The 57,671-nt window shown below is 52.2% G+C and carries 55 protein-coding genes, 3 tRNA genes and 1 pseudogene (2 of these 59 cut by a window edge); 25 read left to right on the top strand and 34 right to left on the bottom strand.

The genetic code is table 11. From position 1 onward, the window contains the following. The 13 genes from rnr to nnr form a co-directional block, all read right to left on the bottom strand. A protein-coding gene (gene rnr / locus ACLJR2_RS12700; RefSeq protein ID WP_000076357.1) for a ribonuclease R crosses the window boundary here: on the bottom strand, positions 1-811 show its 5' end (the start). It extends 1,628 nt beyond the left edge of the window; 811 of the gene's 2,439 nt are visible here — the first part of the coding sequence; its start codon is at positions 809-811; its stop codon lies off the left edge, out of view. Between the two features lie 37 nt (positions 812-848). Further along, entirely contained in the window at positions 849-1,274 is a 426-nt protein-coding gene (gene nsrR, locus ACLJR2_RS12695) for a nitric oxide-sensing transcriptional repressor NsrR (protein ID WP_001177632.1), read from the bottom strand. A gap of 206 nt (positions 1,275-1,480) precedes the next feature. Next, a complete protein-coding gene (purA, locus tag ACLJR2_RS12690; RefSeq protein WP_000527972.1) occupies positions 1,481-2,779 on the bottom strand; it encodes an adenylosuccinate synthase in 1,299 nt (432 codons plus the stop codon). A 102-nt stretch (positions 2,780-2,881) separates the two neighbouring features. Then, a complete protein-coding gene (locus ACLJR2_RS12685; protein WP_001089290.1) occupies positions 2,882-3,079 on the bottom strand; it encodes a DUF2065 domain-containing protein in 198 nt (65 codons plus the stop codon). Between the two features lie 78 nt (positions 3,080-3,157). Then, positions 3,158-4,162, bottom strand: a complete 1,005-nt coding sequence (hflC, locus tag ACLJR2_RS12680; protein WP_001232417.1) for a protease modulator HflC — start codon at positions 4,160-4,162, stop codon at positions 3,158-3,160. Positions 4,163-4,164: 2 nt separating this feature from the next. Continuing rightward, entirely contained in the window at positions 4,165-5,424 is a 1,260-nt protein-coding gene (hflK, locus tag ACLJR2_RS12675) for an FtsH protease activity modulator HflK (protein ID WP_000312506.1), read from the bottom strand. A gap of 214 nt (positions 5,425-5,638) precedes the next feature. Then, positions 5,639-6,919, bottom strand: coding sequence for a ribosome rescue GTPase HflX (gene hflX / locus ACLJR2_RS12670; protein WP_000460338.1), 1,281 nt, complete (start codon positions 6,917-6,919; stop codon positions 5,639-5,641). Positions 6,920-6,990: 71 nt separating this feature from the next. Then, positions 6,991-7,299: an RNA chaperone Hfq gene (gene hfq / locus ACLJR2_RS12665; protein WP_001051875.1), complete on the bottom strand. Its 309-nt coding sequence runs from the start codon at positions 7,297-7,299 to the stop codon at positions 6,991-6,993. Between the two features lie 82 nt (positions 7,300-7,381). Continuing rightward, positions 7,382-8,332 carry a tRNA (adenosine(37)-N6)-dimethylallyltransferase MiaA gene (gene miaA / locus ACLJR2_RS12660; RefSeq protein ID WP_001000732.1) on the bottom strand — a complete coding sequence of 317 codons (951 nt, stop codon included), beginning with the start codon at positions 8,330-8,332 and terminating at the stop codon, positions 7,382-7,384. Then, a complete protein-coding gene (gene mutL / locus ACLJR2_RS12655) occupies positions 8,325-10,181 on the bottom strand; it encodes a DNA mismatch repair endonuclease MutL (RefSeq protein WP_001122558.1) in 1,857 nt (618 codons plus the stop codon). The genes miaA and mutL overlap by 8 nt, the downstream gene beginning before the upstream one ends. Before the next feature lie 9 nt (positions 10,182-10,190). Then, entirely contained in the window at positions 10,191-11,513 is a 1,323-nt protein-coding gene (amiB, locus tag ACLJR2_RS12650; protein ID WP_000640354.1) for an N-acetylmuramoyl-L-alanine amidase AmiB, read from the bottom strand. Between the two features lie 16 nt (positions 11,514-11,529). Further along, the gene (tsaE, locus tag ACLJR2_RS12645; protein WP_000981990.1) at positions 11,530-11,991 is read right to left on the bottom strand and encodes a tRNA (adenosine(37)-N6)-threonylcarbamoyltransferase complex ATPase subunit type 1 TsaE; all 462 of its coding nucleotides are present in this window, start codon (positions 11,989-11,991) and stop codon (positions 11,530-11,532) included. Then, positions 11,963-13,510: a bifunctional ADP-dependent NAD(P)H-hydrate dehydratase/NAD(P)H-hydrate epimerase gene (nnr, locus tag ACLJR2_RS12640; protein ID WP_000968679.1), complete on the bottom strand. Its 1,548-nt coding sequence runs from the start codon at positions 13,508-13,510 to the stop codon at positions 11,963-11,965. Before nnr ends, tsaE begins: the two co-directional genes overlap by 29 nt. On the opposite strand from nnr, the gene queG reads away from it, so the two are divergent. Further along, positions 13,509-14,648, top strand: coding sequence for a tRNA epoxyqueuosine(34) reductase QueG (gene queG / locus ACLJR2_RS12635; protein ID WP_001670426.1), 1,140 nt, complete (start codon positions 13,509-13,511; stop codon positions 14,646-14,648). The two genes, nnr and queG, sit on opposite strands and share 2 nt — an antisense overlap. 269 nt (positions 14,649-14,917) lie before the next feature. On the opposite strand, the gene ACLJR2_RS12630 is transcribed toward queG, so the two are convergent. Next, a tRNA-Gly gene (locus ACLJR2_RS12630) sits at positions 14,918-14,993 on the bottom strand. A gap of 156 nt (positions 14,994-15,149) precedes the next feature. After that, positions 15,150-15,225 (bottom strand) — tRNA-Gly (locus ACLJR2_RS12625). A 275-nt stretch (positions 15,226-15,500) separates the two neighbouring features. On the opposite strand from ACLJR2_RS12625, the gene ACLJR2_RS12620 reads away from it, so the two are divergent. Then, complete coding sequence (locus ACLJR2_RS12620) at positions 15,501-16,241, top strand: arginine ABC transporter substrate-binding protein (protein ID WP_000727897.1); 741 nt, start codon at positions 15,501-15,503, stop codon at positions 16,239-16,241. Between the two features lie 61 nt (positions 16,242-16,302). Here the strand turns inward: ACLJR2_RS12620 and orn are convergent, their stop codons facing one another. Then, on the bottom strand, positions 16,303-16,848 hold the full coding sequence (orn, locus tag ACLJR2_RS12615; RefSeq protein WP_001271546.1) for an oligoribonuclease: 546 nt from the start codon (positions 16,846-16,848) through the stop codon (positions 16,303-16,305). Positions 16,849-16,954: 106 nt separating this feature from the next. Here orn and rsgA point away from each other — a divergent pair, with 106 nt between their 5' ends. The 3 genes from rsgA (at position 16,955) to mscM (ending at position 22,412) form a co-directional block, all read left to right on the top strand. Beyond that, positions 16,955-18,007, top strand: coding sequence for a small ribosomal subunit biogenesis GTPase RsgA (gene rsgA, locus ACLJR2_RS12610; RefSeq protein ID WP_000041945.1), 1,053 nt, complete (start codon positions 16,955-16,957; stop codon positions 18,005-18,007). 91 nt (positions 18,008-18,098) lie between these two features. Further along, positions 18,099-19,067 carry an archaetidylserine decarboxylase gene (gene asd, locus ACLJR2_RS12605; RefSeq protein ID WP_001534906.1) on the top strand — a complete coding sequence of 323 codons (969 nt, stop codon included), beginning with the start codon at positions 18,099-18,101 and terminating at the stop codon, positions 19,065-19,067. An 18-nt stretch (positions 19,068-19,085) separates the two neighbouring features. Continuing rightward, positions 19,086-22,412, top strand: coding sequence for a miniconductance mechanosensitive channel MscM (mscM, locus tag ACLJR2_RS12600; protein WP_001236755.1), 3,327 nt, complete (start codon positions 19,086-19,088; stop codon positions 22,410-22,412). A 136-nt stretch (positions 22,413-22,548) separates the two neighbouring features. Here the strand turns inward: mscM and ACLJR2_RS12595 are convergent, their stop codons facing one another. The 3 genes from ACLJR2_RS12595 to epmA form a co-directional block, all read right to left on the bottom strand. Continuing rightward, positions 22,549-22,869 (bottom strand): hypothetical protein, encoded by a 321-nt coding sequence (locus tag ACLJR2_RS12595; protein WP_001736544.1) that lies wholly within the window; start codon positions 22,867-22,869, stop codon positions 22,549-22,551. A gap of 64 nt (positions 22,870-22,933) precedes the next feature. Further along, on the bottom strand, positions 22,934-24,436 hold the full coding sequence (gene yjeM, locus ACLJR2_RS12590; RefSeq protein WP_000149873.1) for a glutamate/gamma-aminobutyrate family transporter YjeM: 1,503 nt from the start codon (positions 24,434-24,436) through the stop codon (positions 22,934-22,936). 225 nt (positions 24,437-24,661) lie between these two features. Next, complete coding sequence (epmA, locus tag ACLJR2_RS12585; protein WP_000004794.1) at positions 24,662-25,639, bottom strand: elongation factor P--(R)-beta-lysine ligase; 978 nt, start codon at positions 25,637-25,639, stop codon at positions 24,662-24,664. 322 nt (positions 25,640-25,961) lie between these two features. Between epmA and frdA the strand changes: the two genes are divergently transcribed. From frdA to ACLJR2_RS12560, 5 genes are all read left to right on the top strand, one after another. After that, positions 25,962-27,752, top strand: coding sequence for a fumarate reductase (quinol) flavoprotein subunit (gene frdA, locus ACLJR2_RS12580; protein ID WP_001192954.1), 1,791 nt, complete (start codon positions 25,962-25,964; stop codon positions 27,750-27,752). Beyond that, a complete protein-coding gene (gene frdB / locus ACLJR2_RS12575) occupies positions 27,745-28,479 on the top strand; it encodes a fumarate reductase iron-sulfur protein (protein WP_000829509.1) in 735 nt (244 codons plus the stop codon). The genes frdA and frdB overlap by 8 nt, the downstream gene beginning before the upstream one ends. Before the next feature lie 10 nt (positions 28,480-28,489). Next, positions 28,490-28,885, top strand: a complete 396-nt coding sequence (gene frdC / locus ACLJR2_RS12570; RefSeq protein ID WP_000208749.1) for a fumarate reductase subunit FrdC — start codon at positions 28,490-28,492, stop codon at positions 28,883-28,885. Between the two features lie 10 nt (positions 28,886-28,895). Next, positions 28,896-29,255 carry a fumarate reductase subunit FrdD gene (gene frdD / locus ACLJR2_RS12565; protein ID WP_000609650.1) on the top strand — a complete coding sequence of 120 codons (360 nt, stop codon included), beginning with the start codon at positions 28,896-28,898 and terminating at the stop codon, positions 29,253-29,255. A gap of 110 nt (positions 29,256-29,365) precedes the next feature. Beyond that, positions 29,366-29,899: a lipocalin family protein gene (locus ACLJR2_RS12560; protein ID WP_001221673.1), complete on the top strand. Its 534-nt coding sequence runs from the start codon at positions 29,366-29,368 to the stop codon at positions 29,897-29,899. A gap of 16 nt (positions 29,900-29,915) precedes the next feature. On the opposite strand, the gene sugE is transcribed toward ACLJR2_RS12560, so the two are convergent. Continuing rightward, positions 29,916-30,233 carry a quaternary ammonium compound efflux SMR transporter SugE gene (gene sugE / locus ACLJR2_RS12555; RefSeq protein WP_000118469.1) on the bottom strand — a complete coding sequence of 106 codons (318 nt, stop codon included), beginning with the start codon at positions 30,231-30,233 and terminating at the stop codon, positions 29,916-29,918. A gap of 256 nt (positions 30,234-30,489) precedes the next feature. Here sugE and ACLJR2_RS12550 point away from each other — a divergent pair, with 256 nt between their 5' ends. Continuing rightward, positions 30,490-31,077 (top strand): helix-turn-helix transcriptional regulator, encoded by a 588-nt coding sequence (locus ACLJR2_RS12550; RefSeq protein WP_000912959.1) that lies wholly within the window; start codon positions 30,490-30,492, stop codon positions 31,075-31,077. 30 nt (positions 31,078-31,107) lie between these two features. Here ACLJR2_RS12550 and ecnB read toward each other — a convergent pair whose 3' ends face one another. The 3 genes from ecnB to efp all read right to left on the bottom strand — a co-directional run bounded on the left by ecnB (position 31,108) and on the right by efp (position 32,123). Beyond that, positions 31,108-31,254, bottom strand: coding sequence for a lipoprotein toxin entericidin B (ecnB, locus tag ACLJR2_RS12545; protein WP_000239598.1), 147 nt, complete (start codon positions 31,252-31,254; stop codon positions 31,108-31,110). A 107-nt stretch (positions 31,255-31,361) separates the two neighbouring features. Continuing rightward, positions 31,362-31,496, bottom strand: a complete 135-nt coding sequence (locus tag ACLJR2_RS12540; RefSeq protein WP_001670700.1) for an entericidin A/B family lipoprotein — start codon at positions 31,494-31,496, stop codon at positions 31,362-31,364. Between the two features lie 60 nt (positions 31,497-31,556). Further along, complete coding sequence (gene efp / locus ACLJR2_RS12535; RefSeq protein ID WP_000257282.1) at positions 31,557-32,123, bottom strand: elongation factor P; 567 nt, start codon at positions 32,121-32,123, stop codon at positions 31,557-31,559. Between the two features lie 40 nt (positions 32,124-32,163). On the opposite strand from efp, the gene epmB reads away from it, so the two are divergent. Both epmB and ACLJR2_RS12525 read left to right on the top strand, forming a co-directional pair. Next, complete coding sequence (gene epmB / locus ACLJR2_RS12530) at positions 32,164-33,192, top strand: EF-P beta-lysylation protein EpmB (RefSeq protein ID WP_000940482.1); 1,029 nt, start codon at positions 32,164-32,166, stop codon at positions 33,190-33,192. A gap of 281 nt (positions 33,193-33,473) precedes the next feature. Then, entirely contained in the window at positions 33,474-34,331 is an 858-nt protein-coding gene (locus tag ACLJR2_RS12525) for a YjeJ family protein (RefSeq protein ID WP_001229232.1), read from the top strand. Positions 34,332-34,378: 47 nt separating this feature from the next. Here ACLJR2_RS12525 and ACLJR2_RS12520 read toward each other — a convergent pair whose 3' ends face one another. The 3 genes from ACLJR2_RS12520 to ACLJR2_RS12510 form a co-directional block, all read right to left on the bottom strand. Beyond that, positions 34,379-34,732 carry a DUF4156 domain-containing protein gene (locus ACLJR2_RS12520; RefSeq protein ID WP_000558210.1) on the bottom strand — a complete coding sequence of 118 codons (354 nt, stop codon included), beginning with the start codon at positions 34,730-34,732 and terminating at the stop codon, positions 34,379-34,381. A gap of 243 nt (positions 34,733-34,975) precedes the next feature. Then, positions 34,976-36,622 (bottom strand): chaperonin GroEL, encoded by a 1,647-nt coding sequence (groL, locus tag ACLJR2_RS12515; RefSeq protein ID WP_000729126.1) that lies wholly within the window; start codon positions 36,620-36,622, stop codon positions 34,976-34,978. A 43-nt stretch (positions 36,623-36,665) separates the two neighbouring features. Next, on the bottom strand, positions 36,666-36,959 hold the full coding sequence (locus ACLJR2_RS12510) for a co-chaperone GroES (protein ID WP_000027827.1): 294 nt from the start codon (positions 36,957-36,959) through the stop codon (positions 36,666-36,668). 275 nt (positions 36,960-37,234) lie between these two features. On the opposite strand from ACLJR2_RS12510, the gene yjeH reads away from it, so the two are divergent. Further along, entirely contained in the window at positions 37,235-38,476 is a 1,242-nt protein-coding gene (gene yjeH / locus ACLJR2_RS12505; RefSeq protein ID WP_001004178.1) for an L-methionine/branched-chain amino acid transporter, read from the top strand. A 58-nt stretch (positions 38,477-38,534) separates the two neighbouring features. Here yjeH and ACLJR2_RS12500 read toward each other — a convergent pair whose 3' ends face one another. Beyond that, the gene (locus ACLJR2_RS12500) at positions 38,535-39,011 is read right to left on the bottom strand and encodes an FxsA family protein (protein ID WP_001267291.1); all 477 of its coding nucleotides are present in this window, start codon (positions 39,009-39,011) and stop codon (positions 38,535-38,537) included. 340 nt (positions 39,012-39,351) lie between these two features. Here ACLJR2_RS12500 and aspA point away from each other — a divergent pair, with 340 nt between their 5' ends. The 7 genes from aspA (at position 39,352) to ACLJR2_RS12465 (ending at position 46,578) form a co-directional block, all read left to right on the top strand. Further along, positions 39,352-40,788: an aspartate ammonia-lyase gene (gene aspA, locus ACLJR2_RS12495; protein ID WP_000069440.1), complete on the top strand. Its 1,437-nt coding sequence runs from the start codon at positions 39,352-39,354 to the stop codon at positions 40,786-40,788. Between the two features lie 114 nt (positions 40,789-40,902). Beyond that, the gene (gene dcuA, locus ACLJR2_RS12490; RefSeq protein ID WP_000637595.1) at positions 40,903-42,204 is read left to right on the top strand and encodes an anaerobic C4-dicarboxylate transporter DcuA; all 1,302 of its coding nucleotides are present in this window, start codon (positions 40,903-40,905) and stop codon (positions 42,202-42,204) included. 120 nt (positions 42,205-42,324) lie between these two features. Continuing rightward, positions 42,325-42,672 (top strand): divalent cation tolerance protein CutA, encoded by a 348-nt coding sequence (gene cutA / locus ACLJR2_RS12485; RefSeq protein WP_000887832.1) that lies wholly within the window; start codon positions 42,325-42,327, stop codon positions 42,670-42,672. Then, entirely contained in the window at positions 42,648-44,351 is a 1,704-nt protein-coding gene (locus ACLJR2_RS12480; RefSeq protein ID WP_000068884.1) for a protein-disulfide reductase DsbD, read from the top strand. Before cutA ends, ACLJR2_RS12480 begins: the two co-directional genes overlap by 25 nt. A gap of 36 nt (positions 44,352-44,387) precedes the next feature. Then, entirely contained in the window at positions 44,388-44,963 is a 576-nt protein-coding gene (locus ACLJR2_RS12475; protein WP_001188509.1) for a transcriptional regulator, read from the top strand. 115 nt (positions 44,964-45,078) lie between these two features. Next, a tRNA-Phe gene (locus ACLJR2_RS12470) sits at positions 45,079-45,154 on the top strand. 161 nt (positions 45,155-45,315) lie between these two features. Beyond that, on the top strand, positions 45,316-46,578 hold the full coding sequence (locus tag ACLJR2_RS12465) for a tyrosine-type recombinase/integrase (protein WP_000954543.1): 1,263 nt from the start codon (positions 45,316-45,318) through the stop codon (positions 46,576-46,578). Positions 46,579-47,173: 595 nt separating this feature from the next. Here ACLJR2_RS12465 and ACLJR2_RS12460 read toward each other — a convergent pair. After that, positions 47,174-47,464 (bottom strand): annotated as a pseudogene (locus tag ACLJR2_RS12460) (integrase domain-containing protein); the annotation flags it as partial. 318 nt (positions 47,465-47,782) lie between these two features. Between ACLJR2_RS12460 and ACLJR2_RS12455 the strand changes: the two are divergent. Next, positions 47,783-48,220 (top strand): PTS sugar transporter subunit IIA, encoded by a 438-nt coding sequence (locus ACLJR2_RS12455; protein ID WP_001534527.1) that lies wholly within the window; start codon positions 47,783-47,785, stop codon positions 48,218-48,220. Positions 48,221-48,469: 249 nt separating this feature from the next. Beyond that, positions 48,470-49,117: an HAD-IA family hydrolase gene (locus tag ACLJR2_RS12450; protein ID WP_000717815.1), complete on the top strand. Its 648-nt coding sequence runs from the start codon at positions 48,470-48,472 to the stop codon at positions 49,115-49,117. Between the two features lie 38 nt (positions 49,118-49,155). Here the strand turns inward: ACLJR2_RS12450 and ACLJR2_RS12445 are convergent, their stop codons facing one another. Further along, positions 49,156-49,914: a DeoR/GlpR family DNA-binding transcription regulator gene (locus ACLJR2_RS12445; RefSeq protein ID WP_000113733.1), complete on the bottom strand. Its 759-nt coding sequence runs from the start codon at positions 49,912-49,914 to the stop codon at positions 49,156-49,158. Between the two features lie 319 nt (positions 49,915-50,233). Continuing rightward, positions 50,234-51,106, bottom strand: a complete 873-nt coding sequence (locus tag ACLJR2_RS12440; protein WP_000610756.1) for a helix-turn-helix transcriptional regulator — start codon at positions 51,104-51,106, stop codon at positions 50,234-50,236. 105 nt (positions 51,107-51,211) lie between these two features. Between ACLJR2_RS12440 and ACLJR2_RS12435 the strand changes: the two genes are divergently transcribed. Further along, positions 51,212-52,627 carry an MFS transporter gene (locus tag ACLJR2_RS12435; protein WP_001534558.1) on the top strand — a complete coding sequence of 472 codons (1,416 nt, stop codon included), beginning with the start codon at positions 51,212-51,214 and terminating at the stop codon, positions 52,625-52,627. Between the two features lie 469 nt (positions 52,628-53,096). Here ACLJR2_RS12435 and ACLJR2_RS12430 read toward each other — a convergent pair whose 3' ends face one another. After that, the gene (locus tag ACLJR2_RS12430; RefSeq protein ID WP_024134193.1) at positions 53,097-53,981 is read right to left on the bottom strand and encodes an integrase domain-containing protein; all 885 of its coding nucleotides are present in this window, start codon (positions 53,979-53,981) and stop codon (positions 53,097-53,099) included. Positions 53,982-54,802: 821 nt separating this feature from the next. Between ACLJR2_RS12430 and ACLJR2_RS12425 the strand changes: the two genes are divergently transcribed. Further along, positions 54,803-55,045: a hypothetical protein gene (locus tag ACLJR2_RS12425; protein WP_000971973.1), complete on the top strand. Its 243-nt coding sequence runs from the start codon at positions 54,803-54,805 to the stop codon at positions 55,043-55,045. Positions 55,046-55,131: 86 nt separating this feature from the next. Here ACLJR2_RS12425 and ACLJR2_RS12420 read toward each other — a convergent pair whose 3' ends face one another. The 3 genes in view from ACLJR2_RS12420 to ACLJR2_RS12410 are tightly spaced (at most 15 nt apart) and all read right to left on the bottom strand, a layout consistent with a single transcriptional unit that may run on beyond the window. Further along, positions 55,132-56,118, bottom strand: a complete 987-nt coding sequence (locus ACLJR2_RS12420) for a PD-(D/E)XK nuclease family protein (RefSeq protein ID WP_001089578.1) — start codon at positions 56,116-56,118, stop codon at positions 55,132-55,134. A 15-nt stretch (positions 56,119-56,133) separates the two neighbouring features. Then, positions 56,134-56,280, bottom strand: a complete 147-nt coding sequence (locus ACLJR2_RS12415) for a hypothetical protein (protein WP_001004640.1) — start codon at positions 56,278-56,280, stop codon at positions 56,134-56,136. A 7-nt stretch (positions 56,281-56,287) separates the two neighbouring features. Beyond that, positions 56,288-57,671 carry the 3' end of a DEAD/DEAH box helicase gene (locus ACLJR2_RS12410; RefSeq protein WP_001064275.1) on the bottom strand. 4,565 nt of this gene lie beyond the right edge of the window, so the window shows 1,384 of its 5,949 coding nt (coding positions 4,566-5,949); its start codon lies beyond the right edge, outside the window; its stop codon occupies positions 56,288-56,290.

The raw sequence follows: 57,671 nt of genomic DNA, 5'->3' as shown, positions 1-57,671 counted from the left end.
TCGTGACCAGCGGCAAATCGCGCAGATCGACACGACCGACTTTCGCCTCTTCCGGCACCTCTTCTTTCAGCCCGGCGACCTGCTGCTCTACCGCCTGCGGCCAGATGTAGGGTATTTCATGGGTACGCAGCGCCATATCAACCGCCATACCGGTGCCCATATTGTCGCCCAGCACTTCGACGATTTTCCCTACCGCTTTAGTACGGCGAGTTGGACGTTGGGTCAGTTCAACCACGACCACGAACCCCATCCGCGCGCCCATGACGTCTTCTGGCGGGATAAGAATGTCGAAGCTGAGACGGCTGTCGTCCGGCACCACAAAGCCGACGCCCGCATCGGTGAAATAACGCCCGACTATCTGACTGGTTTTCGGTACCAGTACACGGACGATACGCGCTTCGCGGCGACCTTTACGATCGGCGCCCAGCGGCTGCGCCAGCACCTGATCGCCATGAATACAGGTTTTCATCTGCTCGCTGGAAAGATACAGATCGTCTTTGCGGCCTTCGACACGTAAGAAACCGTAACCATCACGATGACCGATCACGGTGCCTTTCAGCAGGTCGAGGCGTTCCGGCAGCGCATAGCACTGGCGGCGGGTAAAGACCAGTTGTCCGTCGCGCTCCATCGCGCGCAGGCGGCGACGCAAGGCTTCAAGCTGCTCTTCGCCTTCAATATTCAGTTCTACGGCCAGTTCTTCGCGACTGGCCGGTTTTTCACGTTTCGTTAAATGTTCGAGGATAAATTCCCGGCTCGGGATAGGATTCGCGTATTTTTCTGCTTCGCGTTCCTGGAAAGGATCTTGTGACATTGAGGTTCCTCCATTGTCATCTCTAATGAAGTTTACTTCACTCCACCAGTAATAATTTATAAAGCGGTTGATTCTCTTCAACCAAATCGGCAAGCGTGTAGTTATCCAGCTCCTTGAGAAAACTCTGCACGGCCTTAGAAAGCGCCTGTTTCAGACGACAGGCAGGGGTGATGTGGCAAAATTCGCTGCTACAGTTGACCAGTGATAAGGGTTCCAGCTCACGCACCACATCGCCAATACAAATAGTATTAGCCGGTTTACCCAGGCGGATACCGCCATTTTTTCCCCGAACGGCAGTGACAAAGCCCGCCCGGCTAAGCTGATTGATAATTTTGACCATATGATTACGGGACACGCCGTAGACTTCTGTCACCTCAGAAATGCTGGTCATTCGTCCATCTGGTAACGACGCCATATAGATTAGCGCACGTAAGCCGTAATCGGTGAAACTCGTTAACTGCACATCAACCTCAGGAAAAGGGAAAACGGGAAAAATACATTTATATTGATGATAAACCAGCCACAAGCTGTGTCGCTAATTTATTTCAGTTCGGGGAAGGAAAAAAGCGAGGATTTAACACTGTGTCGGATAGCGTAATGGCTTACCCGACACAGCAATGTATCACACTGTTAGCCCGGCAAGCAAAATATCTGCCAGGCGTACCAGATTTACGCGTCGAACGGATCGCGCAGAATCATCGTCTCAGTACGATCGGGGCCGGTAGAAATAATATCAATCGGCACGCCGGTCAGTTCTTCAATACGCTTGATGTAGTTCAGTGCCGCCTGCGGCAGACCGCTACGATCTTTCACGCCGAAGGTGGATTCAGACCAGCCCGGCATAGTTTCGTAAATCGGCTCTACACCTTTCCAGTCGTCAGCTGCCAGCGGAGTGGTAGTCACTTCGCGGCCATCCGGCATACGATAAGCCACGCAGAGTTTCACCTCTTTCAGGCCATCCAGCACGTCCAGTTTGGTCAGGCAGAAGCCAGACAGGGAGTTCAGCTGTACCGCACGACGAACGGCAACGGTGTCCAGCCAGCCGGTACGACGACGACGGCCGGTAGTGGCGCCGTATTCGTTACCCTGCTTGCAGAGGAACTCGCCGGTTTCATCGAACAGTTCGGTCGGGAACGGACCTGCACCTACACGAGTGGAGTAAGCTTTGAGGATACCCAGAACGTAATCAACATAACGCGGGCCCAGGCCGGAACCGGTCGCCACGCCACCTGCAGTGGTGTTAGAAGAAGTTACGTACGGATAAGTACCGTGGTCGATATCCAGCAGGGTACCCTGCGCACCTTCAAACATGACGAAATCGCCACGCTGACGCGCCTGGTCGAGCAGGTCCGAAACGTCAACAACCATAGAAGTCAGGATGTCGGCAACAGCCATCGTATCATCCAGAACTTTCTGGTAATCAACCGCTTCAGCTTTGTAGTAGTTAACCAACTGGAAGTTGTGATATTCCATCACTTCTTTCAGTTTTTCAGCGAAGGTTTCTTTGTCGAAAAGGTCACCAACACGCAGACCGCGACGTGCCACTTTATCTTCATAAGCAGGCCCGATTCCACGACCGGTGGTGCCGATCGCTTTCGCGCCACGCGCTTTCTCACGCGCGTTATCCAGCGCAACGTGATAATCAAGGATCAGCGGACAGGCTTCAGACAGCAGCAGACGCTCACGAACGGGGATGCCACGGTCTTCCAGTTCTTTCATCTCTTTCATCAGCGCGCTCGGAGACAGCACAACACCGTTACCGATGATGCTGGTTACATTCTCGCGAAGAATACCTGATGGAATAAGATGGAGAACGGTTTTTTCACCGTTGATTACGAGAGTATGGCCTGCGTTGTGACCGCCCTGGTAGCGTACAACATATTTAGCCCGTTCAGTCAGAAGATCGACGATCTTTCCTTTACCTTCGTCACCCCATTGGGTGCCCAGTACGACGACGTTGTTACCCATTTTTCAAAATCACCGTTTGCTTAAAAATGGATTCTACCATCGCTTTTTCAGATATACAGCACTTTTTGCACTCAATCTGCGGCAAATCCGACCACTTTTTGCTCAGCCAATCGTTTTCCTCAACATGTAGTAGACCACAACTCCCGCGACCACAAGTCCGCCGCCAAAACGACGTAAAACATTTTCCGGCAGTTGCGCCAGTGCCGAAACCATTTTTTTCCATGCGCCGGGATACAGCATCGGTCCCAGCCCTTCGAGGACTAATACCAGAGCAAGCGCCAACCAGATTGTTGAATTCATTTATCGCCCTTATAAAAGAAAACCACCGGCATCCTTTGGATGCGGTGGTTTTGCTGGTCTAAAACCGCTGACGCTATTTTAGCGTGTCGTCGAACTCGGTGTCTTCATGTAGCGGAAGAAATCGCTGTCCGGGCTCAGTACCATCACGTCCTGATTACCTTCGAAGCTCTTCTCGTAAGCGCGCAGACTACGAATGAACGCGTAGAAATCAGGGTCCTGGCTGAACGCGTCGGCAAACAGCTTCGCGGCTTCAGCATCACCTTCACCACGCATGATACGCCCCTGACGCTCGGCTTCCGCCAGAGTTTTCGTCACCTCATAGTCAGCAGCCGCACGCAGTTTTTCCGCTTCTTCCTGACCTTGTGAACGATGACGACGCGCGACCGCTTCACGCTCGGCGCGCATACGGTTGTAAATCGCCTCAGAAACCTCGGTCGGCAGGTTGATCTGCTTAATACGCACATCGACCACTTCGATACCCAACGCCGCCATACTGTTCGGGTTGATGACCGGTACTTTACCTTTGGTTTCCGCCGTGACGCGTTCCGCCGCTTCGGCAATCGCGTCATCCGCCGCCGGGGTCGCCACTTCATCATCGGTACCGGCTGAACCGGAGTTCAGCGCGTCGCGCACTTCCAGAGTCAGACGACCACGAGAATCGGTCACGATGTCTTTTACGTCCAGGCGACCAATCTCAGAACGCAAACGGTCCGAGAATTTACGTTTTAACAGCACTTCGGCTTGCGAAATATCGCCGCCGCCGGTCGCCAGATAGTAACGGCTAAAGTCGCTGATACGCCATTTGATGTAGGAGTCGACAATCAGGTCTTTCTTCTCTTTAGTCACAAAGCGATCGGCCTGGTTATCCATCGTCTGGATACGCGCATCAAGCATTTTCACTGATTCAATAAACGGGATCTTAAAGTGCAGACCCGGCGCGTAAACCAGCGGTTTGTTCTCATCGTCACGCAGAACTTTACCAAAACGCAGCGTAATGCCGCGCTCGCCCTCTTTGACCACAAAGACGGACATGTAGAGCACTACCAGCACGATGATGATAATCGCAATAACTGACTTACGCATCGTTATTCCCCCTGACGCTGGTAGTCGTTACGCTGCGCATTCGCGCGGCGTTGGTCCATAATATCGCCCTGATTTGAGGACGACGTGTTGCTTGCTCCGCTGGCGTTAGAATTTGTGGACGGCGGCAGGCGCAGCAGGTTGCTGGCGCTATTGTCGCTCTTTGCCGCCGGCGCATTCCCGCCTTTCAGCATCTGATCTAACGGCAGCACCATTAAATTACCGCTCTTGTCGTTAACCAGTACTTTACGGGTATGGCTCAGCACTTTTTCCATCGTTTCAATATACAGACGCTCGCGTGTAATCTGCGGCGCGGCTTTATATTCCGGCAAAATCTTCGCAAACCGGGCGACTTCACCCTGCGCTTCCAGGATAGTCTGGGTTTTATAGGCGCGTGCCTCTTCCAGAATACGCTGCGCCTGACCGTTGGCGCGCGGCTGAACTTCGTTGGTATACGCTTCCGCTTCACGAATGTACTGCTGCTCGTTTTCACGTGCGGCAATCGCGTCGTCAAAGGCGGCTTTCACCTCTTCCGGCGGGCGCGCAGCCTGGAAGTTCACGTCCAGCAGGGTAATCCCCATGTTGTACGGTTTGATAGTCTCTTCCAGCTCGCGTTGGGTATCGCTACGAATAACGGTACGGCCTTCGGTCAGGATGCGATCCATCGTGTATTTACCAATGACGCCACGCAGCGCGCTGTCGGTGGCCTGACGCAGGCTATCGTCCGGGCTGGTCACGCTAAACAGATATTTCTGCGGATCGGTGACGCGGTATTGCACGTTCATTTCAACGCGCACGACGTTTTCATCAGACGTCAGCATCACGCCTGACGCCGCCAGTTCGCGCACCGCTTCGACGTTCACCGGCGTGACGTCGTCAATAAATGTCGGCTTCCAGTTCAGACCTGGCTCTACCAGATGGCTGAATTTACCAAAACGCGTCACAACGCCACGCTCGGCTTCTTTAATGGTATAAAAACCGCTGGCCGCCCAGATAATGACTACTGCCGCCGCGGCGATGGCGACAATACGGCCTCCCAGTTGCGGACGCGGGCCTTGCGATGAGCTACCGCCGCCGGAACCGGTGCCTTTACCGCCCCCAAAACCACCGAGTTTTTTACTCAGCTTACGGAAGATATCATCCAGATCGGGAGGTCCCTGATCGCGGCCACCTTTGTTTCCATTTCCCCCAGAGTTGCTGCCAGGTTTGCTGCTTCCCCACGGGTCGCGGTCCTGTCCGTTATTACCGGGCTGATTCCACGCCATGTTTGTGCTCCATATTTGTTATGCGGTGATCCCCGTTGTCTTTCGACCTCAGAGGATAAGGCGAAATTACTCCATGCTTCAGACGAACCGCCGTTACAGACATCATCTTTCAGACTGCGTCCTGAGTGGCGGCTTTTTTACCCCAGGTCACTTCGTTGTGAGCTCCTGAAATTCTCTCAGCTACCGCTTCAATACGACCTGAATGACTTCGCGTCTAGATCACGTATTCGATCAACGCCGGTTCTTGTTTACAGAGGCGACGCCAGTCGACAATCGGCATTCGTACCTGCAGACTGACGCTACCGTCTTCCTCCATCCACTCTTTTTCTATTGCCTGAAGCTGATAAAACCGGCTTCTCAGACGCCCTTCCTGCGGCGGCAAACGCAGCGTATGCTGCGCCACCTCGCCGGAAAGACGCTCCGTCAAAGCCTGAAAAAGCTGTGGTATCCCCACGCCGCTTTGCGCTGAAAGCCAAACGCGGATGGGTTTATTCTCTTCATCTCTGTCGATACGCGGTTCAAAGTCGTCCAGCATATCGATTTTGTTCATCACCATTAAGGTGGGGATTTCGTGAGCGTCAATCTCTTCAAGAACGGTGTTTACCGCCTCGATGTTTTCCTGCACACGAACATCCGCCGCATCGACCACATGCAGCAGCAGCGTCGCCTGACGCGTCTCCTGCAGGGTAGCTTTAAAGGCAGCCACCAGATCGTGCGGTAAATGGCGGATAAAGCCTACCGTATCCGCCAGAACGGTTTCACCGACATCCGCTACATCAATACGACGTAACGTCGGGTCCAGCGTCGCAAATAGCTGATCTGCCGCATAGACCCGCGCTTCAGTGATCTGATTAAAAAGGGTGGATTTTCCGGCGTTGGTATAGCCCACCAGCGATACCGTCGGAACATCGGCCTTGATGCGCGACTGCCGCCCCTGCTCACGTTGCTTCTCAACTTTCTCCAGGCGCGACTGAATCTGCACAATGCGATTACGCAGTAAACGACGGTCGGTTTCGAGCTGGGTTTCACCCGGACCGCGCAAACCAATCCCGCCTTTCTGACGTTCAAGGTGGGTCCAGCCACGCACCAGACGCGTAGCCAGATGGCGTAGCTGCGCCAGCTCAACCTGCAACTTACCTTCGTGGGTTCGCGCACGTTGGGCAAAAATATCTAAGATAAGACCGGTGCGATCGATAACCCGGCACTCGCACAAACGCTCCAGGTTTCGCTCCTGGGCTGGACTCAATGCATGATCAAACAATACGACCGCTGCGCCAGTCGCTTTCACGGCTTCCGCAATTTCAACTGCCTTACCTTCACCTACAAAGTACTTCGGGTGCGGTGCTTTACGGCTACCGGTAATCACCTGCATTGCTTCGACACCGGCGGAAGAGACCAGAGATTCAAACTCCTGGAGGTCTTCCATATCTTTGTCTTGCGAAAAATAGATGTGTACCAGTACCGCCTGCTCACCGGCATCATAACGGTCAAACAAGCGTAAACCCTCTTAATAACCAGCGGGGGCGATTATCCGACGCCCCCGACATGGATAAACAGCGCGTGAACTTATTCAGTCTCTTCGCTGTCCTGTTGCGCAGTAGAACCCTGCGCGTTGCTACCGTGATGGTAGTTATTGCTGGCGCCGCCACCGGCATTGTTGCTGTGATGGGAAACCGGGCGAGACGGGACAACAGTAGAAATCGCGTGCTTATAAACCATCTGGCTGACCGTGTTCTTCAACAGGATCACGAACTGATCAAAGGACTCGATTTGACCTTGCAGCTTAATACCATTCACCAAATAAATAGAAACTGGAACACGTTCCCGACGCAATGCGTTCAGGAACGGATCTTGTAAAGATTGCCCCTTAGCCATTCTCTTTTCCTTATATGCTTATTTGTACTTTGAACCTTTCGATTCTGAAAAATTGCGCACGATACGTCTCAATTGTACACATTCAGTCTGCGATAGCACCAACAACCTGTAATACTTCTTTTCGCGCCCGATCGGGATTCTCACTGTCAAGCCAGCGCACCCCTTCCCAACCGCGCAACCAGGTCATCTGGCGCTTCGCCAACTGTCTCGTGGCGCAAACACCTCTATAAACCATTTCATCATATGGGATTTCGCCCTCAATGTATGACCACATCTGGCGGTATCCCACACAACGGATGGAAGGCAAGTCCGTATGCAAATCTCCTCGGGCAAAAAGCGCCCGGACTTCTGCTTCAAAACCTGAAGCCAACATCTGATGAAAACGCAGTTCAATGCGCTGATGGAGCAGTTCACGGCTCGCCGGGGCGATAGCGAACTGATGCACCTGGTACGGTAGCGCGTCTCCTGACGTTTGCGTTAGCTCCGTTAAAGTTTTACCCGAAATGAAAAAAACTTCCAGTGCCCGGGAAAGTCTTTGCGGATCATTTGGATGAATTCGCGCGGCGGCAACCGGATCTATCTCCTGAAGTTGCTGATGCAACGCCTCCCATCCAAGCTCCGCTGCTTGCTGCTCTATCCGGGATCTGACTTCCGGATCTGCTGAAGGCAGCGGCGATAACCCTTCCAGCAATGCCTTAAAATACAGCATGGTACCGCCCACTAACAGCGGGATACGCCCCGCAGCGGTGATCTCCGCCATTTGCGCTAACGCGTCGCGGCGAAAATCCGCCGCCGAATACGCCTGCGACGGGTCGCGTATATCCAGCAGTCGATGCGGCGCCGCTTTCAGCTCATCGGCATTCGGCTTAGCCGTGCCAATATCCATTCCCCGATAAATGAGGGCGGAATCAACGCTTATCAACTCTACTGGCAAAACTTTACGCAGTTCTATCGCCAGCGCCGTTTTGCCGGAGGCCGTCGGCCCCATCAAAAATATCGCCTTAGGCAGGCTCGCCTTGCTTACATCATTCATGCTTCAGGGCGTTCATCGCCGAATGTAAATCAACAGGTTGTAACAGGCCACCCGGCGGCGCTTTTACCAGCTGCGGACATAGCCGCTCAACATCCGCCAGCAGCGATATGGCCTGCGCCATCGACCACTGCGGATGTTCGCTCTGCACATTACGCGCTATCCATTGTGCAATATTGACCGTTGCAAATGTGGTCTGTTGCGCCAGGTAGCCTATCAGTTCAGGAATCAAGATTTGTAAATTTTGTTGTCGTAAGGGTAAAGGCACCGCCCGAATGGTCACATGCTGCGCATCTGACTGAAATTCAATACCCAATTCTCCCAACAAAGATTGGGCTTTTTGCAGCGCGGCTTTTTCATCGGCGCTCACTTTTAAACGCAGCGGAATCAGTAACGGCTGCGCGCAAACCGGACTTTGACCCGGTGTAAGCTGCGCCTGACGCAGCCAACGCTCCGCAACCGGCAGCGACAAGAGCTGGATAGTCCCCGCGTGTTCCAGCAACGCGCAGTCACCGCCGACTATTGTCAGTACGCGACCGAAACTCTGGCTATGTCCGTCAAGCGCAGGCGCAACCGGCTCCGGCGCAGGGCTCGTCGCCGGCGTCTGTAAAAGCGCGCGATAAACCTCGCCCTGCTGCTTCTGATAACCTGGCTGAGCGTGCGGCCAACCACCAGCGGTCTGACGCCCGCCGTTACCGCCCGATGCGCCGCCGGAATAACGCGGTGTCGCGGGCTCGCGCGCCGCAGTTGGCTCGGCGGGTACAGCAAAATGGTTGCGCCCGGCGGCGATACGGTTTTCCGGGACATGCCGCGGCGCTGGCGCAATCTCCTCCAGCGGCAGCGTCGTTTCCGTCTGCTGTTGCAGAACGCTCAGCACCCCTTGATAGATGAAGTCGTGCACCAGCCGGGATTGATGAAAACGCACTTCGTGCTTGGCGGGATGAACATTGACATCCACCTGATGCGGGTCAATCTCCAGATACAGCACAAACGCAGGCTGTTGGTCCGCGCCCAGTTTATCTTCACAGGCCTGGCGAATGGCATGGTTGATCAAGCGGTCGCGCATCATGCGGCCATTCACATAACAGTACTGGATCTCCGTTAACGCCGTGGTGGTGTGATTCGGATCGGCGACCCAGCCGCGCAGGGTCAGATCGCCATGCTGCCACTCGATCGCCAATGCCTGTTCGAGAAACGGCGTCCCGCAGATGGCGCCTAACCGGCGCTCTTTTTGCCCGTCCTTTGCGACAGCGCGATACTGCCGTACCAATTTGCCGTTGTGCGACAGGTTAAGCGTGACGTCAAAACGGGCCAATGCAATACGACGGATGATCTCATCGATGTGATTAAATTCCGTTTTTTCGGTACGCATGAATTTGCGCCGGGCGGGCGTATTATAAAAGAGATCCAGAACTTCCAGGGTGGTGCCGACCGGGTGCGCGGCGGGTTTTACCGTCACGTCCATGTCGCGCCCTTCCGCATACGCCTGCCAGGCTTCCGCCTGCTCCGCCGTGCGCGACGTTAGCGTCAAACGCGAGACCGAACTGATACTGGCCAGCGCTTCGCCGCGAAATCCCAGACTGATAATCGCTTCCAGATCGTCAAGCGAGGCGATTTTACTGGTGGCATGACGGGCCAGCGCCAGCGCCAGCTCCTCTTTTTTAATGCCGCAGCCATTGTCGCGAATACGAATAAGCTTCGCGCCGCCACGCTCGATATCGATATCAACGCGGGTAGCGCCTGCATCCAGACTATTCTCTACCAGCTCTTTAACAACCGACGCAGGGCGTTCCACCACTTCGCCAGCGGCGATTTGGTTCGCAAGCTGCGGCGGCAGAACCTGAATCGGCATGAAATCTCCTTAATTCGCGGCGGTTATGGCGCCAGGCTGGTTGGTACTGGCCGTCTGGCCTGGGCCGCCCTGCGGCGCAGACTGGATCGGATGCGCTGCAAAGTACTTACGCAACCCCCGGTATATAGCGTCAGCAATCTGCTGCTGATAGCGGTCGCTCGCCAGCAATCGCTCTTCGCCGTGATTACTGATAAAGCCCGTCTCCACCAAAATGGACGGGATATCCGGCGAACGCAACACGCCCAAGCTCGCGTGTTCCGGGCGACGTTTATGCAGCGACCCCACACCATCCAGTTGGCTTAGTACGTTCGTCGCCACATCATACCCTACCCGCTGCGAATGACCGAATTGCAAATCCAGTACCGCTTGGCTCAGGTAAGGGTCTGACTGACTGTTCGCCAGCACATCGCCAGCGCCGCCTAACAGTTCGGATTGCTTCTCATGCTGCTCAAGCCAGTTTGCCATTTCGCTGTTCGCGCGACGATTGGACAATACCCAGACGGAGGCGCCGGTGGCATCGCGATTTGGCGCGGCATCCGCATGAATAGAGACAAGGAAGTTGGCGTTTTGCTTACGCGCCACGTCAGACCGCCCCATCACCGAAATAAAATAGTCGCCGTCACGCGTCAGCACGCCTTTAAACATCGGATCGTTATTCAGTAATGTGCGTAACTTACGCGCGATAGCGATGGTGACATTTTTCTCGCGCGTACCGCCCGGGCCTATCGCACCGGGGTCCTGGCCTCCATGTCCGGCATCAATAGCAATCACCACTTTATCGCCAGCGCCTGCCGACGCGCGCGCCGCAGGCCGCGTAACGGTATTGCTGCTGGTTACGCCGGTCAGGCGATCATCAGAAGATTTAAACGGATTACGGGCAGGCTCCGTCGGGCGGGGCGCGCTTTCAACCCGTTTCGCGACGACAGGCGGTGGTGGTGGCGGCGGAACATCGGCATTAATAGTGAAAATGACCGTATAGTTGCCGCCGTTTTGCCGCTTCACAGCCTCGGTTTTACCATTTTCCGTCAGATCGACAAGCAACCGTAAAGATTGCGCATCTTTCGGCGTTCCGGCACGGATCGTTTTCACCAGATTGTTACCGCTAAACTGAAGCGGCAGCCCCTGAATCACGCCGGTCTGCCTGATATCCAGCGCCACGGTACGTTTACCGTCCTGTGAGTAAGCATATTCCGGCTCGCCGATAAAACTCAGCGTAATGCGCGCCTGCTGCTCGCCGTTGGAAACCTGAATATCAGAGAGACTGGCGGCGCCCGCCTGCGCGCACAGCAGGATTAAGGCTGCTATTACGGCATTTTTGATGCGATAAATCATCCCGCCACCTTTATAGCTAATCGGCTAAACGCGCCAGTAACGAATGACCCGATGAGGATACCGCGCTTACGCGAGCCTCACGCCCCTGCGCCTGGTAATCAATATGGATTTCGACGTCCGGGTCGGGGAGAACGCCTTTACCTTGTTGCGGCCACTCCACCAGACAAATGGCGTCGTTGGCGAAATAATCGCGAATGCCCATAAACTCCAGCTCCTCCGGGTCCGCAAGACGGTATAAGTCGAAGTGATATACCATCATGTTATCAAGCGTATAAGGCTCTACCAGCGTATAGGTGGGGCTTTTTACATTACCGTTATGGCCTAACGCCTGTAAAAATCCCCGGCTAAACGTCGTTTTACCGGCACCTAAATCGCCATACAGATAAATAACGGTCGCGCCATCGCAGGCGTTGGCTACCCGTTGCCCCAGGTCTAGCGTCGCCTGTTCGTCAGGTAGCGGAATTACTCGATTCATCATGGTTTACGTCAATCACATCAGGGTTAACAATACGCCGCAGCGTAGTAAAAAGATCGGTCGCCAACATGCCGCGAGCGCCATAACGCGCTGCCAGTAAGTCCGCCGCCGCGCCGTGAGCCACACATCCCACACATGCCGCATCATACGGGGTAAACTTCTGTCCGAGCAATGCGCCGATGATGCCGGACAGGACATCGCCCATCCCGCCGCTCGCCATCCCTGCATTACCAGCGTCAATGATAGCCAGAGAGTGGTGTTCAGCGGCAATAATCGTTCCTGCGCCTTTTAACACGACCACGCCTCCGTACCGTTTTACCAGACGCTGTGCTGAAAGTAAGCGATCACTTTCAATTTCTGCCACAGAACATCCTAACAGGCGGGCCGCCTCTCCCGGATGCGGCGTAATCACGCGATTGTGACGTTTATCAGGATTGATTGCCAGTAGGTTCAACGCATCCGCATCCCACAGCATAGGTTTACGGACGTTTTCTACTTTCTGTAAGGCTTTTTTGCCCCATTCCTGCTGCCCAAGCCCCGGGCCGATCACCACAACGTCAGCCCAGGTCAGGCTCTCTTCCAGCGACTGAGGCGTGAGTTCATGTACCATCAGTTCCGGGCGGGCCGTCAGCAACGGCGCGATGTTTTCACCGCGAGTCAGTACTCTGACCAACCCAGCCCCCGTACGCAGCGCCGCCTCGCCAGCCATCCGAATTGCGCCCGCTGTTCCCTGGTCGCCGCCAATAATCGCCAGACGACCATGATCGCCCTTATGCGAGGTCGGTCGACGCGGCGTTAGCCATTGCCCCAACTGCGTCGCGTCAAAACGCCGGAGCGGCGGCGTCTGGCTTGCCAGCCAGCCTTCCAGTCCCAACGCGTCATAATGCAGTATGCCGGTAACGTCACGCGCTTTGCCGGTCAGCAGGCCTGGTTTCAGGGCGATAAACGTGACCGTATGCGCGGCGCTTATCACCGCGCCAGGCGTGGCGCCCGTTTGCGCCAGCAGGCCTGACGGGATATCGACGGCGACAACCGGCGCAGGATGGGCGTTCGCCTGTTCAATCAGACCGGCTACCGAGTCGCGCGGCGCCTGGGCTATGCCGGTGCCAAGCAGCGCGTCGATAATCAGATCCGTCGCTTCCGGCCAGATAATATCGGCAGCATGGATAATGCCGCCGGCATTCAGCCAGGCATCGCGCGCCTGCGCCGCTTCTTCAGGCAACGGTTTGTCGCTCTCCTGCGCCAGCAACGTTACGCTAATGCCCGCCGCTTGCGCTAGTCGCGCCACGACGTAACCATCGCCGCCGTTGTTGCCATGACCACACAACACCAGCCAGTGTCGGGTGTCAGGATAACTGTCACGGGCTACCCGAAATGCCGCGTCGCCAGCGCGCAGCATCAATTCATAGAGTGTGAGTCCGAAGGCATCCGCCGCATCGCGTTCCAGCCGTTTGATGTCATCGGCGGGCCAAATGGAGTGTGGTATACTTACAGGGTTTTTCTTCATGTTATGGTCCATCATGTCAAAGCCCCTCGATCTCAATCAGTTAGCGCAAAATATTAAGCAGTGGGGGCTGGAGCTGGGCTTTCAGCAGGTCGGTATTACTGATACCGATCTGCGCGCATCCGAACCTGCGCTGCAGGCGTGGCTGGACAAACAATACCACGGCGAGATGGCATGGATGGCGCGCCACGGTATGATGCGCGCCCGGCCTCATGAACTCTTACCCGGTACGCTACGTGTCATCAGCGTGCGCATGAACTATCTGCCCGCCAACGCCGCGTTTGCCAGTACGTTGAAGGATCCCACGCTGGGCTACGTTAGCCGATATGCGCTGGGGCGTGATTATCACAAGCTATTACGCAGCCGCCTTAAAAAACTGGGCGAGCAGATCCAGCAGTACTGCGGTTCGCTGAATTTTAGACCGTTTGTCGACTCTGCGCCTATTCTTGAACGCCCATTAGCGGAAAAAGCCGGACTTGGCTGGACGGGTAAGCACTCACTTATCCTTAATCGGGAGGCGGGCTCATTCTTTTTCCTGGGGGAACTGCTGATTGATTTACCGCTGCCGGTCGACCAGCCGGTCGAGGAAGGTTGCGGCAAATGCGTCGCCTGTATGACCATTTGCCCGACCGGGGCGATCGTCGAACCGTATACGGTGGACGCGCGGCGCTGTATTTCTTATCTCACCATTGAGCTGGAAGGCGCTATTCCGGAAGCATTTCGCCCACTGATAGGCAACCGTATTTACGGCTGCGATGACTGCCAGCTTATCTGTCCATGGAATCGTTACTCTCAGTTGACCGACGAAGCAGATTTTAGCCCACGCAAGGCGCTGCATAACCCAGATTTGCTTGAGTTGTTTAGCTGGAGCGAAGCGCAGTTTCTGAAAGTCACTGAAGGTTCTGCGATTCGGCGCATTGGCCATTTACGCTGGCTGCGCAATGTTGCCGTCGCGCTGGGGAATGCGCCGTGGAGTAATGCCGTCATTACGGCGCTGGAAAGCCGCAAGGGTGAGCATCCACTTCTCGATGAGCATATCGAATGGGCGATTGCGCAACAAATTGAAAAGCGCAACGCCTGCATCATTGAAGTGCAGCTACCGAAAAAACAGCGTCTGGTCAGGGTGATTGAAAAAGGGCTGGTGCGCGATGCCTGAATTATTCACAGGCTGTGTATAAAAATAAAAACACATTGCGATTCAAGAGAGAAAAAAGGAATAGTCAATAACGCTAACGTTTTGAAATCTTATTTTTTCTATATTTTTCAGTAAATTATAGAAATTCTACGCGTCAGGTATGATTTTTTGCATTCCAGGAGTAATGGGCCAACCTGTGGATAAGTCTGTTTACAAGGATCTGACGAAAGCGGAACAAAACGTGCCCCAACGCGATATTCGTTGTGGATAATTTTACTGTAGATAAGAATTGGAGCGGGAAACGAGACTCGAACTCGCGACCCCGACCTTGGCAAGGTCGTGCTCTACCAACTGAGCTATTCCCGCATAATCTTCGTCTTTCGAACCGCTACTGCGTTGGCTGCCTTCACTCGCCTGAGTCACTTACTTCAGTAAGCTCCTGAGGACTCATTCAGTTGCCGCCTTGTCGCAATTCGAAATCCTGCGATTGGTGGTCTGTGCTTAACAAGTACTTTCAAATTTTGGAGCGGGAAACGAGACTCGAACTCGCGACCCCGACCTTGGCAAGGTCGTGCTCTACCAACTGAGCTATTCCCGCAAATTTGTTGCTGTCGTAATTCGCATTTCTGCGTCGTTACGGGAGGCGCATTATACGAGAAATCCATTTAGCTGCAAGCCCCTGAACGCATTTTTTCGCGATTTTTGTTTGAATGCTGATTAAATCACCAAACAAGACAAAAAACGAGCAAAGCGTGCGCTATGCAACAAAAAACTTTTCACGCCACGCCTAAAGGCACAGAATCAGAATAGCACCCTGCGCCAAAAAAAGAATAGCACGGTGACCACAACATCCAATTGATATCAGGGATCAAGATGAAAAAAAAACTTATTGTCATGCTGTTAGCCAGCCTCTCCGTTCACGCCGCTTCCGTTTCCGCCAGAACATTACATTTTGGCACCTCCGCCACCTATGCGCCCTATGAGTTTGTCGATGCCGATAATAAAATTGTTGGTTTCGATATTGATGTCGCCAACGCGGTCTGCAAAGAGATGCAAGCGGAGTGCTCATTTACTAACCAGAGCTTTGATAGTCTGATCCCCAGCCTACGCTTCAAAAAGTTTGATGCGGTGATCGCCGGTATGGATATGACGCCCAAACGTGAGCAGCAGGTCTCCTTTAGCCAACCCTATTACGAAGGTCTATCGGCGGTAGTCGTCACGCGTAAAGGGGCTTATCACACTTTTGCCGATCTGAAAGGCAAAAAAGTCGGTCTGGAAAACGGTACAACGCATCAGCGCTATTTGCAGGATAAACAACAAGCCATCACGCCTGTCGCCTATGACAGCTATCTAAACGCCTTTACCGATCTGAAAAACAACCGTCTTGAGGGCGTGTTTGGCGATGTCGCCGCGATTGGTAAGTGGCTAAAAAACAATCCGGATTACGCCATCATGGATGAACGCGCCAGCGATCCTGACTACTACGGAAAAGGGTTAGGCATTGCGGTACGCAAAGGCAACGACGCGCTATTGCAAGAAATTAATGCCGCGCTCGACAAGGTGAAAGCGTCGCCGGAATATGCGCAAATGCAGGAGAAATGGTTTACGCAGTAATTCAGTGGCGGGAGAGCTGCCGGATGAGACGCTCTGGCGTTGCCATCCGGCATGTTACGCCTCACAGCTTAATGAAATGCTCGCGGTAGTAAGCCAGCTCCGCCACCGACTCGCGAATATCATCCATCGCCTGGTGCGTGCCCTGCTTGGTAAAGCCGGCCAGAATCTCCGGCTTCCAGCGGCGCGCCAGTTCCTTGAGCGTACTGACATCAAGATAGCGATAGTGGAAGTAGGCCTCCAGTTCCGGCATATATTTAAACAGAAAACGACGATCCTGACCGATGCTGTTACCGCAAATCGGCGACTTACCCGCAGGCACCCACGTTTTCAAAAATTCAATCGTCGCCAGTTCAGCGTCTCGTTCGCCCATCGTACTTGCCTTAACGCGATCTACCAGGCCGCTGCCGGTATGGGTGCGCACGTTCCAGTCATCCATTAACGCCAGTTGCGCATCGGATTGATGTACCGCAATCGTCGGCCCTTCCGCCAGAATATTCAGACTGGCATCCGTCACCAGCGTGGCTATCTCAATAATGCGATCGCGCTCGGGGTCCAGACCTGTCATCTCCAGATCGATCCAAATCAGGTTGTTTTCATCGGCACTCATGCTATTTTCCACCCTTCAGAGGTCACATTCACTGTGACTATATTCATCTACAATTGCGTGTATCATAGATGTTTTGCCCACTATGGGCGACCAGGAGCCAGTACGATTGAGCAAAAATAAACTCTCCAAAGGCCAGCAGCGCCGTGTGAACGCCAATCACCAGCGTCGTTTAAAAACGTCCGCGGAGAAAGCCGACTACGATGACAACCTGTTTGGCGAGCCTGCAGAGGGTATCGTCATTAGCCGTTTTGGTATGCATGCCGATGTGGAGTCTGCTGACGGCGAGGTTCACCGTTGCAATATCCGCCGCACCATCCGTTCGCTGGTGACGGGCGATCGCGTCGTCTGGCGTCCGGGCAAAGCCGCCGCAGAGGGCGTCAACGTAAAAGGCATCGTTGAAGCGGTGCATGAGCGCACCTCGGTATTGACGCGCCCGGACTTCTACGACGGCGTGAAGCCTATTGCCGCCAACATTGACCAAATCGTTATCGTCTCCGCGATTTTGCCGGAGCTGTCGCTGAATATCATCGATCGCTATCTGGTCGGCTGTGAAACCCTACAGGTTGAGCCGCTTATCGTACTCAATAAAATTGATCTGCTGGACGACGAAGGTATGGACTTCGTTAATGAGCAGATGGATATCTACCGCAATATCGGCTATCGCGTGCTGATGGTCTCCAGCCATACGCAGGATGGTCTGAAACCGCTGGAAGAGGCGTTAACCGGTCGCATCAGTATTTTTGCCGGGCAGTCCGGTGTCGGAAAATCCAGTCTGCTAAACGCTCTACTCGGCTTACAGAACGAGATTCTGACGAACGATGTGTCGAATGTCTCCGGTCTGGGTCAACATACCACTACCGCTGCTCGTCTGTATCATTTCCCGCATGGCGGCGATGTCATTGATTCCCCCGGCGTGCGCGAGTTCGGCTTATGGCATCTGGAGCCGGAACAAATCACCCAGGGCTTTGTCGAATTTCATGACTATTTGGGACATTGCAAATACCGGGACTGCAAGCATGACGCCGATCCAGGCTGCGCCATTCGCGAAGCGGTAGAGAACGGCGCTATTGCGGAAACCCGTTTCGAAAATTATCACCGAATTCTTGAAAGTATGGCGCAGGTAAAAACGCGTAAAAACTTTTCTGATACGGACGACTGACAGATACGCTAGGCGTCGTTAGAATCGTCCACTTTTTTCAGGATACCGGTATAACTGCCGGTTCAGGAACAACAATGGCCTGGAGGCTACCTTGTTAAACTCATTTAAACTTTCGCTACAATACATTCTGCCGAAACTATGGCTCACTCGCCTGGCGGGCTGGGGCGCAAGCAAACGAGCAGGATGGCTGACAAAACTGGTTATCGATCTCTTCGTAAAGTATTACAAAGTCGATATGACCGAGGCGCAAAAACCGGATACCGCCAGCTATCGTACGTTCAATGATTTCTTTGTTCGTCCGCTGCGTGATGACGTGCGTCCGCTCAATACCGATCCTAACATCCTGGTGATGCCTGCTGACGGCGTGATAAGCCAGTTGGGTCGTATCGAAGAAGATAAAATTTTGCAGGCCAAAGGCCATAATTACAGCCTTGAGGCGTTGCTGGCGGGTAACTACCTGATGGCGGATAAGTTCCGCAACGGCACGTTTGTGACCACTTACCTCTCCCCTCGCGACTACCATCGCGTGCACATGCCATGCAACGGCATCCTGCGTGAAATGATCTACGTACCGGGCGATCTGTTCTCCGTTAACCATCTGACCGCGCAAAACGTCCCCAACCTGTTTGCCCGCAACGAGCGCGTTATCTGCCTGTTTGATACCGAGTTCGGCCCTATGGCGCAGATTCTGGTCGGCGCAACTATTGTCGGCAGTATCGAAACCGTCTGGGCGGGGACCATTACCCCGCCGCGCGAAGGCATCATCAAGCGCTGGACCTGGCCAGAAGGCGAACATGAAGGGTCTGTCGCCTTGTTGAAAGGCCAGGAGATGGGACGCTTTAAACTGGGTTCCACGGTCATCAACTTATTTGCGCCGGGGAAAGTGAATCTGATCGAGTCGCTGGCAAGCCTGTCCGTTACCAAAATTGGCCAACCGCTGGCGACGTCGACCGAAACATTCGTCGCGCCGGAGGTAGAACCTGCTCCGCTGCCGGCAGAAGAAATTAAAGCCGAACACGGCGCCAGCCCGCTGGTTGACAATAAAAAAGACGACACCTAATCAAGAGAGAATGCTGACGTGCGCCTGATTATCGCTTTTCTGATGGCCTGGTGCCTCAGCACGGGGGCGTTCGCCGCAACGGCCCCCGACGCCAAACAAATCACGCAGGAACTGGAGCAGGCAAAAGCGGCGAAGCCCGCTCAGCCGGAAGCCGTTGAGGCGCTCCAGACTGCGTTAAACGCGCTTGAAGAGCGAAAAGGCTCGCTTGAGCGCGCGAAACAATATCAACACGTTATTGATAATTTCCCTAAGCTATCCGCCACCTTGCGCGCCCAGTTGAATAATCTGCGCGATGAACCTCGCAGCGTACCGCCAGAGATGTCCACCGAAGCGTTAAATCAGGAGATCTTGCAGGTTAGCAGCCAGCTACTGGATAAAACCCGCGAGGCGCAACAGGAGCAGGAGCGCGTCAGGGAGATCGCCGACTCGCTCAGCCAGCTTCCCCAACAGCAAAACGACGCCCGCCGCCAGCTTAATGAGATTGAGCGACGACTCGGCGCCGCAGGCGGAAGTGCCGCGCTTAGCCAGGCGCAAAGTCTCAGTATGCAGGCGGAGTCCGCCAAACTAAAAGCGTTAGTCGACGAACTGGAGTTGGCGCAACTGTCCGCCAACAACCGGCAGGAACTGGCTCGTCTGCGTTCCGAGCTGGCGGAAAAACAGAGTCAGCAATTGGATGCGTATCTTCAGGCGCTGCGCAATCAGCTCAATAGCCTGCGCCAACGTGAAGCGGAACGCGCGCTGGAAAGCACTGAGCTGCTGGCGGAAAACAGCGCCGGTTTGCCGGAAGGCATCGTCGAACAATTTAAAGTCAACCGCGAGCTGTCACAGGCGCTCAATCAACAAGCGCAGCGGATGGATCTGGTCGCCTCGCAGCAGCGACAGGCCACCAGCCAAACGTTACAGGTGCGCCAGGCGCTCAATACGCTGCGGGAGCAGTCGCAATGGCTTGGCGTGTCCAACATGCTTGGCGAAGCGCTGCGTGCGCAGGTCGCCCGTCTGCCAGAGATGCCTAAGCCGCAGCAGCTTGATACGGAAATGGCGCAGCTACGCGTCCACCGTATGCGCTATGAAGAGTTACTCAATAAGCAGCCGCAGCTACGGCAAATACGTCAGGCCAATGGACAGCCGCTGACCGCCGAGCAAAACCAGATTCTTGACGCCCAGCTTCGCACTCAGCGCGAGCTGCTCAACTCGTTGTTACAGGGCGGCGATACGCTGATCCTAGAGCTGACCAAACTGAAAGTCTCCAACAGCCAACTGGAGGATGCGCTTAAAGAGGTTAATGAAGCGACCCACCGTTATCTGTTCTGGACCGCTGACGTTAGCCCGCTATCGCTCTCCTGGCCTGTTGATTTGGTTCAGGATTTACGCCGGCTTATCTCATTAGATACGTTTAATCAGTTAGGTAAAGCCAGCATCATGATGCTGACCAGCAAAGAGACGCTACTGCCGTTATTCGGCGCGCTGGCGCTGGTCGGGTTTAGCCTCTATTCGCGCCAACACTTCAACCGGTTCCTTGAGCGCTCGGCCTCGCGCGTCGGGAAAGTCACCCAGGATCACTTCTCGCTGACGCTGCGAACGGTGTTCTGGTCGATTCTGGTCGCCTCGCCGCTGCCCGTCTTGTGGGCGACGCTCGGCTATGGTCTGCAGGAAGCCTGGCCGTATCCGCTGGCCGTCGCCATCGGCGATGGCGTGACGGCGACAGTACCGCTGTTGTGGGTAGTCATGATTTGCGCCGCTTTTGCCCGCCCTAATGGCCTGTTTGTGGCGCATTTCGGCTGGCCGCGAAACCGGGTAGCGAAAGCGATGCGCTACTACCTGATGAGCATTGGGCTGATCGTGCCGCTCATTATGGCAGTGATCATGTTTGATAATCTTAACGATCGGGAGTTTTCCGGCTCGTTGGGCCGCCTTTGCTTCATCCTGATATGCGGCGCGCTGGCGCTGGTCACGCTGAGTCTGAAAAAAGCGGGCATCCCGCTCTATCTTGATAAAGAAGGCAACGGCGACAACATGGTCAACAGCCTGCTGTGGAATATGCTGATGGGCGCGCCGCTTATCGCGATTCTGGCGGCGGCGGTGGGTTATCTGGCCACGGCGCAGGCGCTACTGGCGAGACTGGAAACCTCGGTCGCCATCTGGTTCCTGTTGCTGGTCATCTATCACGTCATTCGCCGCTGGATGCTGATCCAACGACGCCGACTGGCTTTTGACCGCGCCAAACATCGTCGGGCGGAAATGCTGGCGCAGCGCGCGCGCGGCGAAGAAGAACCGGCGCACTCCTCCAGCCTGGAAGGCGCGGTCGACATCGATGAAAGTGAAATCGATCTTGACGCTATTAGCGCCCAGTCGCTGCGTCTGGTCCGCTCAATTCTGATGCTTATCGCCCTGCTATCGGTAATTGTACTGTGGTCGGAAATCCACTCGGCATTCGGCTTCCTGGAGAATATTTCGCTGTGGGATGTCACCTCTACGGTGCAAGGCGTGGAAAGCCTGGAGCCGATTACTCTGGGGGCGGTGCTCATTGCGATTCTGGTCTTTATCATCACCACGCAGTTGGTGCGTAATCTGCCTGCGCTGCTGGAACTGGCGTTATTACAGCATCTCGATTTAACGCCTGGTACCGGTTACGCCATCACGACCATCACCAAATATCTGTTAATGCTGATTGGCGGGCTGGTCGGTTTCTCGATGATCGGCATTGAGTGGTCGAAGCTACAATGGCTGGTGGCCGCGCTCGGCGTTGGGCTTGGTTTTGGCCTGCAAGAAATTTTCGCTAACTTTATCTCCGGCCTGATTATTTTGTTTGAAAAGCCGATTCGTATCGGCGATACGGTGACCATTCGCGATCTCACCGGCAGCGTGACCAAAATCAATACCCGCGCCACCACCATCAGCGACTGGGATCGTAAAGAGATTATCGTGCCGAATAAAGCCTTTATCACCGAACAGTTTATCAACTGGTCGCTGTCTGACTCCGTTACGCGCGTGGTGTTAACCATCCCGGCACCGGCGGATGCCAATAGCGAAGAGGTGACGCAAATTCTGCTGACGGCGGCGCAGCGCTGTTCTTTGGTGCTGGACAACCCGCCGCCTGAAATCTTTCTGGTGGATCTCCAGCAGGGTATTCAAATTTTCGAACTGCGTATCTATGCCGCGGAAATGGGACACCGTATGCCATTACGCCATGAGATCCACCAATTGATTCTGGCTGGCTTCCGCGAACACGGTATTGATATGCCGTTCCCGCCGTTCCAGATGCGTCTGGAGAGCCTCGGCGGTAAACAAACGGGGAGAACGTTAACGTCAGCGGGTAAAACCAGCCGCCCGGCGGGCAGTTTGTAGCGCATGATCCAGGCAAGAAATGCCGGATGCGACCCGTCGGGTCTTATCCGGCCTACGGGCCGGCAATTAACCTGTAGGCCCGATAAGCTTGCGCCATCGGGCATTTCATCGCAGCTCACAGACATTTTCGGACTTATTATGCGTCCAGATCTGCAACAGGCAGGTTAATTTCGCTATAGCGCATTCGGAATAAATCGCCGTAACCCACCAGTTCTCCGCGAAATACGAGGCATCTTATAACATACGCGCAATAAATATCCGACACATGTTTCCACTTATCCTCATCGCGATCCCTTAACGTGCCAATAGTCATTCCTACTACCATCGCAACCTTTCGACGTGCAACATGAACGGAAGAAAGAATAACCTTTTCTATTTCAAGGATATCTTCCGGAGTAAAATTGAGTGCCCTAACCTCATCTTCCGTGATAATCGGGTCTCTCGAACTATCATTCATAATGTTCTCCATCGGGCAATAAACGCCGGATGCGACCCTTGGGGTCTTATCCGGCATACGGTCTTTACTCCGCCGCCCACTCCGGATCAGCGCTCATGCGGCTGCTGTAATTCTGATAAATCGCCATCGCCAGCAGCGAGAAGAAGATCGGGCCGCCGATCATCCACAAGGCGCTGTCCCAACCCCCAGCTTCAATCACCGGCTGGATGATGGTAAAGACGTTGGCAAACGTCACCACCAGCACCACAACACCCGTCGCGACCAGGGTAGAGGCTTTGGTTTTAAAGAGAACAAATGGCCGCTCCAGATCCTGACGCGCTTTAAAGAAGGGAAATGCCAGCGCAAGGAACAGGTATGGCAAGGTCATTGAGACGTTCGCCATCAGCGTGAGTTTGTTATAAAACGCCGATGCGGTGTCACCGCCAAAAGAGACCAGCAAAATAAACAGACTCACCAGCACGCACTGTAGCCACATAGCGGTCGCCGGCATACCGTTAGCGTTCAGTGTCGTCATCGGCGCGGGCCACAACGCTTTTGGCGTCCCCTGAATAATGGCTTTCAGCGGTGAATAGCTCAACGTAAAAAACGCGCCGGTATAAGCCAGAAACATAGAAAGGCCGGTGATACGCGCAAACCAGACGCCCACCGTCATCGCTGCGTCCGGAGAAAGGTTTAACGCGTTACCTAATGTCGTGCCTAAACTCGACATCAAAATGTAGGTAATATTCCCTAAGTTAACGGCGCTATTACTTAATATCTGTTGCCAGTTAGTACTGACGCCCCATAAAAAGATCGCCAAAGAATAACCAATTGAAATCACAATGGCCGCGAAGACAATACCTTTCGCAAAATTCTTTTCCGGTTTCTCGGTTTTATCCACCAGTCCGCCGACAGCCTCAATACCGCCGTAAGCAAAAATAGCAAATACCACAAATGACAACATTGCCAGACCGGAGTGATAACCCGGATTCGGTGACGAGGTAAAATTAATTTCTTGTGCAAAATGCCCACCATTTAATAACAAAATAGCGACACTCACTAACAATAAAACTAAATTAAGACACATTACGGCAATACCTCCGACCGCCGTAATTCGCGCAATTTTATTGATCCCTCTGGCGGCGACACACGTCACCAGAATCATCCAGCCAACGGCGAGCAGCCCGACAACCTGCGTAGGCTCAAGCCCCGCAATACGCCAGTGCTGCGTCATATCGGCGCCAAAAACAAAAGTAGAAAACGGTACCCAAATTTTTGCCGCCGTACTTACCATCCATATGACATACGATGAAAACCACATAAACGTGCCGATAAACGCGTAACGTGGCCCCACGCTATTATTCATCCACGAATAGATCCCGCCCTCTTCTTTGCGATAAGCGGAACCCATTTCAGCCATCATTAAGGCGAATGGAATAAAAAACAGCAAGGCAGAAAATATATACCACGGGATTGCGCTATACCCCATTAAATAAAACGCCGACGGGCTATTCGCAAAACCAAAAACAGAAGTAAAAATCATCAGGATAAGCCCAATAAGGCTCATCTTTTTTATCGTGTGGGTCATTCAACCATCCCTTACTCTCGAGCGCGTTTGCCAGACGCCGCTCACCGATTGACGCCGCCTTCTTTTTTACAAAGGTCAGCGATAAAAAAATCAACACAGGATTGATACCTAAATGGCATCAAAGTTCCAGCCTTATGTTGTGGCAAACAGAGGATAATTGAAAAAATATGCTACAAAATGGCGCTTATTGCGCCATTTTATCTCGCGAAAGAGTGAATTTCAGATTTACGCCCGATCGACCGTAAAAGCAATCACGTCCGCCAGGCTTTCTGCTCCCAGCGCCAGCATCACCAGACGATCAACACCCAGCGCCACGCCGGAACAATCCGGTAGACCGGCGGCCAGCGCATCCAGTAGATTTTGGTCAATCGGCTGCTGCGGCAGACCGCGAGCGGCGCGCTTACGATTGTCCTGTTCAAAGCGCTGTTGTTGCTCACGTGCGTCCGTCAGTTCGTGGAAACCATTCGCCAGCTCAATACCTTTGTAGTACACCTCAAAGCGCTCGGCGACGCGATGATCCTCGGTACTGATTTGTGCCAGCGATGCCTGACTGGCCGGAAAGTGATAAATAAAGGTCGGCTTTTCTTTACCTATATGCGGCTCAACCCCCATCGTGAACAGCAGTTGCAGCAACGTATCACGGTCTTCTTCCGTATCGGCGATATTGCTTAAATCAAGCTTTGCCGCCGCCTCACGCAGTTGCGTTTTATCTGCTGATAACGGGTCAATCTCCAGATGGCGCTGAAACGCCTGTTGATAGGAGAGACTTTCCGCAGGTTGACAATCCAGCACTTGCTGAAGCAAATCATCCACTTCATTCATCAGGCGGTACATATCGTAATGCGGGCGATACCACTCCAGCATGGTGAATTCCGGATTATGATGTCGTCCCATCTCTTCATTACGGAAACTGCGGCATAGCTGGAAAACCGGACCGCACCCTGCCGCCAGCAGGCGTTTCATATGGTATTCCGGACTGGTCATTAAATAGAGGTTGATCCCCTGGGAATGGCCAGGTCCGACGAAACGCGTTTCGAACGGGAACAGATGAATGTCTGTGACCGTCGCCTGACTCATGCAGGGCGTCTCAACCTCAAGCACTCCACGATCGGCAAAGAAACGACGGATTTCCGCCATAATCGCCGCACGTTTTAATAAATTGGGGATGGACGCGCTCGGCTGCCAGGTTGCCGTTTCGCTCATGATTCTTTCTCCAGTTTAAGACAAGGTCACGAAGTCTACTCGCAACGCGCGGGCGAAACAAATTTTGCGCAGGCGTATCGGGCGCCTTCTGGAGGGTAAAAAAAGTGATTTCAGATGGTTTAGTAATTAAATTAATCAAAATCAATGATAATTCATCCCTCTGATACGCTAAAAAAATCGAACACGTCAAATTTCCCTCACATCCCTGAGACTATACTGTTGTACCCATAAAGGAGCAGTGGAAACGCATTCATACTTCGCAGAACCCAGAGGCTTTATCTGGCTGCGCGAGGGTGAAATTACAATAATCTGGAGGAATGTCGTGCAAACCTTTCAAGCCGATCTTGCCATTATAGGCGCCGGTGGCGCGGGATTACGTGCTGCAATTGCTGCCGCACAGGCGAATCCCAATGCTAAAATCGCACTGATCTCAAAAGTGTACCCGATGCGCAGCCACACCGTCGCTGCCGAAGGGGGTTCAGCCGCTGTCGCCCAGGATCATGACAGCTTTGACTACCATTTTCACGATACGGTAGCAGGCGGAGACTGGCTGTGTGAGCAGGATGTCGTGGATTACTTTGTCCACCATTGTCCCACTGAGATGACGCAGCTGGAGCAATGGGGCTGCCCGTGGAGCCGCCGTCCGGACGGTAGCGTTAACGTGCGTCGCTTCGGTGGTATGAAAATCGAGCGTACCTGGTTCGCCGCGGATAAAACCGGCTTCCATATGCTGCATACCCTGTTCCAGACTTCCCTGCAGTTCCCACAAATCCAGCGCTTTGACGAACATTTTGTGCTGGATATTCTGGTTGATGACAACCATGCGCGCGGCCTGGTGGCAATGAACATGATGGAAGGCACGCTGGTGCAAATCCGCGCCAACGCCGTGGTCATGGCGACAGGCGGCGCAGGCCGCGTATACCGCTATAACACCAACGGCGGCATCGTCACCGGCGACGGGATGGGCATGGCGCTGAGCCACGGCGTTCCGCTGCGTGATATGGAATTCGTTCAGTATCACCCGACCGGCCTGCCAGGTTCCGGTATCCTGATGACCGAAGGTTGCCGCGGCGAAGGCGGTATTCTGGTCAATAAAAATGGCTACCGTTACCTGCAAGACTACGGCATGGGCCCCGAAACGCCGCTGGGCGAGCCGAAAAACAAATATATGGAACTGGGGCCACGCGACAAAGTATCCCAGGCTTTCTGGCACGAATGGCGTAAAGGCAACACCATCTCCACGCCGCGCGGCGATGTGGTTCACCTCGACCTGCGTCATCTCGGCGAGAAGAAACTGCATGAACGTCTGCCGTTCATTTGCGAACTGGCGAAAGCCTATGTCGGCGTCGATCCGGTTAAAGAACCGATTCCAGTACGTCCGACCGCGCACTACACCATGGGCGGCATTGAAACCGACCAGAACTGTGAAAGCCGTGTCAAAGGGCTGTTTGCCGTTGGCGAATGCTCCTCTGTTGGCCTGCATGGCGCGAACCGCCTCGGTTCCAACTCACTGGCGGAACTGGTGGTGTTTGGTCGTCTGGCTGGCGAACAAGCAATGGAACGCGCTGCTACGGCAGGCGCCGCAAATAGCGCCGCGCTCGACGCCCAGGTTGCCGATATTGAACAACGTCTGAAAAATCTGGTGAACCAGGAAGGCAACGAAAACTGGTCGAAGATCCGCGATGAGATGGGTCTGTCTATGGAAGAAGGTTGCGGTATTTACCGTACTCCGGAACTGATGCAGAAAACCGTTGATAAACTGGCCGAGCTTCAGGAACGTTTCAAGCGCGTACGTATCTCCGATACCTCCAGCGTGTTCAACACTGACCTGCTGTATACCATCGAACTGGGTCATGGTCTGAACGTAGCGGAATGTATGGCGCACTCTGCGCTGGCGCGTAAAGAGTCCCGCGGCGCGCATCAGCGTCTGGATGAAGGCTGTACCGAGCGCGACGATGTGAACTTCCTCAAGCACACCCTCGCCTTCCGCGATGCTGATGGCACGACCCGTCTGGAATACAGCGACGTGAAAATCACCACCCTGCCGCCAGCCAAACGTGTTTACGGCGGTGAAGCGGAAGCAGCCGATAAGAAGGAGAAGGCGAATGGCTGAGATGAAAAACCTGAAAGTTGAGGTGGTTCGCTATAACCCGGAAACCGATACCGCGCCGCACAGTGCTTTCTATGAAGTTCCTTATGATGAAACAACATCGCTACTGGACGCGTTGGGCTACATCAAAGATAACCTGTCGCCAGACCTGAGCTACCGCTGGTCCTGCCGTATGGCGATCTGCGGCTCCTGCGGCATGATGGTCAACAACGTCCCTAAACTGGCGTGTAAAACCTTCCTGCGCGATTACACCAACGGTATGAAGGTGGAAGCGCTGGCGAACTTCCCGATTGAGCGCGATCTGGTTGTCGATATGACGCACTTTATCGAAAGCCTGGAAGCGATCAAACCGTACATTATTGGCAACTCTCGCACGCCAGATCAGGGGCCGAATGTCCAGACCCCGGCGCAAATGGCGAAGTATCACCAGTTCTCCGGTTGCATCAACTGTGGTCTGTGCTACGCCGCGTGCCCGCAGTTCGGTCTGAATCCTGAATTTATCGGACCGGCTGCGATTACGCTGGCGCATCGCTATAACGAAGATAGCCGCGATCACGGTAAGAAGGAGCGTATGGCGCAGTTGAACAGTCCGAACGGCGTATGGACCTGTACTTTCGTGGGCTACTGCTCCGAAGTCTGTCCAAAACATGTCGATCCGGCTGCGGCCATTCAGCAGGGTAAAGTGGAAAGCTCGAAAGACTTTCTTATCGCCACCCTGAAACCACGCTAAGGAGTGCAACATGACGACTAAACGCAAACCCTATGTGCGGCCGATGACGTCCACCTGGTGGAAAAAACTGCCGTTTTATCGCTTTTATATGCTGCGCGAAGGCACAGCGGTGCCGGCAGTCTGGTTCAGTATTGAACTGATTTTCGGTCTGTTTGCGCTCAAACACGGCGCGGAATCCTGGATGGGATTCGTCGGCTTTTTACAAAACCCGGTGGTAGTGATCTTAAACCTGATCACCCTGGCGGCCGCGCTGCTGCACACCAAAACCTGGTTTGAACTGGCGCCGAAGGCGGCCAATATCATTGTAAAAGACGAAAAAATGGGGCCAGAGCCAATCATCAAAGGGCTTTGGGTGGTCACTGCGGTAGTCACCGTAGTCATTCTGTATGTTGCCCTGTTCTGGTAAGGAGTCCCGGATGATTAATCCAAACCCAAAACGTTCTGATGAACCCGTATTCTGGGGACTGTTTGGCGCAGGCGGTATGTGGGGCGCGATCATCGCGCCGGTGATCGTGCTACTGGTTGGCATCATGCTGCCGCTGGGGCTATTTCCGGGCGATGCCCTGAGTTTTGAGCGCGTACTGACGTTCGCCCAAAGCTTTATTGGTCGCGTTTTTCTGTTCCTGATGATCGTGCTGCCGCTATGGTGTGGCCTACACCGTATGCACCACGCGATGCATGACCTGAAAATCCACGTGCCTGCGGGCAAATGGGTCTTCTACGGTCTGGCGGCAATCCTGACCGTTGTGACGGCGATTGGCGTTATCACTCTCTAAGTTGCCACGACGCCCTCTTATCTACCCGATAAGAGGGCGTTTTTTCTTTTCCTGCCTCTCATTTTCCCACCAGGTTCTACACTTAGAAAAAACACTGGAAGGAAAATTTTATGCGCATTCTGCCCGTCGTTGCTGCAGTTACGGCTGCATTTCTGGTTGTCGCCTGTAGTTCGCCTACTCCGCCTAAAGGCGTTACCGTGGTAAATAACTTTGATGCCAAACGTTACCTCGGCACCTGGTATGAGATCGCACGCCTCGATCATCGATTTGAACGTGGGCTGGAACAAGTCACGGCCACCTATAGCCTGCGTGACGATGGCGGGATTAATGTCATCAATAAAGGCTATAACCCGGAGCGGGGAATGTGGCAAAAAACAGAAGGCAAAGCGTATTTTACCGGTAGTCCAAACCGCGCCGCGCTCAAGGTCTCTTTTTTCGGCCCGTTCTACGGCGGCTATAACGTGATTGCGCTTGACCGGGAATACCGTCATGCGCTGGTGTGCGGCCCGGATCGCGACTATCTGTGGATACTCTCTCGCACGCCAACGCTTTCTGAGGAAATAAAACAGCAAATGCTGGCCGTCGCGACCCGGGAGGGGTTTGACGTCAATAAATTAATTTGGGTAAAACAATCAGGTTCGTAGCAATATCAGCGACGAATTAATGCGCACTGAGTTTTAGCCCAATGATACCCGCGACGATCAAGCCAAGACTGAGCAAACGCGCCGGTGAGGCAGACTCGCCCAGCAGAAGGATACCGGTGATTGCCGCCCCAACGGCGCCGATGCCGGTCCAGATGGCGTACGCCGTTCCAACAGGCAGCGTTTTCATTGCCCAGGAAAGTAACGCCATACTGATAACCATGGCCGTAATGGTGATAATACTGGGGGTCAGACGAGAAAAACCGTGGGTATACTTCAGGCCGACAGCCCATACCACTTCAAGTAAACCAGCGATTAATAGAATGATCCAGGACATAGCAGGCTCCAGATAATTAATGGGGCCGTCCCCGGTGAGAATAGCGTTTACAGGTCGTCCTGTAACGTATACGGATGAAAAGCCATTCTTGCCTGAGAGAAAATGAATTTCAACCTTTTTATTTTTTTCCGTCTAAAGGCGGGAATTGGCCCTTTTAAGCCGCGTAGTTTTCGCATTTAGCGCCCACAGGAGTTCTCTATGATGGAACGCCTTCTGGGAAAGAAAGTGCTTTATCTACTTCCGGGTGCAAAAAACTATGTTGAAAATTTTAGTGATAGACCGATGCCACTTTACCCGTACGGGCATGGAGGCCTGGCTTAATCACACTGATGTGCTCAGTTCTTCACTGCTGGTATCCGGGATGAATAACCTTATACTGGCGAAAGAACATATTCTGCAATGGAAGCCCCATCTGGTTATCGCTGATTTATATGGTTTTCTCAACGATGCCTTACCCGAGCAGCCTATCAATGCATTTTTTGCCGCCTGCAGGATGACGCCGTTGGTATTATTACAGTCAGGGAATATGCCGTACAGACCGCAATATGCCAGTCATGCGGTGTTATCTAAACACACGCCTTTACATGAGCTTGCACAACGAATTAAAGGAGCGCTATATACTCATCCACTGCAGGAAGCGCCGGAAAGCGCCACGCCATTGCTCTCTCCGCAGGAGGAAAAAGTGCTCGCGATGTGGACGGAAGGCACCAGCAATAAAGAGATTGCGTATGCGCTTGGCATTCACGGGAAAACGGTTTACACCTATAAACGTAATATCCGTATGAAACTTCATATGGATAACCGGTATTCTCCCTTTCTTATGCTTCCGGAGAAAATCGATTAACGGTACGACGCCATGCCGTACCGTTGATGATTACTGCTGAGCTCTGGTTGCAGCGCCAGAGATCGCACTACCACCGTCCGAGATGTCCTCGCCCACGCCGCGCGTGGTATTACAAGCAGTTAATACAGTGGAAAGTACCAAAACAGAAAAGATCGCTGCAATTGTCTTTTTAACCATAATGTCTTCCTTTTCTAGCCAATGTTGTTTGTGTATAGCAACTTAATAATAGACAACATCCCAGAAAATGACGGGCGATCGACTAATTTTAGGAAGACGAGAAGCGATTAGCTGGCTGCGCGGGAGATGGCGTGGCCAAGATGCTGAATATCTTCGCCGAAGCCGCGGGCGGTATTACATGCCGTTAATAATGTGCCGGTAAGAAGAACCAGTGCGACAAGGCAGATAAAGCGTTTCATCATTGAGGCGCGAAAAATAGGATGGCGCAGCATACGCTGCACCATTTTTCCCGATAACGTAAATTATTTTACGCGGGATACGTATTCGCCGGAACGGGTATCGACTTTGATCACTTCGCCAATCTGCACGAACAGCGGAACTTTAACCACTGCGCCAGTAGACAGCGTGGCTGGTTTGCCGCCAGTACCTGCGGTATCGCCCTTCAGACCTGGGTCGGTATCAACAATTTCCAGTTCAACAAAGTTCGGCGGAGTGACAGAGATAGGCTGACCGTTCCACAGGGTCACGATGCATTCCGCCTGATCCAACAGCCATTTTGCGTTGTCGCCGATAGCCTTGGCATCTGCAGACAGCTGCTCGAAGGTTTCGTTGTTCATGAAATGCCAGAACTCACCGTCGTTGTACAGGTAAGTCAGGTTCATATCGACTACATCCGCGCCTTCAGCGGAATCGGTCGATTTGAAGGTTTTCTCAACGCGCGTGCCGGTCAGCAGACGGCGCAGCTTAACGCGGGCAAACGCCTGGCCTTTACCCGGTTTCACGAATTCACTGGATTCAACCGCATAAGGTTCGCCATCCAACATGATTTTAAGACCGGAACGAAAATCGTTGCTATAGTAAGTCGCCATAAGGCCCTCTGAAATTGTTAACTGGTAGCTAAGCCACAAAATGGCGCATATTGTAACCCTAAATACCCCATTGCGAGAAGATTGGTTAGCGCAACTTGCCGATGTTGTGACCAATCCCGACGAACTGCTGCATCTTTTACAGATTGAAGCTGATGAAAACCTCCGGGCAGGACAGGACGCCAGGCGCTTGTTTGCCCTCCGCGTGCCGCGCGCTTTTATTGCGCGCATGGAGAAGGGCAACCCTGACGATCCTCTTTTACGTCAAGTGCTGACGTCCCGGGATGAATTTATTGTCGCCCCCGGTTTCTCCACCGACCCGCTGGAAGAGCAACACAGCGTGGTGCCAGGATTATTGCATAAATACCAAAACAGGGCGCTATTGCTGGTAAAAGGCGGATGTGCGGTAAATTGCCGCTACTGTTTCCGTCGTCACTTCCCGTATGCGGAGAATCAAGGCAATAAGCGCAACTGGACAGTCGCGCTGGAGTATATCGCCGCACACCCGGAACTGGATGAGATCATCTTTTCCGGCGGCGATCCGCTGATGGCGAAAGATCATGAGCTGGACTGGCTGCTCACGCAACTGGAAGCCATTAAGCACGTCAAGCGGCTACGCATCCACAGTCGGTTGCCTATCGTCATCCCGGCACGCATTACTGACGAACTGGTCGCCCGCTTTGACCAGTCACGTCTGCAAATTTTGTTGGTGAACCATATCAACCACGCTAATGAAGTGGACGAGGCATTCTGCCTGGCGATGAAGAAACTGCGCCACGTGGGCGTCACGCTTCTCAACCAGAGCGTCCTGCTGCGTGGCGTGAATGATAACGCGCGAACGCTGGCGAATCTGAGCAACGCGCTATTTGACGCCGGCGTGATGCCCTATTACCTGCATGTGCTGGATAAAGTGCAGGGCGCCGCGCATTTTATGGTCACCGATGACGAAGCCCGGCAAATCATGCGCGAACTGCTCACGCTGGTATCCGGCTATATGGTGCCAAGACTGGCGCGTGAAATCGGCGGCGAACCGAGCAAAACACCGCTGGATTTACAGCTTCGGCAGTGCTAATCCTCGCGGGTGCGTCAGGGACGACGAAAAATATTACCGCGCGATATCACGAGGAGATTCCCCCGCGATTCTCCTCACCCTTTGGCGACGATAAACTAACCTTCGTTAAATACACCTTTCCGGTCCTCTCTTTTCAATAAAGTCCGTTTTAGGACTCGCTTAGCGTGTACTGCATTTTCGAATTATACTGGTTCTCCTTTTTATAGGACGGCATAAACAATTTATATATCAAATACATTGCAGTAAAACATTTAATTATTTTATATTTGTGGAGAATTGACATGGCCTTAACGATTAAGGGACTAAATACCGGCGTTATTCGTCACAATGATAAGTTTATCGCGCTGGCGCTTAAGGTGAAGTCACTGAGAAATAAAGAAACACTGCTTTTCTTTCCTGTGCTCGCGCTGCGAGACTTGTTGATCGGCCTTGAACACCGGCTTTATCTACAACACTCGCTTCCGGAACAAGAGCAGGAAAAACGCCAGAAAGCTAAAAGCAGTCATGTGCTTAAAATGCATGAGAATATTCCGGCAATACTCCGTGAAGAGCTGGAAAACGCCGATGTTAATCAGCGTGTTGAATCTTTAGCGTTGAGCGATAATACAGAAAAAGTATTAACCTTTACGTTAAAGCTGCACAATGGTAGCCATCTTGATTTACAGGTCGGTGAGTGGCAGGTTGAAGTTCTGGTGATGGCTATTATTCACGCCATTAATAATGCCGAAATGCGTGAGCTCGCATTGCGTATTTCTTCAATGCTGGACTTTTTACCATTATACGATGCTGACTGCCTGGAAAACGGTAATATCGAATTCGATACCTATAACCAGCCTGACTGGAAACATAATCTGTATAACCATTATTTAGCGCTCGTTTATCGTTATACGGATGAGACAGGACAATCGCATGATTGCGGCACCATCATTAAGACCCGTAGTCAGTCAGGCTCTAAAGAAGCTGAAGCGATATCACGCCGCTTGCTGAATTTCAGCCCGCGTCTTAAAAAGCTGGAAGGAAAACCGTGTAAGGTTTTTGTCAGAACGCTTGGAACCGGTAAAGCAGCGCGTCTGACGCAAGATCAATGCATGCGCGCGTTGCATAATCTACGCATGGCATCATCGCAGGAAAAACGCTAACCATATCGCCCTCTGAATCTTTCAGAGGGCGTTACGATTCAGACATATCAGTTCGGACATTTATAAACCTGGCCGTTCATCTCGCTGGCCGTCGGGACAAAACTGGACAACATGCCCTGTGACGGACTACTTACGCCATACAGCACGTTTCCACCCATCGCGGCCGCCTGATTACGCAGATCGTTCGCTGCGCCACGCATTGAGCCACCCTCTTCGCCGTGCTGGCCTGAAAACCAGTTACTCTGTTTACCAGTTGCCGTACCAATTAGCTGGCATTCCGCGCCTGGCTTATCTTCGACAAAGCGTACATTTTGGCCGGCAGCGGTGAGTTCGTTGCTGGAGCTACAACCCGCCATCAGCAGCGCGGCGCCAACGATCCCTGCTAAATATTTCACGTGCATGTTATTCCCCATAATCAATGAGCTGGACGTTTTGTCCGTATCTGAATCTTATACTAAAAAGATGACTAAAAGAAAAACCCCCGGTCATTTCTGCCCGGGGGTTTCTCAATTCTGGGAGATAAACATCCAAATCATTCTGGTTGCAGGAAGGCGGCCAGTTTGTTAATCCCCAGTCACTTACTCAAGTAAGTGACTGGGGTTAGCCAACGCATCTGCAGCCTGAAGGATGCAGGGTGTGGGCAATTACATCATGCCGCCCATACCACCCATACCACCCATGCCGCCAGCAGCGCCTAAATCAGGAGCATCGCTTTTCGGCAGGTCGGTCACCATGCACTCGGTAGTGATCATCAGACCAGCCACAGAAGCCGCGTACTGCAGCGCAGAACGGGTAACTTTGGTTGGGTCCAGGATACCCATATCGATCATGTTGCCGTATTCTTCAGTTGCTGCGTTGTAACCGTAGTTACCGTCGCCGCCTTTAACGGTGTTAGCGACAACAGACGGCTCTTCGCCGCAGTTCAGCACGATCTGACGCAGCGGAGCTTCCATTGCGCGCAGCGCAACTTTGATACCCACGTTCTGGTCTTCGTTCTGGCCTTTCAGGTCAGCAATTTTAGAAGCAACGCGGATCAGCGCAACGCCACCACCAGCAACCACGCCTTCTTCTACCGCAGCACGGGTCGCGTGCAGGGCATCTTCAACGCGGGCTTTCTTCTCTTTCATTTCAACTTCGGTCGCAGCGCCAACTTTGATTACCGCAACGCCGCCTGCCAGTTTCGCTACGCGCTCCTGCAGTTTTTCACGATCGTAGTCGGAGGTCGCTTCTTCAATCTGCTGACGGATCTGAGCAACACGGCCCTGGATGGCAGCTTCTTCACCCACGCCATCGATGATGGTGGTGGTGTCTTTGTTGATCACAACACGTTTCGCCTGACCCAGGTCTTCCAGGGTTGCTTTTTCCAGCTCCATACCGATCTCTTCAGAGATTACGGTACCGCCGGTCAGGGTAGCGATATCCTGCAGCATCGCCTTACGACGATCGCCGAAGCCCGGTGCCTTAACAGCAGCCACTTTCACGATGCCACGCATGGTGTTAACAACCAGGGTAGCCAGCGCTTCGCCTTCAACATCTTCAGCGATGATCAGCAGCGGTTTGCCTGCTTTTGCAACGGCTTCCAGAACCGGCAGCATTTCGCGGATGTTGGAGATTTTCTTATCAGCCAGCAGGATGAACGGGCTTTCCAGCTCTACTGCGCCAGTTTCCGGCTTGTTGATGAAGTAAGGAGACAGGTAGCCGCGGTCAAACTGCATACCTTCAACCACGTCCAGTTCGTCCTGCAGACCGGTACCGTCTTCAACGGTGATGACGCCTTCTTTACCGACTTTATCCATCGCTTCCGCGATCAGTTTACCTACGGTTTCGTCGGAGTTAGCGGAGATAGTACCTACCTGAGCAATCGCTTTAGAGTCGGAGCACGGTACGGACAGGGCTTTCAGCTCTTCAACCGCCGCAGCAACCGCTTTGTCGATACCACGTTTCAGGTCCATCGGGTTCATGCCCGCAGCAACGGCTTTCAGGCCTTCGGTAATGATGGACTGCGCCAGTACGGTCGCGGTGGTGGTGCCGTCGCCTGCAGCATCGTTCGCTTTAGAGGCAACTTCTTTCACCATCTGCGCGCCCATGTTTTCAAACTTGTCTTCCAGTTCGATTTCACGCGCTACGGAAACACCATCTTTAGTGATAGTCGGCGCACCGAAAGATTTATCCAGAACCACGTTACGGCCTTTCGGACCGAGGGTTACTTTCACTGCATCTGCCAGTACGTTTACGCCGCGCAGCATTTTCACACGAGCGTCGTTACCGAATTTTACGTCTTTAGCTGCCATTTTCTCTTTCCCTTAAATTCGTATGTTCAGTGTCGTTCGCGGATTACGCTTCAACAATTGCCAGAATGTCGCTTTCAGACATGATCAACACTTCTTCATTGTCGATCTTTTCAGATTTCACACCGTAGCCATCGTTAAAAATAACGATGTCGCCAACTTTCACGTCCAGCGGCTGTACAGTACCGTTGTCCAGGATGCGACCCTTACCGACAGCGATGATTTCGCCACGAGTTGATTTACCCGCTGCGGAACCGGTCAGTACGATGCCGCCAGCAGATTTGGACTCAACTTCTTTACGTTTGACGATCACACGATCATGTAACGGACGAATACTCATTGATAGCTCTCCTTTGAGAAAGTCATTATCAGTTATGGGTGACGCCGGCCCGTAAACGGTTTCCCGGCTGGTGACCAGAGAGATGGGGATGGGGTTTTGCCCCTTCAAGGGGGGAGATGAAAAAAAATTCTTCTGAGCGAAAAAAGCGGTAAAAACGCTACTTATCTCACGTTTACCCAAGGTTTAGAACATCCTGCTATAAGAAAAGGCGTGTGTGATACGCTTAAAAATGTCTGTCGTCACCTGACGTTACAATTCCGCCGGATAATGAGCTGATGAATGAACTAAAAAAAGAGCTTGGGTTGGTTCAGGGCGTTATCTTGTTAACCACATCATTATTAGGGACTGGCGTTTTTGCGCTTCCGGAGCTGGCTGCGCTGGCAGCAGGCGACATCAGCCTTTGGGCATGGCCGCTGCTCATTATTTTGATTTTCCCTATTGCGATTGTCTTTGCTGTGCTGGGGCGCCATTTTCCACACGCTGGCGGCGTAGCGCATTTTGTCGGGATGGCATTTGGCCCGCGTCTGCAACGAGTGATCAGTTGGCTGTTTTTATCAGTCATTCCTGTTAGTTTTCCCGCAGCCTTGCATATTGCGGTGGGTTTCGGCCAGGCGCTGTTTGGCTGGCAAAGCGAACAGCTCTTATTTGGGGAGCTGGGTACTCTAGGTTTGCTATGGTTTATGGGATCGCGCGGCGCCAGCTCCAGCGCCAACCTGCAAGCCATTATCGCTGGATTAATTATCGCGCTTATTGCCGCCATTCTGTGGAAAGGCGCGATTAAACCTGCAGATATCACCTTCCCAGCCGCAAACGAAATCACCTTTTCCCGGCTGTGTACCGCCCTGGCGATCATGTTCTGGGGATTTGTGGGAATTGAGGCTTTTACGCATTTGTCGTCTGAATTTAAAAATCCTGAACGTGATTTTCCGAGCGCATTGATCATTGGCCTGATGCTGGCCGGCTCCATTTATTGGACCTGTACCGCCGTGGTGCTGCATTTTGGCGTCTATAGCGACAAGATAGCGGCAACAGCCTCGCTACCGCTTGTTATTGTTCATCTCTTCGGTATCCAGGCGTTGTGGGTAGCCTGCATTATTGGTTATCTCACCTGCTTTGCCAGCCTGAATGTGTATGCTCAGAGTTTTGCGCGTCTGATATGGACGCAAATGCAATATCAGCCCGATCACTATCTGGCTCAACTCTCTCCCGGGCGCCTTCCCTTGCACGCGTTAAACGTTATTCTGGCCTGTTGTTGCGTGAGTTCCCTGGTCGTCTACGCCCTGAAGATTAACCTCAATGCGCTGATCGTCTATGCTAACGGTATTTTTATTATGCTCTATCTGCTTTGTATGCTGGCGGGCTGTCGACTGTTGAAAGGGCGTTGCTATGCACTGGCGGTGACGGGTTGTCTACTGTGCCTGTTATTGCTGGCAATGCTGGGGTGGAAAAGCTTATATGCCATTATCATGCTGGCTGCATTATGGCTGTTTTTACCGAAGCGAAAACGCATGGCGTAAGACGCATCCGCTGGCCGGATAGCGCCTCACGCGACTTATCCGACCAACATCTCTACCTTTAATCCCGACGATCGTCTTTATGTTCAATACGATCGCGATCGTCATCTTTACGCTGATACTCGCCGTCAAATGTTTCGCCACCGCCAGTACCTGCGCTAAACCCGCCGCCCGGCATCCGGGAAAAACGTAAATGCGGCAGCAACTTCAGCGTCAAATGTTTTTGCACCGGCGGTAACAAAAGGAGAAGGCCGAGAAAATCGGTGAAAAATCCCGGCAACAGGAGCAGTAAGCCAGCGATGATCAGCGATACACTCTTAATCATTTCTGCCGCCGGGCTCTCACCGGCCGCCATTTTTTGTTGCATCAGCAAAAAGTTTTTAAAACCCTGGTTACGTACCAGCGACATACCGATAACAGACGTAAAAATCACCAGGATTAGCGTCATCAGGACACCAAGCACATGGGCGACCTGGATAAAGATAGAAATCTCAATGTAAACATAGAGAAAGACAGCTAAAAAGGGTATCCAGCGCAAAGGACTCTCCTGTAAGTCATGGCCGTCTGCGACGACCATTTGAATGGGGTTGCGATTCGCATCGATTCGATATGGTGGTGCGTAGCAAAATTTCAAGTGGTTTGTACGCCTATTTTAGGTAGTAATACTAAAGCGGTGACCTATTTCACAAAATAATAAATAAGGGGTAAATTCCCACACTTTAAGTGATCCAGATTACGGTAGGAATTCTGAACCAGCATATGATCTCGTTTATCAGGCCGATGGAGGGGATAATCGTCGGTCAGAAAACATTCGAAATCACATATATCCTGTGTGTTTTAAAGTAAAAATCATTGGCAGCTTGAAAAAGAAGGTTCACATGTCAAACAACATTCGTATCGAAGAAGATCTGTTGGGTACCAGGGAAGTTCCAGCTGAAGCCTACTATGGTGTTCACACTCTGAGAGCGATTGAAAACTTCTACATTAGCAATAACAAAATCAGCGACATCCCTGAATTTGTGCGTGGCATGGTTATGGTAAAAAAAGCGGCGGCGCTGGCCAACAAAGAGCTGCAAACCATTCCTAAGAGTGTGGCGAACGCCATCATTGCCGCATGTGATGAAGTCCTTAACAACGGTAAGTGCATGGACCAGTTCCCGGTAGATGTCTACCAGGGCGGCGCGGGCACTTCCGTCAACATGAATACCAACGAAGTGCTGGCCAACATCGGGCTGGAACTGATGGGTCATCAGAAAGGTGAATATCAGTACCTGAACCCGAACGACCACGTGAATAAATGTCAATCCACTAACGACGCCTATCCGACAGGCTTCCGTGTAGCGGTTTACGCCTCTATTGTCAAACTGATCGATGCCATCAACCAGTTGCGTGAAGGTTTCGAACGTAAAGCGGTTGAATTCCAGGACATCCTGAAAATGGGTCGTACCCAGTTGCAGGACGCCGTACCGATGACGCTTGGTCAAGAATTCCGTGCGTTCAGCATCCTGCTGAAAGAAGAAGTGAAAAGCATCGAGCGTACTGCTGAGCTGCTGCTGGAAGTCAACCTTGGCGCAACGGCAATCGGCACCGGTCTGAACACGCCGAAAGAATATTCTCCGCTGGCGGTGAAAAAACTGGCTGAAGTCACTGGTTTCGCCTGTGTTCCGGCGGAAGATCTGATTGAGGCGACATCTGACTGTGGCGCGTATGTTATGGTTCACAGCGCGCTGAAACGTCTGGCAGTGAAGATGTCCAAAATCTGTAACGACCTGCGCTTGCTCTCTTCTGGTCCTCGTGCCGGCCTGAACGAGATCAACCTGCCGGAACTGCAGGCGGGCTCTTCCATCATGCCAGCCAAAGTGAACCCGGTAGTACCGGAAGTCGTAAACCAGGTATGCTTTAAAGTCATCGGTAACGACACCACCGTTACGATGGCGGCGGAAGCCGGTCAGTTGCAGTTGAACGTTATGGAGCCGGTTATCGGTCAGGCGATGTTCGAATCCATCCACATTCTGAGCAACGCGTGCTACAACCTGCTGGAAAAATGCGTTAACGGCATTACCGCGAATAAAGAAGTGTGCGAAGGGTACGTTTATAACTCCATCGGTATCGTCACTTACCTCAACCCGTTCATCGGCCACCACAACGGCGACATCGTCGGTAAAATCTGTGCTGAAACCGGTAAGAGCGTACGTGAAGTTGTGCTGGAGCGCGGCCTGTTAACGGAAGCCGAGCTGGACGATATTTTCTCCGTACAGAACTTGATGCACCCGGCTTATAAAGCTAAACGTTATACTGATGAAAGCGAACAGTAATCGTACAGGGTAGTACCAAAGAGGCACGTCACGATGACGTGCCTTTTTTCTTACAAGAAGTTACCAAATAACAACAATTTAATATCAACTTGTTAAACAACAAGGAAGGCTAATATGATAGTTGTCGAACTTATCATTGTTTTGCTGGCAATCTTTTTGGGTGCCAGACTTGGGGGCATCGGTATTGGATTCGCAGGTGGGCTGGGTGTTCTGGTACTTGCCGCCATCGGCGTGAAGCCAGGGACAATTCCATTCGATGTCATTTCCATCATCATGGCGGTTATCGCCGCGATCTCTGCTATGCAGGTCGCGGGCGGTCTGGATTATTTGGTAAACCAGACAGAAAAACTGCTGCGTAAGAACCCGAAATACATCACTATCCTCGCACCGATTGTGACCTATTTCCTGACTATTTTTGCTGGTACCGGGAACATTTCCCTGGCAACGCTGCCGGTTATTGCTGAAGTCGCGAAGGAGCAGGGAATCAAACCTTGCCGTCCGCTCTCGACCGCCGTGGTATCCGCGCAGATTGCGATTACCGCCTCGCCGATTTCTGCGGCCGTGGTGTATATGTCTTCTGTTATGGAAGGTCATGGCATTAGCTACATTCACCTGCTGTCCGTGGTTATCCCCTCTACGCTGCTGGCGGTGCTGGTGATGTCCTTCCTGGTCACGATGCTGTTCAACTCCAAACTGTCGGACGACCCGATTTACCGCAAGCGTCTGGAAGAAGGGCTGATTGAACTGCGTGGTGAAAAGCAGATTGAAATCAAACCAATGGCAAAAAATTCCGTCTGGCTGTTCCTGCTGGGCGTTATCTGCGTGGTTGTTTATGCGATTGTCAACAGTCCGAGCCTCGGCCTGGTTGAGAAACCGCTGATGAACACCACCAACGCTATTTTGATCATCATGTTGAGCGTCGCAACGCTGACCACCATCCTGTGTAAAGTGGAAACTGACGCCATCCTCAACTCCAGTACCTTTAAAGCAGGGATGAGCGCCTGTATCTGTATTCTGGGCGTGGCGTGGCTGGGCGATACCTTCGTATCCGCTAACATCGACTGGATCAAAGACACTGCGGGTAGCGTCATCCAGGGGCATCCGTGGCTGCTGGCCGTCATCTTCTTCTTTGCTTCCGCGCTGCTCTACTCTCAGGCGGCAACGGCGAAAGCGCTGATGCCGATGGCGCTGGCGCTGAACGTCTCTCCGCTGACGGCAGTCGCTTCCTTCGCCGCCGTTTCCGGCCTGTTCATTTTGCCGACCTACCCGACTCTGGTTGCGGCGGTACAGATGGATGACACCGGTACAACCCGTATCGGTAAATTCGTCTTTAACCACCCGTTCTTCATCCCAGGCACCCTGGGCGTCGTTCTGGCTGTCTGCTTCGGCTTCCTGCTGGGCAGCTTTATGCTGTAAGTGTTTCACCCGCGGGGCGTATCACGCCCCGCATTCTCCCGCCCTTTGACTAACATCCTGCCCTCGTCCGTTGTATAGTGACCGTTCACTTGCGGGTCTTTTTGTTCTTTCGAGGTGTTTATGCTTGATGTTAAGAGTCAGGATATTTCCATCCCCGAGGCCGTTGTGGTGCTTTGTACCGCCCCGGATGAAGCTACCGCCCAGGATCTGGCCGCCAAAGTGCTGGCGGAAAAACTGGCTGCCTGCGCCACCCTCCTCCCCGGCGCGACATCGCTGTACTACTGGGAAGGCAAACTGGAGCAGGAGTATGAAGTTCAAATGATCTTAAAAACCACCGTTTCACATCAGCAAGCGCTTATCGACTGCCTGAAGTCTCATCACCCGTATCAAACGCCTGAACTTCTGGTTTTACCTGTTACTCACGGAGATACTGATTACCTCTCATGGCTCAACGCATCTTTACGCTGATCCTGCTGCTGTGCAGCACATCCGCCTTCGCCGGATTATTCGACGCGCCGGGTCGCTCGCAGTTCGTCCCGGCAGACCGGGCGTTTGTTTTTGATTTTCAGCAAAATCAACACGATCTTACCCTCTCCTGGCAGGTAAAAGAGGGTTACTACCTTTACCGTAAACAAATCAGTATCACGCCGACGAAAGCGGATATCGCCGCAGTCCAACTCCCGGCAGGCGTCTGGCATGAAGATGAGTTCTACGGGAAAAGCGAAATCTACCGTAAGCGGCTAAACGTTCCGGTAACGGTTAACCAGGCGGCGGCTGGCGCGACATTAACGATAACGTACCAGGGGTGCGCCGATGCGGGATTCTGTTATCCGCCGGAAACGAAAACGGTGCCGCTAAGTGAAGTCGCCGCGGCAATAGACGCCACGCCGACGCCTGCTGTCACCCAGACGAGTGAGACGTCAAAACCCGCCGCCCAGCTACCTTTTTCCGCGCTCTGGGCGCTGCTGATCGGCATAGGCATCGCCTTTACGCCCTGCGTTTTACCCATGTATCCGCTGATTTCCGGTATTGTCCTGGGGGGAAGGCAACGTTTGTCGACGGGGCGCGCACTGCTGCTGGCCTTTATCTATGTACAAGGGATGGCGCTGACCTATACCGCACTGGGTCTGGTCGTCGCCGCGGCGGGATTACAGTTTCAGGCGGCGCTGCAGCACCCTTATGTGTTAATCGGCCTTGCCATCGTGTTCACCCTGCTTGCGTTGTCGATGTTTGGCCTGTTCACACTACAGCTCCCCTCCTCACTGCAAACCCGGCTGACATTAATGAGTAATCGTCAGCAAGGCGGCTCGCCCGGCGGTGTTTTTGTTATGGGGGCGATTGCCGGATTAATTTGCTCGCCCTGTACCACAGCGCCATTAAGCGCGATCCTGCTTTATATCGCTCAGAGCGGCAACATGTGGCTGGGCGGCGGTACGCTGTATTTGTATGCATTAGGTATGGGTCTGCCGCTAATGCTGGTCACCGTGTTTGGCAACCGTCTGCTACCGAAAAGCGGCCCGTGGATGGCGCATGTTAAAACCGCTTTTGGTTTCGTGATCCTCGCGTTACCGGTCTTTTTACTGGAGCGGATTATTGGCGAGGCTTGGGGTTTACGTCTGTGGTCGCTGCTGGGCGTCGCTTTCTTTGGTTGGGCCTTTATCACCAGCCTTCAGGCCAGACGAGCGTGGATGCGTATCGTACAGATTATCCTGCTGGCGGCAGCGCTCATTAGCGTGCGGCCTCTACAGGATTGGGCGTTCGGATCGCCATCCGCGCAAGCTCCAGCGCACCTCAATTTCACGGCTATTTCTACCGTGGACGAACTCAATCAGGCGCTGGCGCAGGCCAAAGGCAAGCCCGTTATGCTGGATTTCTACGCCGACTGGTGCGTGGCCTGTAAAGAGTTTGAAAAGTATACCTTCAGCGATCCGCGGGTCCAGCAGGCGCTCGGCGACACGGTGCTCTTGCAGGCTAACGTCACCGCTAATAATGCACAGGATGTCGCGCTGTTAAAGCATCTGCAAGTCCTCGGGCTGCCCACCATTCTGTTCTTTAATGCCCAAGGCCAGGAACAGCCGCAAGCGCGAGTCACCGGCTTTATGGACGCCGCCACCTTTAGCGCGCATTTGCACGATCGCCAACCGTGAGCGACACTTGCAAAAGCAAAGACGGAGGAGAATACCGTGCAACGTGAAGATATTCTGGGAGAAGCCCTGAAATTACTGGAGACGCAAGGGATAGCCGATACTACGCTGGAAATGGTGGCGGAGCGCGTAAATCGCCCACTCGACACATTACAGCGTTTCTGGCCAGATAAAGAAGCCATTTTATATGACGCGCTACGTTATCTGAGTCAGCAGGTAGATATCTGGCGACGCCAGCTTCTTCTTGATGAGACGCTTTCTGCTGAACAAAAGCTACTGGCACGCTACAGCGCGCTTTCGGAATGTGTCAGTAATAACCGTTATCCTGGTTGCTTGTTCATTGCCGCCTGTACGTTTTATCCCGACCCAACCCATCCTATTCACCAACTGGCCAATCAACAAAAACGCGCGGCACATGATTTTACCCATGAGCTACTGACCACGCTGGAAATTGACGATCCGGCGATGGTTGCAAGGCAGATGGAACTGGTGCTGGAAGGTTGTCTCAGCCGAATGCTGGTCAACCGCAGTCAGGCTGATGTAGATACCGCTCAGCGGTTGGCGGAAGATATTCTGCGTTTTGCACAGTGCCGTCAGGGTGGCGCGCTCACCTGACGGGTACTGATTTTATGCATTTTGCCTGAAAAGCAGGCAGTCAGCGCGCTTTTATCACTTTTTTCGTGTAAAGCCGTTGACGACCGCGCCCCTTTACGGTTTAATGCGCCCCGTTGCCCGGATAGCTCAGTCGGTAGAGCAGGGGATTGAAAATCCCCGTGTCCTTGGTTCGATTCCGAGTCCGGGCACCACTTTTCTGTTTTTATGCTTCTCAGGATGTCTCTATAAGTATTTAGATTCAGAGAGTTAGCGTAAAAAACTGTCTCGGTGCGTATCTGTTTATCTGTACGCATCCGACAAAATTTGGGGTCAGATTGCGGGTCATTCGGTTCGATAAACGGAGTGACCCATTATGTTAACTGATTCCCGCATCCGTACGGCAAAATCCCTTGATAAATCTTACAAGCTGACTGATACACACGGTCTGTACCTGATGGTTTCCACCACCGGTTCACGCTTATGGTATTTCCGCTACCGCTTTGCCGGTAAAGAGTCCCGCCTGGCGTTTGGCGCTTACCCTCAGGTTACACTGGCAGAAGCCCGCGAAAAACGCGATGCAGCAAGAAAACTGCTGGCATCCGATATCAGCCCTTCCCAGCTTCGCAAAACTGAAAAATCCCCCGTTGACGATTCCCGGACCTTTAAGTTCATCGCCACCGAATGGCACACGAATAACCTTGTTCGCTGGTCAGAAGGTCATGCGGACAAAATCCTGATTTGCCTTAGGCGCTATGTCTTTCCGGATGTTGGCACAATGGATATCACCAAAATTGAAACCCGGCATCTGGCCCAGCTTGTTAAAGCCATTGATGATAAAGGCGTACATGACGTTGCCGGACGGGTACGTCAGCATCTGACCAAAATCATGCGTCATGCCGTACAGCGCGGTCTTATCCGCTATAACCCGGCCTTCGACCTGGACGACGTTGTGACCCCGGTTGTGACCCGTCACCATCCCGCCCTGCCCCTGAAACGCCTGCCTGAGTTGCTGGAGAAAATCGACAGCTACAAAGGCCGGGAGCTGACACGGCTGGCGCTGGAGCTGAATCTGCATGTCTTCCTCCGCTCCAGCGAACTGCGTCTGGCCCGCTGGGATGAGTTCAACCTGAAAGCCCGCATCTGGACAGTGCCAGCACAACGCGAAGCGGTGAAAGGTGTGCGGTTCTCGGAGCGCGGTTCAAAGATGAAAGATGAGCACCTGGTGCCGCTGTCAGTGCAGGCGGTTGCCCTGCTGGAGCAGATTAAAAATATTTCGGGTGGAGCAGTCTTTGTTTTTCCGGGTGCCCATTCGCTGGATAAACCGATGAGTGAAAACACCATCAACAAGGCGCTGCGGGTGATTGGCTACGACACCAAAACCGAAGTCTGCGGTCACGGTTTTCGCACGATGGCCTGTAGTGCCCTGAACGAGTCTGCGCTGTGGTCAAAAGATGCCATCGAGCGGCAGATGAGCCATAAAGAACGCAACGGTGTGCGGGCAGCCTATGTGCATAAAGCCGAGCATCTGGAAGCCCGCATGGAAATGATGCAGTGGTGGTCGGATTATCTGGATGTCAGCCGCGAGGGGTATGTTGCGCCCTATATCTATGCCCGGCAATGCAGGCAGGCGTCATAATAACGGCGACGTCACTCACAGAAAATAAAGCTACCTGGTCTTGACGCGGGTGGCTTTTTAGAGACAGCATCAAGTCATCGCCATTGAAAGGCAGAACCTTAAATTATTACCGCGGTAATAATTTAAGGTTCTGCCGATGGATCGGTATCACTGAACTGCACCAGCCCCGGCCTTTTGGTTTTCGGCCTTTTCAGGGCAAGGTCTGTTACCCTTAAAACCCCTTACCCTTTCACCTTTTGGTCTTTTCCCTACCAGACAACAGAACAGAAGCCGCTGTGACAGCAATAGCTACCACCAATTATTCCTGCATCAGTCAAAAGGTAAATACCTCAAATTATTCCGGTAGAATATTTTCAGGCAATTACCTATCAATATCACTCAACACGCATCATTTTTTTCATCAGCGATGGATAGTAAAAACTACATCTAAAAATGAGGATCCCGATAATGGATAACTCATTTCCAGGAGTACAGATTTGATTGATTAAACCGATGAATAGTCCTGAATCAAGAGGAAATGGGGCAAAAAATTTCTACGTAGAAATTTTCTCGCCAGAAAACGATGGATACCGCATTATTAATAGTCATCCCCTTTTCACTCATAGACCTGCGCGACATAACGCCCACGCCCATCACCATGCCCCAGATCCATTGCCGTCTGTGCCAGCGCTTCTTTCTTACTGAATTCCTGCGCCAGATAATGACAAATCGCATCCTGTGCCCAAGCATAGCGCAGCGAATGCGGGGAGTATGCTCCGGTTAATCCAATTCGCGACGCCTGGCTGTGCCAGTATTTCATGGCCGTTTTCAGGTCGGGTTTATCGATACTTTCTGCCACAGCTATCCCATTAGCCCGAGCTTTTCTGCCTGCATCAGTATACAGGATCCGCATTCGCTAAATGTGGGCGGAAAAGATCGCTTCTGTTAGTCGAGGGGCAAAAACCATAAAGCCCCAGTGACAGCCATCTCTCAGACGATTGGGTCTCTCGCTGGCAAGTTTGTCGTCAACCAACGAAGGCACCTTATTGTGCTTGTTATAAGCTTTCACAGTCTTTGATCTTAAGATGCTTTTTCATTTAATTCACAACTAAAACCAATTTAATTAAGTTGATTTAGTTGCAATACAAAGATAGCATCACTGTGTAAACGCCAAGACATTGGCGTACACCCGAATCAGTCAACTGTCTGATGTTCAGGAGGGTTTATGAAAATCGCTATCGTAGTTGCTTCAAATGGACTGGTTGCAAAAGAGCTGCTGCATGTTGCTGAAGATACTGTGGGGCATGTGGGTAACATATCTGCAATAGATTTTCACAATGGCGAAAGCCTGGATGAACTTTTAGGGCGTTATAAAGCAGCTATCCTCAGACTCAATGCACAACATGGAATTCTGTTTCTAATCGCAGGGGAAAATAGTTGTCATCAATTTATTGCCAGTCAGTTTCTTCGTGAATACAACAACAGCCAGATTATCATCGGCGTTAATCTGACTATGTTAGTTTCATTAATGCTTTACGAAAATAATGAAACTGATATTCAGCTTCTGACACTCAAGGCTCAGCAGTACGGTAAAAATGCAATTCATGCTGTGAATGTAAAAACATATGAAGGAGATAACGAAATTTTTGATGATACAATATAGCTAACAACGTGTCATATAAAATTTCCCAATAGAGAGGGGCAGTCCTATGAGCAGTGACTTTTGTTAATATTATGCTCTCCAAAACTATTGGCATTTCCGGAAAGTTAAAAACAGAGGGTAGATTAACCACTACGGATATAATGAAAACCTTCATCCAGCATACTTTCATAGAGAAAATAATGGAAAACAATACTAATTTTAACCATTTTTTCCCTTTTCGTATTCCTGTCATTTCATTTTGAGGTGTTTATGAAGAAAATTGAATGTAAAGCAGTTTTATTCGATCTTGATGGTACGCTGGTTGATTCAGGCTCATGCATTGAGCGCTTATGGACGTACTGGGCAGAAAAAAATCATATCGATGTTAACTATGTTCTTTCGGTTATTCATGGCAGAACGGTAAGCGAAACACTGAAACTTATCTCACCGTATTTTTATAATCAGAAATGCATTGATGAAATTGAATTTCTGGCAATGGAGGCGTTGAGCCATGTCAGCCCCATTCCTGGCGTTATTGATGTACTGAAAAAAATACCGATGAATAAGGTTGCTATTGTGACGTCTGGTGTAAAAACCGTATCCATGCGTAGCCTTATGGGGGCAGGAATACCAGTACCGAATATAATGATCACCGCAGAGGATGTATCCCGTGGCAAACCGGATCCTGAGCCATACCTTAAGGCAGCCAGCCGATTAGGGGTTAATCCAGATAACTGCCTTGTTTTTGAGGATGCTGACTCGGGGATAAGATCAGCTATTGCAGCGGGAATGTCCGTTATTTCGATAGGAACAACAGGTCATTCGTTTTCTGATAATATTTCAACTCATCTTGATGACTATAAAAATATTAGCATTGCTATTAAAGATGATCTTATCACAATTTTCGTCCCTCATTAAAACAATAACATACTGAAAATACATTCAAACCCATCCTTTCAGGATGGGTTTGCTTTAACGGGAGCAGATATATATTCTCTTTCTGAAACAGTTAAATCTCGTTCAAAAATAACTCTATCCAGATCACTGAACGAACAGTAGCAATACAGCCCTTGCATAGAAATTTTGGACGTATCGGCCAGTAAAATAGATTCATCAGCATTCTCAAGAACGATTTCTTTCGCTTCAAGTTCTCTGTACGAACCCACAGTTGGCCCGTCCCGATGAAAACCATCACATCCCATAAATGCAATATCAATTTTACTCTGGCGTAAGGCTCGCAGCGTCCATGCACCAACATAGGAGTAACTCCTGGGGCGTAACTCTCCGCCTGTAACCAGAAGCTCATTTTTACTGTCTGACAGAGCATTAGCAGCCATCATAGAATTCGTGATGATAGTCAGCCCCTCAAACATATTAAGAACATTTGCCAATTGAAGCACAGTAGTTCCAGTATCAATAAAAATTGTCTTTTTACCCGTTATCAGGGAAGCGGCGTAATTTGCGATCTTTGATTTCGCGTCCGCATTTTTCGATATTTTATAAGGAAGTGGATTTTCAGTATAACTACTGGCAGGAAGAACAATTCCATGTCCCTTCTGGAGTATTTTTTTCTCGCTCAGATCTGCGACATCCTTACGGATCGTCTCTGTTGAAACATTAAACATTTTCGCAAGTTCACTTATTGTTGCCCGTCCATTAGCGAGCACAATATTAATAATTTTATTTCGACGTTCTATATCAACGGGCCTTGCCATATACTATTTCCCTTCAATTATTATATTTCTAATATATTAAAAAAGGCGTTGCTATGCATCACACAAGTGGTAATTTTCTCAACTTTTTACGTAACATCATATCTGCGCTATCTCCTTCAGATACGGGGTTCAGCGAGAAATACCATCCGGTAGTCTGAAGTTTTTGCCCAGAACAACACCCGTTTACCCTGAGCTGGCAGGATTTCCCCGGACGGGTTCATAAATCAGCATCTGCGCCAGTGTTCAGGTGAGACGCTGATAATTTGTGCCATGCCCAGAAGCAATCCCTGAAAGTAGCACTTTTTTATCATATTCCATCTTATAGCACTATTTCCTGGGCCAGACTGGCAAGCGCACGTTCCCCTGCCTCATCTACCGGCAAATAAACCAGCAGTCGGGCCCCATTGCGTGGCGCGGAATACCAGTACATTTGTTGCAGACTAAATTGCCCCAGCCGCGGATGGACAAACGTTTTCCGCCGGTTCTCAATCGTGCCAACGTCGTGGAGCTGGTGCCATAGCATCTCAAACTCCGGCGAAGCGGCAAAAAAGCGGGTAAGCAGAGCCTCCCAGCGTGACTCACCCCGATGCTCCACCATCCCGGCCCGGAAATACGCCACAAAATTCTGCAATACAATATCCTCTGTGCATACGTGGCGACCACGCCATGTCGTACTGGTCAGCCAGAGATAAATACAGTTACGATCCTCCGGGGCAAGCAAATCCAGATCCACGCCCACTAAATGGCAAAAGCTGCGGTTATAACCGACCAGGTCAAAATTTGGCATCTGCAGACAGGCTGGCTGCGGCATCAGTGCATCCAGCAGACAACGAGCCTCAGGGCTGACCGATTCACAGGCCTTTGCCTCCGCTGTCTCTTCCGGCACCAGCCCGGATAATAAAAAAAGATGACGGGTTTCGGCAGGCGAACACTGCAACACGTCAGCAATAGCATTGATGGTTCTGGCTGATGGCCTGATATCTCTGCCCTGCTCCAGCCATGTATACCAGGTGACACCAATGTCCGCCAGCATCGCCACTTCTTCTCGTCGCAACCCGGCCGTGCGTCGGCGTCCGGCCGGAGGCAGCCCCAGATGCTGCGGTTCAAGACTTTCACGGCGGTTACGCAGGAAAGCACCCAGCGCTTTACGGTTCTCTTCCTGCGTCTGAAATTGCGGCTCACTGTTTATCATAATGGCTTCACCTGGTAGCGCCAGTACCAGTATAAGCAAAAACTGGTACCCGGTTATTATTGCTCCGATACTACGACGGTTTCTCTCACCATACAACGGAGCAGAATGATGAAATCCCCCTCGTCACCCGGTCGGGCAGGACTCACGCTTTTACTTGCCGGTCAGTTGATGCCGTCCATCGATACCTCTATTACGAACGTCGCACTGGATTCAATAACCCGTTCACTGAACGCCAGCGTCACGCAACTTGAACTTATTGTGGCACTGTACAGTGTTGCGCTGGCCATCTTCCTGGCACCTAGCAGCCGGCTGGGCGACAACGCAGGTCGTCGTCGGTTGTTTCTTATCGGGGTGGCCATATTTGGCGGCGCATCACTGGCATGCGGACTGGCACAAACCGTTAACCAGTTGCTGATTGCCCGGGTCGTACAGGGAGCAGGCGCGGCACTGATTATTCCGCAAATCCTTGCCACAGTGCACATCACTCTGGAAGGTGCGGCGCATGTGCGCGCCATCAGCCTGGTTGGCGGCATTGGTGGCATCGCTTTTATCATCGGGCAGATGGGTGGCGGCTGGCTGGTGTCAGCCGATATCGCAGGCCTTGGCTGGCGCAACGCGTTTTTTATCAACATCCCCGTGTGCCTGATTGTGCTGCTATTCGGCCGCCGCTATATCCCGGAAACACGCAGTGATACACCCTCACGGATTGACTGGCAGGGCGCTGGATTACTGGCTCTGGCACTGGGTTGCCTGCTGTTTTCCATCTCGCTGGGGCCAGAGCTCCACTGGCCGTGGGTAATGCAACTAATGCTGCTGGCCGTCTTACCGCTGCTTTATGGCATGTACCGCAATGCCCTACGCCAGCAGCTTCAGGAAAGACAACCTCTGCTGCCACCGCGACTGCTGCAACTTCCGGGGGTGAGTTTCAGTATTCTGGCCGGACTGTTGTTTTTCAGCGCCTGGTCAGGATTCCTGTTTTGCATGGCGCTGATGATGCAAAGCGGCCTCGGTATGGTGCCACAGCAGGCTGGCGACAGCTTTATTGCCTCAGGCGTGGCCTATTTTATCGCCGCGCTGTATGTCCCCAGGCTCACAACCCGTTATCAACAACGGACAATCTTGCTGGCAGGGTTGAGTATTCAAATCACGGGTCTGCTCATACTTATCATTATGTTACATATTCTGGGCAGTCATACGGGAATGCTGGCCCTGTCGATTGCCACATCGACTATCTGCACCGGCCAGGCGTTTATCGTAAACAGCTTTTATCGTATCGGTATACGCAACATTCCGGCAGGTGACGCAGGCGCAGGGAGCGCCGTTCTCAGCACGATACTTCAGGCCAGTATGGGGATTGGGCCGGTATTGCCCGGCGGCGTATTCCTGTATTTTTTAGCAGGCAACCACGGTAACTATCCGCAGGCCATGACAGGCTTTTTAACAGTGGAAATTATCATGATGCTGACGCTTATGGTGGTAACACTATTTTCTCGCCGTACAGTCGTCGCGGTTCCTGGTTAAATACATCATTGGACTGACGGAATAAAACCATAGTAAGGGAAATTAAAATCTGAGAACGGAGGTCTGGGCAGTAAGTCCAATACTGAACAGGCCTCAATGTTAATCCGCAGGCTATGCTACAATTATTTTTATTATTCTCATGGAACTATCATGATGGTTTTCCGGGATATTTCAGATTTCTTTTATGAATAAACCTCCCGATTATCTTAATGTATTCGCCAGCATCACCCTTCAGGGTGATGCTGGCAGAAGGAAAATAATAGAAACTGGTTCCAGTATATAAAATACTCCACGACCCCGGCAGACACATAAAGGCCACCATCAGGAATACCATTCATGTGTAAAAACGGGATAAGTGAATAATAGTTGGAACTAAAATGGACAATATCGTATCGTCATCACCCAATAAACCTGTGAACACGCCGGGATAATAAACTGTACCAGGGTTAATCCCCTGACGCCGCGCCCGTTATGGCTCGATCTCCCGGCAATAAACCAGACGAACATATTGCCCACGCCCGTCACCATGCCCAAGATCCATTGCTGCCTGCGCCAGTGCTTCTTTCTCACTGAATCCCTGCGCCAGATAATGGCGAATCGCATCCCGTGCCCAGGCATAGCGCAGGGAATGCGGGGAATATGCGCCAGTTAACCCAATTCGCGACGCCTGACTGTGCCAGTATTTCATGGCGGTTTTCAGATCGGGCTTATCAATCAGTCTTCCGTTACGGCTTTCCGCCACCGCAATGGCATTACCCAGCGCCTTTCTGACAGCGTCAGTATCGAGGATCCGCGTTTCGCGGGGTCGTCCGCCTTTGGTGCCAAACACCACCGTAAGCCGGGGCTCTCCGCGTTCAATGGCCTGCCGCCAGGTTTTCAGCGACCGTACGCTTTGCACCGCTTCCTGTGAACGTAGTCCCATCAATCGCGACAGTTCCAGTGCTGCCGCCAGTCCGGCATCTTTCACCCTGGCAACCTCCAGCACCTGCCGGTAATACGCCACTGGAATAGCCCGGTGTGTTCCTGTACGGGGTGCGCCAGCCAGCCCCAGCGCCCGGTTGCTTATCCGTTCACTAACCGCCAGCTTATCGCGCCCAGCCTGCGCCAGCAGGCTGCGTATCGCCGCCATCTCATTTTGCAGTGAGCGCCGGGCAATCCCCTGCGCCAGCCTTTCCCGGATATAGTCTTCTATATGCCGGGCTTTAAGCTGCGCCACCTGGCGGATCTGGACATTCTGCACCACCACCAGACGTTCACAGAACCGCTGCGCCAGCGCCAGTCGGTCATGGACAGTTTTATTGCTGCCACCCGCCTGCCGCGCCAGCCGGCTCATCTCCTGCATCAGCATTCCCATAATCATCCCTCTTTTCATGATTGCCGCAAAATCCACATCCTTTACAACTTTCCCCGGCGCATAGGCCGATAGCCCTGATTGATTTGTCGGGCTGCGAACGATACCTGAGCGCCGGGGCGGTCGCTGTTGAGGTGTTGTGGGGTATCGGTTGTGCTCTCTGAGCAGCCGCCCGCTTTCGCGGGTCATCCCCCGGATCGTCCTGATCCCCCTCCGGCATCGGTTCATGGTCTCCTGTGGATTAAAATGGCTGAAAAGGCAGTGTCAGAATCCTGTTATGCGCTGGCGCAGTTGAGTTGACTGGTGCAGTGACGTGGATTTCGTGCGTCACTTTCCCGCTTTACGCGGTTAAAGTGACGCACCGGGCTGGCGCAGCGTTTAAGATTACGATTCTGGCGCAGGTTGACGGTCACGCAGCAGCAAAGCCTGTAGGGTAAAGAGCGCTGATTGTCAGCAGATACAGACTGGCCGGATTACTTCGGCGTGGAAGAATGTTCACCAGCAGGCTGGTGCAGTTAAAAGGATAAGTGTGAAACTTGACCTCTGTCGCAGTCACCTGCGAGCCGGCGTTTGCGGAGGTATTCACCGGTAGGGGCTGCCATCCTGAGTTCCTCAGGCGCTTCTTTCAGGCCCTGAAGCATTTTGTGCAGGAGGGATGTTACTCCGCTGGCAACAACGAAGAAAAGGGAAACTCTTTTTTGCCGGAAAAGGTTGTTTGTTGGTTTACTTATCATTCTGAAGATATAAAAACCCTACACCTGCGTTGAGCACGCCTGAACCGTAAATTATGCTCGCGGATCTGCCTCATCAGTTATGTTATCCATATGATGGGATATGCTCGCCAGCACACGCCTCAGCGCTCAGCTCCGTTGAACGGATGGCATATATTTGAAAAGGTCGTTCAGAAGATCAAGATCTTTTTCTATATCGGAAAGTTTGCCGATCTGATCATTATTGATCGGGAACCATTCGTCACACCAGCGGAAAAATTTGGGGGGATTACGGTGCTGTTGACGATTGCGGGCGGTAGTGTCGTCTGGCAGGACGAAAAACACCTGAAACGGTAAGTATGTGCCACTACATCTAAGGGGACACCAGCTCCCCCTTTAATACATGTGGCGAGCGTTGTTTAAGGTAAGCGTTTTCCCTAGGTTTAATTCTCTCCTTCACTCTGCCAGTGAAACTGAAACGCCGATCTTCTTGTATCCTGCATATTGATGACGTAGAAGTTGCGAGGAAAATACTCTGTTGATGTCTCACTGAAGGTGTTTAATCCGTACAATGCGATTTTTTTTCCTGTAATTTCCGTTGATTCTGGGATGGTACTGGAAGGTACACGAAAGACCTTAACAACCGAACTATCAGGTAGCAGGATCTTCAGCGTAAGAAGATGATCGTCACTTTCCACTTCAAGTAATTTCCCGCTGATATCGATTCCGCCATGCTGATGATCAGAAAGAGACGGTTGCATCTGCTTGCGTAGCTTTTCTGTCCAGGTCGGGCACGAGCAACGACAGGAACAATGGGAGCAGTACGTGCCAGGACAAGCCAGCTCATATACTGGAAGTGGGATATTCCGTGGCAAAAGTCGATTAATATTTTTGATAATCATAGTGACCCGTTCAATCAGGTCTGTATTCAGTGACCCTTCCCAACTATCATGGATCCCCGTCAGAACTAACCCAATGTTCATATCAGGTGCTCGCTCTTTTACCATTATGCCATAGGCCGCAATCTGTAACAGGTTGGCTTCTTTCGGCTGGTTTTGTTCGTCTGTTACCTTTCCGGTTTTCAAATCAACTACGTTTAACCGATCAGGTCGCTCCTGATATATGAGGTCGGCCCGCCCATGCATATCAAAATCACTACTGGTCAGCATAACCTCCCGGCCAACGGGTAATGTTTTTTCGTGTGCAGGCCCCCCTTTTACGAAAACAGGCGGCAGAAGCGATCTAACGTAGCGGATCTGGGTAACAAGCATTTGCCGCGATACCAGCCCGGCAACGCCGCGACGGTCATATATCCAGTTTGCTACCGGCCCGGCGCGTCGATTGGCTGTCAGCGCGATCGTAAAATCATTTTCCAGTTGCCTGAGGGTATAATTCCCAAAAGCAGCCTCCCTGTGTATCACTGAATTCACGCGTTGATGTATTACCTAGCCCAGAATCACTCCCGGATGCAGCGGTAAGCGTGCGTAAGAATGAGCTTCACTTTCCAGCAGGTATTTCGCCGGGCAAACGGCGAAACACCCCAACAGGGAAGGGAGCACCGGACGAGTACGCGATAGCGTCATTTCATTCATTGCATTATCACTCCTGAGATGAGGACGCCTGAGTCCGTAATTTCGCCATTTCAGTCCCCATGCGGCGGGACAAAGCAAAAGTATTCGTCGCGTCTACATCCACCTCATATGAAAATGCCTCAAGTTCGGGATTTGCAGCAAATGCAGCATCGGGATCCCAGAATGGATGTAGTACGGCAGCCCAGCGCCCAGCCCCTGTGCGAATCACGGGTATATTCCCCATCATTTCTGCAGCACTGTCGCTGTATAGCGAAGCGGCCTCTTCGGCTAATTGTAGGGCATTTTCCGGCCAGTCAGACACGCCCGGAGATGTAAAATCACCGTTCAGCCCGGCGTTATAGGTTGGATCCAGAAGAAGTTGGATAACATCCAGTCCCAGACGCCAGTCCAGCAATCCGTGATATGGCTGGTTTCCGTATCGATGCAGGCAGTGATAACACCCCTGAAAGCATCGTTCGCGATGATCGGGTTGCAGGAACTCAACCAGCGGGTAGGCCGTTTTATTATTTAAAATATTCTTCATGACCTCAAGGATGATGAGAGAACCGGATGCGCCCTTCTGCTGTAGCCGTTCACATAACCCTGAACCATTAACCAGACGATCGGCCATTTGCAGAACCGGTACCGACTTACCGTTTTTCAGCATTTGAACGCGGGGTTCCAGAATTTCGATTTCTTCAGGATCAATATCCAGTAGCTCTTTTGATGCATAGTTAACAATGATAAAAGACGCCGAGAGCGCAGCAGCTCTGAATGCCGGAGTTAGCGCGGAATACTGTAGCCGGAGCCCAGGCGGGATTTGGGCAACCATCAGCGCAAGTAGATCAGTCACTTTAGGCGCGGCAAGATAAAATGTGTTTCGGGTTTCTCCTCGATCGGTAAAGCGGTTTTTAACTAACAGGTCGGTCTCAATAATTTGACTATCCATCCAAACCCGGTTCGCCCAAAGCGGCTGGTAAGTCCCCTGCTTTCTGAAAGGGACCGATAGGCTCCCCTGTGTTGCGCTGAAACCACGCCATGTTTTATCGGTGTAAATTCCCCGATTCAGGCGGTGCAGGCATGTCTGTGGCTGGAGCTGTATCGCTACATTAACGTCAGGCTCTGGCATTGCAGAAAAAGTGTAGGCTTCTGCAATTGATACACGACTGGCCGTGGTCAGGATTTGATCAAAATCCTCTTTGGCCGATTTTGGTTCCAGCGTGGTGATAAATCCATAAGGGACATAGCATTGATAGCGTTCCGCCTTATCCATAACGGCACCGCAGATAGTACATTCGGTGGTCAGAGAGTTTGCCGGAGCCCAGATGTTGCACACCGGACAGGCGGTCATTGTTCTGAGTTCACCCGGTTCGGGGGCATTTGAATAAAATGATCGTGGATTTTTTCTGCTC

It is taken from the genome of Salmonella sp. SAL03688 (assembly GCF_046551895.1).
Lineage (GTDB): Bacteria > Pseudomonadota > Gammaproteobacteria > Enterobacterales > Enterobacteriaceae > Salmonella > Salmonella enterica.
The sequence above is the reverse complement of the archived record's forward strand: the minus strand, read 5'-3'. Positions and strand labels throughout refer to the sequence as shown.

Bases quoted from the DNA above. Each gene is read 5' to 3' on its own strand.
- purA (WP_000527972.1), bottom strand. From the start codon at position 2,779: ATGGGTAACAACGTCGTCGTACTGGGCACCCAATGGGGTGACGAAGGT.
- ACLJR2_RS12685 (WP_001089290.1), bottom strand. From the start codon at position 3,079: ATGAATTCAACAATCTGGTTGGCGCTTGCTCTGGTATTAGTCCTCGAA.
- hflC (WP_001232417.1), bottom strand. From the start codon at position 4,162: ATGCGTAAGTCAGTTATTGCGATTATCATCATCGTGCTGGTAGTGCTC.
- hflK (WP_000312506.1), bottom strand. From the start codon at position 5,424: ATGGCGTGGAATCAGCCCGGTAATAACGGACAGGACCGCGACCCGTGG.
- hfq (WP_001051875.1), bottom strand. From the start codon at position 7,299: ATGGCTAAGGGGCAATCTTTACAAGATCCGTTCCTGAACGCATTGCGT.
- miaA (WP_001000732.1), bottom strand. From the start codon at position 8,332: ATGAATGATGTAAGCAAGGCGAGCCTGCCTAAGGCGATATTTTTGATG.
- mutL (WP_001122558.1), bottom strand. From the start codon at position 10,181: ATGCCGATTCAGGTTCTGCCGCCGCAGCTTGCGAACCAAATCGCCGCT.
- amiB (WP_000640354.1), bottom strand. From the start codon at position 11,513: ATGATTTATCGCATCAAAAATGCCGTAATAGCAGCCTTAATCCTGCTG.
- tsaE (WP_000981990.1), bottom strand. From the start codon at position 11,991: ATGATGAATCGAGTAATTCCGCTACCTGACGAACAGGCGACGCTAGAC.
- queG (WP_001670426.1), top strand. From the start codon at position 13,509: ATGTCAAAGCCCCTCGATCTCAATCAGTTAGCGCAAAATATTAAGCAG.
- nnr (WP_000968679.1), bottom strand. From the start codon at position 13,510: ATGATGGACCATAACATGAAGAAAAACCCTGTAAGTATACCACACTCC.
- ACLJR2_RS12620 (WP_000727897.1), top strand. From the start codon at position 15,501: ATGAAAAAAAAACTTATTGTCATGCTGTTAGCCAGCCTCTCCGTTCAC.
- orn (WP_001271546.1), bottom strand. From the start codon at position 16,848: ATGAGTGCCGATGAAAACAACCTGATTTGGATCGATCTGGAGATGACA.
- ACLJR2_RS12595 (WP_001736544.1), bottom strand. From the start codon at position 22,869: ATGAATGATAGTTCGAGAGACCCGATTATCACGGAAGATGAGGTTAGG.
- yjeM (WP_000149873.1), bottom strand. From the start codon at position 24,436: ATGACCCACACGATAAAAAAGATGAGCCTTATTGGGCTTATCCTGATG.
- epmA (WP_000004794.1), bottom strand. From the start codon at position 25,639: ATGAGCGAAACGGCAACCTGGCAGCCGAGCGCGTCCATCCCCAATTTA.
- frdB (WP_000829509.1), top strand. From the start codon at position 27,745: ATGGCTGAGATGAAAAACCTGAAAGTTGAGGTGGTTCGCTATAACCCG.
- frdC (WP_000208749.1), top strand. From the start codon at position 28,490: ATGACGACTAAACGCAAACCCTATGTGCGGCCGATGACGTCCACCTGG.
- frdD (WP_000609650.1), top strand. From the start codon at position 28,896: ATGATTAATCCAAACCCAAAACGTTCTGATGAACCCGTATTCTGGGGA.
- ACLJR2_RS12560 (WP_001221673.1), top strand. From the start codon at position 29,366: ATGCGCATTCTGCCCGTCGTTGCTGCAGTTACGGCTGCATTTCTGGTT.
- sugE (WP_000118469.1), bottom strand. From the start codon at position 30,233: ATGTCCTGGATCATTCTATTAATCGCTGGTTTACTTGAAGTGGTATGG.
- ACLJR2_RS12550 (WP_000912959.1), top strand. From the start codon at position 30,490: ATGTTGAAAATTTTAGTGATAGACCGATGCCACTTTACCCGTACGGGC.
- ecnB (WP_000239598.1), bottom strand. From the start codon at position 31,254: ATGGTTAAAAAGACAATTGCAGCGATCTTTTCTGTTTTGGTACTTTCC.
- ACLJR2_RS12540 (WP_001670700.1), bottom strand. From the start codon at position 31,496: ATGATGAAACGCTTTATCTGCCTTGTCGCACTGGTTCTTCTTACCGGC.
- efp (WP_000257282.1), bottom strand. From the start codon at position 32,123: ATGGCGACTTACTATAGCAACGATTTTCGTTCCGGTCTTAAAATCATG.
- epmB (WP_000940482.1), top strand. From the start codon at position 32,164: ATGGCGCATATTGTAACCCTAAATACCCCATTGCGAGAAGATTGGTTA.
- ACLJR2_RS12525 (WP_001229232.1), top strand. From the start codon at position 33,474: ATGGCCTTAACGATTAAGGGACTAAATACCGGCGTTATTCGTCACAAT.
- ACLJR2_RS12520 (WP_000558210.1), bottom strand. From the start codon at position 34,732: ATGCACGTGAAATATTTAGCAGGGATCGTTGGCGCCGCGCTGCTGATG.
- groL (WP_000729126.1), bottom strand. From the start codon at position 36,622: ATGGCAGCTAAAGACGTAAAATTCGGTAACGACGCTCGTGTGAAAATG.
- ACLJR2_RS12510 (WP_000027827.1), bottom strand. From the start codon at position 36,959: ATGAGTATTCGTCCGTTACATGATCGTGTGATCGTCAAACGTAAAGAA.
- yjeH (WP_001004178.1), top strand. From the start codon at position 37,235: ATGAATGAACTAAAAAAAGAGCTTGGGTTGGTTCAGGGCGTTATCTTG.
- aspA (WP_000069440.1), top strand. From the start codon at position 39,352: ATGTCAAACAACATTCGTATCGAAGAAGATCTGTTGGGTACCAGGGAA.
- dcuA (WP_000637595.1), top strand. From the start codon at position 40,903: ATGATAGTTGTCGAACTTATCATTGTTTTGCTGGCAATCTTTTTGGGT.
- cutA (WP_000887832.1), top strand. From the start codon at position 42,325: ATGCTTGATGTTAAGAGTCAGGATATTTCCATCCCCGAGGCCGTTGTG.
- ACLJR2_RS12480 (WP_000068884.1), top strand. From the start codon at position 42,648: ATGGCTCAACGCATCTTTACGCTGATCCTGCTGCTGTGCAGCACATCC.
- ACLJR2_RS12465 (WP_000954543.1), top strand. From the start codon at position 45,316: ATGTTAACTGATTCCCGCATCCGTACGGCAAAATCCCTTGATAAATCT.
- ACLJR2_RS12455 (WP_001534527.1), top strand. From the start codon at position 47,783: ATGAAAATCGCTATCGTAGTTGCTTCAAATGGACTGGTTGCAAAAGAG.
- ACLJR2_RS12450 (WP_000717815.1), top strand. From the start codon at position 48,470: ATGAAGAAAATTGAATGTAAAGCAGTTTTATTCGATCTTGATGGTACG.
- ACLJR2_RS12445 (WP_000113733.1), bottom strand. From the start codon at position 49,914: ATGGCAAGGCCCGTTGATATAGAACGTCGAAATAAAATTATTAATATT.
- ACLJR2_RS12440 (WP_000610756.1), bottom strand. From the start codon at position 51,106: ATGATAAACAGTGAGCCGCAATTTCAGACGCAGGAAGAGAACCGTAAA.
- ACLJR2_RS12435 (WP_001534558.1), top strand. From the start codon at position 51,212: ATGATGAAATCCCCCTCGTCACCCGGTCGGGCAGGACTCACGCTTTTA.
- ACLJR2_RS12430 (WP_024134193.1), bottom strand. From the start codon at position 53,981: ATGGGAATGCTGATGCAGGAGATGAGCCGGCTGGCGCGGCAGGCGGGT.
- ACLJR2_RS12425 (WP_000971973.1), top strand. From the start codon at position 54,803: ATGATGGGATATGCTCGCCAGCACACGCCTCAGCGCTCAGCTCCGTTG.
- ACLJR2_RS12415 (WP_001004640.1), bottom strand. From the start codon at position 56,280: ATGAATGAAATGACGCTATCGCGTACTCGTCCGGTGCTCCCTTCCCTG.